Source organism: Pseudomonas sp. SLBN-26, assembly GCF_006715895.1.
GTDB lineage: Bacteria > Pseudomonadota > Gammaproteobacteria > Pseudomonadales > Pseudomonadaceae > Metapseudomonas > Metapseudomonas otitidis.
The window spans coordinates 4059763-4115034 of the sequence record NZ_VFOB01000001.1; the positions used below are offsets into that span (position 1 = coordinate 4059763).

At 67.8% G+C, this 55272-nt stretch carries 55 protein-coding genes (2 of these 55 cut by a window edge); 22 read left to right on the top strand and 33 right to left on the bottom strand.

Annotated elements, in window-relative coordinates; genetic code table 11:
* Nucleotides 1-1348, top strand: the 3' portion of a protein-coding gene (locus FBY21_RS18715) for a uracil-xanthine permease family protein (RefSeq protein ID WP_142012871.1). Its footprint begins 32 nt before the window's first position; the window shows 1348 of its 1380 coding nt (coding positions 33-1380); its start codon lies off the left edge, out of view; it ends in the stop codon at nt 1346-1348.
* Between the two features lie 37 nt (nt 1349-1385).
* On the top strand, nt 1386-1850 hold the full coding sequence (locus FBY21_RS18720; protein WP_142012874.1) for a metallophosphoesterase family protein: 465 nt from the start codon (nt 1386-1388) through the stop codon (nt 1848-1850).
* 86 nt (nt 1851-1936) lie between these two features.
* Here the strand turns inward: FBY21_RS18720 and FBY21_RS18725 are convergent, their stop codons facing one another.
* The gene (locus FBY21_RS18725; RefSeq protein ID WP_107330114.1) at nt 1937-2449 is read right to left on the bottom strand and encodes a dihydrofolate reductase; all 513 of its coding nucleotides are present in this window, start codon (nt 2447-2449) and stop codon (nt 1937-1939) included.
* A gap of 159 nt (nt 2450-2608) precedes the next feature.
* On the opposite strand from FBY21_RS18725, the gene FBY21_RS18730 reads away from it, so the two are divergent.
* From FBY21_RS18730 to FBY21_RS18740, 3 genes are all read left to right on the top strand, one after another.
* The gene (locus FBY21_RS18730; RefSeq protein WP_142012876.1) at nt 2609-3760 is read left to right on the top strand and encodes a glycerophosphodiester phosphodiesterase; all 1152 of its coding nucleotides are present in this window, start codon (nt 2609-2611) and stop codon (nt 3758-3760) included.
* A gap of 95 nt (nt 3761-3855) precedes the next feature.
* Nucleotides 3856-5244 (top strand): DUF2868 domain-containing protein, encoded by a 1389-nt coding sequence (locus FBY21_RS18735; RefSeq protein ID WP_142012878.1) that lies wholly within the window; start codon nt 3856-3858, stop codon nt 5242-5244.
* A complete protein-coding gene (locus FBY21_RS18740; protein ID WP_174244735.1) occupies nt 5237-6607 on the top strand; it encodes a GTPase/DUF3482 domain-containing protein in 1371 nt (456 codons plus the stop codon). Before FBY21_RS18735 ends, FBY21_RS18740 begins: the two co-directional genes overlap by 8 nt.
* 18 nt (nt 6608-6625) lie before the next feature.
* Here the strand turns inward: FBY21_RS18740 and FBY21_RS18745 are convergent, their stop codons facing one another.
* The 4 genes from FBY21_RS18745 to FBY21_RS18760 are packed head-to-tail and all read right to left on the bottom strand — an operon-like array spanning nt 6626 to nt 10062.
* Nucleotides 6626-7624, bottom strand: coding sequence for a ribonuclease T2 family protein (locus FBY21_RS18745; RefSeq protein WP_142012882.1), 999 nt, complete (start codon nt 7622-7624; stop codon nt 6626-6628).
* Between the two features lie 51 nt (nt 7625-7675).
* A complete protein-coding gene (locus FBY21_RS18750; RefSeq protein WP_142012884.1) occupies nt 7676-8470 on the bottom strand; it encodes a thymidylate synthase in 795 nt (264 codons plus the stop codon).
* Nucleotides 8467-9270, bottom strand: coding sequence for a prolipoprotein diacylglyceryl transferase (gene lgt / locus FBY21_RS18755; RefSeq protein WP_044402306.1), 804 nt, complete (start codon nt 9268-9270; stop codon nt 8467-8469). Before lgt ends, FBY21_RS18750 begins: the two co-directional genes overlap by 4 nt.
* Before the next feature lie 9 nt (nt 9271-9279).
* Nucleotides 9280-10062, bottom strand: a complete 783-nt coding sequence (locus FBY21_RS18760) for a sulfite exporter TauE/SafE family protein (RefSeq protein WP_074967135.1) — start codon at nt 10060-10062, stop codon at nt 9280-9282.
* A gap of 162 nt (nt 10063-10224) precedes the next feature.
* Between FBY21_RS18760 and FBY21_RS18765 the strand changes: the two genes are divergently transcribed.
* Nucleotides 10225-10980, top strand: coding sequence for an NRDE family protein (locus FBY21_RS18765; protein WP_107328462.1), 756 nt, complete (start codon nt 10225-10227; stop codon nt 10978-10980).
* Here the strand turns inward: FBY21_RS18765 and FBY21_RS18770 are convergent.
* From FBY21_RS18770 to FBY21_RS18780, 3 genes are all read right to left on the bottom strand, one after another.
* Entirely contained in the window at nt 10977-11999 is a 1023-nt protein-coding gene (locus tag FBY21_RS18770; protein WP_142012887.1) for a sensor domain-containing diguanylate cyclase, read from the bottom strand. The two genes, FBY21_RS18765 and FBY21_RS18770, sit on opposite strands and share 4 nt — an antisense overlap.
* A gap of 76 nt (nt 12000-12075) precedes the next feature.
* Nucleotides 12076-14355 (bottom strand): phosphoenolpyruvate--protein phosphotransferase, encoded by a 2280-nt coding sequence (gene ptsP, locus FBY21_RS18775; RefSeq protein ID WP_044402299.1) that lies wholly within the window; start codon nt 14353-14355, stop codon nt 12076-12078.
* A 22-nt stretch (nt 14356-14377) separates the two neighbouring features.
* Nucleotides 14378-14857: an RNA pyrophosphohydrolase gene (locus FBY21_RS18780; protein WP_044402295.1), complete on the bottom strand. Its 480-nt coding sequence runs from the start codon at nt 14855-14857 to the stop codon at nt 14378-14380.
* Nucleotides 14858-15001: 144 nt separating this feature from the next.
* On the opposite strand from FBY21_RS18780, the gene FBY21_RS18785 reads away from it, so the two are divergent.
* Complete coding sequence (locus FBY21_RS18785) at nt 15002-15655, top strand: HAD family hydrolase (RefSeq protein ID WP_142012889.1); 654 nt, start codon at nt 15002-15004, stop codon at nt 15653-15655.
* A 27-nt stretch (nt 15656-15682) separates the two neighbouring features.
* Here the strand turns inward: FBY21_RS18785 and FBY21_RS18790 are convergent, their stop codons facing one another.
* Genes FBY21_RS18790 through ilvA form a run of 4 tightly spaced genes read right to left on the bottom strand, consistent with a single transcriptional unit; the run spans nt 15683 to nt 19440 of the window.
* Entirely contained in the window at nt 15683-16150 is a 468-nt protein-coding gene (locus FBY21_RS18790; RefSeq protein WP_044402289.1) for a DUF2269 family protein, read from the bottom strand.
* The gene (locus FBY21_RS18795) at nt 16147-17430 is read right to left on the bottom strand and encodes an SDR family oxidoreductase (protein ID WP_142012892.1); all 1284 of its coding nucleotides are present in this window, start codon (nt 17428-17430) and stop codon (nt 16147-16149) included. Before FBY21_RS18795 ends, FBY21_RS18790 begins: the two co-directional genes overlap by 4 nt.
* A 1-nt stretch (nt 17431) precedes the next feature.
* Nucleotides 17432-17872: a DUF2269 family protein gene (locus FBY21_RS18800; RefSeq protein WP_044402283.1), complete on the bottom strand. Its 441-nt coding sequence runs from the start codon at nt 17870-17872 to the stop codon at nt 17432-17434.
* Nucleotides 17873-17925: 53 nt separating this feature from the next.
* The gene (ilvA, locus tag FBY21_RS18805) at nt 17926-19440 is read right to left on the bottom strand and encodes a threonine ammonia-lyase, biosynthetic (protein WP_253543752.1); all 1515 of its coding nucleotides are present in this window, start codon (nt 19438-19440) and stop codon (nt 17926-17928) included.
* A 141-nt stretch (nt 19441-19581) separates the two neighbouring features.
* On the opposite strand from ilvA, the gene rpiA reads away from it, so the two are divergent.
* Together rpiA and FBY21_RS18815 are read left to right on the top strand one after the other, a co-directional pair.
* Nucleotides 19582-20253 (top strand): ribose-5-phosphate isomerase RpiA, encoded by a 672-nt coding sequence (gene rpiA, locus FBY21_RS18810; RefSeq protein ID WP_044402277.1) that lies wholly within the window; start codon nt 19582-19584, stop codon nt 20251-20253.
* Nucleotides 20254-20400: 147 nt separating this feature from the next.
* Nucleotides 20401-21642 (top strand): tetratricopeptide repeat protein, encoded by a 1242-nt coding sequence (locus FBY21_RS18815; RefSeq protein ID WP_142012897.1) that lies wholly within the window; start codon nt 20401-20403, stop codon nt 21640-21642.
* 37 nt (nt 21643-21679) lie between these two features.
* Here the strand turns inward: FBY21_RS18815 and FBY21_RS18820 are convergent, their stop codons facing one another.
* Entirely contained in the window at nt 21680-22603 is a 924-nt protein-coding gene (locus FBY21_RS18820) for an SdiA-regulated domain-containing protein (RefSeq protein WP_142012899.1), read from the bottom strand.
* A gap of 132 nt (nt 22604-22735) precedes the next feature.
* On the opposite strand from FBY21_RS18820, the gene FBY21_RS18825 reads away from it, so the two are divergent.
* The 7 genes from FBY21_RS18825 to FBY21_RS18855 all read left to right on the top strand — a co-directional run bounded on the left by FBY21_RS18825 (nt 22736) and on the right by FBY21_RS18855 (nt 30493).
* Nucleotides 22736-23746: an AraC family transcriptional regulator gene (locus tag FBY21_RS18825; protein WP_044402271.1), complete on the top strand. Its 1011-nt coding sequence runs from the start codon at nt 22736-22738 to the stop codon at nt 23744-23746.
* 244 nt (nt 23747-23990) lie between these two features.
* Nucleotides 23991-25043: an ABC transporter ATP-binding protein gene (locus tag FBY21_RS18830; RefSeq protein ID WP_142012901.1), complete on the top strand. Its 1053-nt coding sequence runs from the start codon at nt 23991-23993 to the stop codon at nt 25041-25043.
* Nucleotides 25040-25951 carry an ABC transporter permease gene (locus FBY21_RS18835; protein ID WP_044402268.1) on the top strand — a complete coding sequence of 304 codons (912 nt, stop codon included), beginning with the start codon at nt 25040-25042 and terminating at the stop codon, nt 25949-25951. The genes FBY21_RS18830 and FBY21_RS18835 overlap by 4 nt, the downstream gene beginning before the upstream one ends.
* Nucleotides 25948-26736 (top strand): ABC transporter permease, encoded by a 789-nt coding sequence (locus FBY21_RS18840; protein WP_044402266.1) that lies wholly within the window; start codon nt 25948-25950, stop codon nt 26734-26736. Before FBY21_RS18835 ends, FBY21_RS18840 begins: the two co-directional genes overlap by 4 nt.
* Nucleotides 26737-26752: 16 nt before the next feature.
* Nucleotides 26753-27796, top strand: coding sequence for an extracellular solute-binding protein (locus FBY21_RS18845; RefSeq protein ID WP_142012903.1), 1044 nt, complete (start codon nt 26753-26755; stop codon nt 27794-27796).
* Nucleotides 27797-28060: 264 nt separating this feature from the next.
* Nucleotides 28061-29440, top strand: a complete 1380-nt coding sequence (locus tag FBY21_RS18850; RefSeq protein ID WP_142012905.1) for an APC family permease — start codon at nt 28061-28063, stop codon at nt 29438-29440.
* Between the two features lie 18 nt (nt 29441-29458).
* Nucleotides 29459-30493, top strand: coding sequence for a histone deacetylase family protein (locus FBY21_RS18855; RefSeq protein WP_142012907.1), 1035 nt, complete (start codon nt 29459-29461; stop codon nt 30491-30493).
* Nucleotides 30494-30584: 91 nt separating this feature from the next.
* Here FBY21_RS18855 and FBY21_RS18860 read toward each other — a convergent pair whose 3' ends face one another.
* From FBY21_RS18860 to FBY21_RS18895, 8 genes are all read right to left on the bottom strand, one after another.
* Nucleotides 30585-30944 carry a hypothetical protein gene (locus FBY21_RS18860; RefSeq protein ID WP_044402260.1) on the bottom strand — a complete coding sequence of 120 codons (360 nt, stop codon included), beginning with the start codon at nt 30942-30944 and terminating at the stop codon, nt 30585-30587.
* 22 nt (nt 30945-30966) lie between these two features.
* Complete coding sequence (locus FBY21_RS18865) at nt 30967-31359, bottom strand: roadblock/LC7 domain-containing protein (protein ID WP_044402258.1); 393 nt, start codon at nt 31357-31359, stop codon at nt 30967-30969.
* A gap of 14 nt (nt 31360-31373) precedes the next feature.
* Nucleotides 31374-31925: a GTP-binding protein gene (locus FBY21_RS18870; RefSeq protein WP_142012909.1), complete on the bottom strand. Its 552-nt coding sequence runs from the start codon at nt 31923-31925 to the stop codon at nt 31374-31376.
* A 2-nt stretch (nt 31926-31927) separates the two neighbouring features.
* On the bottom strand, nt 31928-32812 hold the full coding sequence (locus tag FBY21_RS18875) for a hypothetical protein (protein ID WP_074967113.1): 885 nt from the start codon (nt 32810-32812) through the stop codon (nt 31928-31930).
* A gap of 216 nt (nt 32813-33028) precedes the next feature.
* Entirely contained in the window at nt 33029-33376 is a 348-nt protein-coding gene (locus tag FBY21_RS18880) for a NirD/YgiW/YdeI family stress tolerance protein (protein ID WP_142012912.1), read from the bottom strand.
* 105 nt (nt 33377-33481) lie between these two features.
* Nucleotides 33482-34396 carry an SdiA-regulated domain-containing protein gene (locus tag FBY21_RS18885; protein WP_142012915.1) on the bottom strand — a complete coding sequence of 305 codons (915 nt, stop codon included), beginning with the start codon at nt 34394-34396 and terminating at the stop codon, nt 33482-33484.
* 70 nt (nt 34397-34466) lie between these two features.
* Nucleotides 34467-35132: a fumarylacetoacetate hydrolase family protein gene (locus tag FBY21_RS18890; protein WP_044402247.1), complete on the bottom strand. Its 666-nt coding sequence runs from the start codon at nt 35130-35132 to the stop codon at nt 34467-34469.
* A gap of 60 nt (nt 35133-35192) precedes the next feature.
* Nucleotides 35193-36584 carry an FAD-binding oxidoreductase gene (locus FBY21_RS18895; RefSeq protein WP_142012918.1) on the bottom strand — a complete coding sequence of 464 codons (1392 nt, stop codon included), beginning with the start codon at nt 36582-36584 and terminating at the stop codon, nt 35193-35195.
* Nucleotides 36585-36763: 179 nt separating this feature from the next.
* Between FBY21_RS18895 and serA the strand changes: the two genes are divergently transcribed.
* The gene (gene serA, locus FBY21_RS18900) at nt 36764-37993 is read left to right on the top strand and encodes a phosphoglycerate dehydrogenase (RefSeq protein ID WP_044402243.1); all 1230 of its coding nucleotides are present in this window, start codon (nt 36764-36766) and stop codon (nt 37991-37993) included.
* A 530-nt stretch (nt 37994-38523) separates the two neighbouring features.
* Here the strand turns inward: serA and FBY21_RS18905 are convergent.
* Nucleotides 38524-38958 carry a DUF4399 domain-containing protein gene (locus FBY21_RS18905; RefSeq protein ID WP_044402242.1) on the bottom strand — a complete coding sequence of 145 codons (435 nt, stop codon included), beginning with the start codon at nt 38956-38958 and terminating at the stop codon, nt 38524-38526.
* A 129-nt stretch (nt 38959-39087) separates the two neighbouring features.
* Here FBY21_RS18905 and FBY21_RS18910 point away from each other — a divergent pair, with 129 nt between their 5' ends.
* The gene (locus FBY21_RS18910) at nt 39088-39708 is read left to right on the top strand and encodes a transporter substrate-binding domain-containing protein (RefSeq protein WP_142012921.1); all 621 of its coding nucleotides are present in this window, start codon (nt 39088-39090) and stop codon (nt 39706-39708) included.
* On the opposite strand, the gene FBY21_RS18915 is transcribed toward FBY21_RS18910, so the two are convergent.
* Nucleotides 39700-40200 (bottom strand): DUF523 domain-containing protein, encoded by a 501-nt coding sequence (locus tag FBY21_RS18915; protein WP_142012924.1) that lies wholly within the window; start codon nt 40198-40200, stop codon nt 39700-39702. The genes FBY21_RS18910 and FBY21_RS18915 overlap by 9 nt on opposite strands.
* Before the next feature lie 179 nt (nt 40201-40379).
* Here FBY21_RS18915 and FBY21_RS18920 point away from each other — a divergent pair, with 179 nt between their 5' ends.
* Nucleotides 40380-40937, top strand: a complete 558-nt coding sequence (locus FBY21_RS18920; protein WP_074967103.1) for a DUF6160 family protein — start codon at nt 40380-40382, stop codon at nt 40935-40937.
* A gap of 12 nt (nt 40938-40949) precedes the next feature.
* On the opposite strand, the gene FBY21_RS18925 is transcribed toward FBY21_RS18920, so the two are convergent.
* Nucleotides 40950-41573 carry a 2OG-Fe(II) oxygenase gene (locus FBY21_RS18925; RefSeq protein WP_044402234.1) on the bottom strand — a complete coding sequence of 208 codons (624 nt, stop codon included), beginning with the start codon at nt 41571-41573 and terminating at the stop codon, nt 40950-40952.
* A gap of 306 nt (nt 41574-41879) precedes the next feature.
* Between FBY21_RS18925 and FBY21_RS18930 the strand changes: the two genes are divergently transcribed.
* A complete protein-coding gene (locus FBY21_RS18930; RefSeq protein WP_074967101.1) occupies nt 41880-42632 on the top strand; it encodes a DUF2059 domain-containing protein in 753 nt (250 codons plus the stop codon).
* 16 nt (nt 42633-42648) lie between these two features.
* Here FBY21_RS18930 and FBY21_RS18935 read toward each other — a convergent pair whose 3' ends face one another.
* Nucleotides 42649-43590 carry an alpha/beta hydrolase gene (locus FBY21_RS18935; protein WP_142012927.1) on the bottom strand — a complete coding sequence of 314 codons (942 nt, stop codon included), beginning with the start codon at nt 43588-43590 and terminating at the stop codon, nt 42649-42651.
* A gap of 82 nt (nt 43591-43672) precedes the next feature.
* Here FBY21_RS18935 and FBY21_RS18940 point away from each other — a divergent pair, with 82 nt between their 5' ends.
* On the top strand, nt 43673-44287 hold the full coding sequence (locus tag FBY21_RS18940) for a DUF6436 domain-containing protein (RefSeq protein ID WP_409563799.1): 615 nt from the start codon (nt 43673-43675) through the stop codon (nt 44285-44287).
* On the opposite strand, the gene FBY21_RS18945 is transcribed toward FBY21_RS18940, so the two are convergent.
* The gene (locus tag FBY21_RS18945; protein ID WP_222119527.1) at nt 44257-45051 is read right to left on the bottom strand and encodes a substrate-binding periplasmic protein; all 795 of its coding nucleotides are present in this window, start codon (nt 45049-45051) and stop codon (nt 44257-44259) included. The two genes, FBY21_RS18940 and FBY21_RS18945, sit on opposite strands and share 31 nt — an antisense overlap.
* A 107-nt stretch (nt 45052-45158) precedes the next feature.
* Nucleotides 45159-46202, bottom strand: a complete 1044-nt coding sequence (locus FBY21_RS18950; RefSeq protein WP_044402223.1) for an AraC family transcriptional regulator — start codon at nt 46200-46202, stop codon at nt 45159-45161.
* Nucleotides 46203-46309: 107 nt separating this feature from the next.
* On the opposite strand from FBY21_RS18950, the gene FBY21_RS18955 reads away from it, so the two are divergent.
* Nucleotides 46310-48694 carry a penicillin acylase family protein gene (locus tag FBY21_RS18955; protein WP_142012934.1) on the top strand — a complete coding sequence of 795 codons (2385 nt, stop codon included), beginning with the start codon at nt 46310-46312 and terminating at the stop codon, nt 48692-48694.
* 181 nt (nt 48695-48875) lie between these two features.
* On the opposite strand, the gene FBY21_RS18965 is transcribed toward FBY21_RS18955, so the two are convergent.
* The 6 genes from FBY21_RS18965 to FBY21_RS18990 form a co-directional block, all read right to left on the bottom strand.
* Nucleotides 48876-49760 carry an ABC transporter permease subunit gene (locus tag FBY21_RS18965; protein ID WP_044402221.1) on the bottom strand — a complete coding sequence of 295 codons (885 nt, stop codon included), beginning with the start codon at nt 49758-49760 and terminating at the stop codon, nt 48876-48878.
* A complete protein-coding gene (locus FBY21_RS18970; protein WP_174244762.1) occupies nt 49757-50638 on the bottom strand; it encodes an ABC transporter permease subunit in 882 nt (293 codons plus the stop codon). Before FBY21_RS18970 ends, FBY21_RS18965 begins: the two co-directional genes overlap by 4 nt.
* 23 nt (nt 50639-50661) lie before the next feature.
* A complete protein-coding gene (locus tag FBY21_RS18975; protein WP_074967092.1) occupies nt 50662-51804 on the bottom strand; it encodes an ABC transporter ATP-binding protein in 1143 nt (380 codons plus the stop codon).
* 148 nt (nt 51805-51952) lie between these two features.
* Entirely contained in the window at nt 51953-53044 is a 1092-nt protein-coding gene (locus tag FBY21_RS18980) for a polyamine ABC transporter substrate-binding protein (protein WP_107328484.1), read from the bottom strand.
* A gap of 68 nt (nt 53045-53112) precedes the next feature.
* Nucleotides 53113-54207, bottom strand: a complete 1095-nt coding sequence (locus FBY21_RS18985; RefSeq protein ID WP_142012941.1) for a polyamine ABC transporter substrate-binding protein — start codon at nt 54205-54207, stop codon at nt 53113-53115.
* A gap of 59 nt (nt 54208-54266) precedes the next feature.
* Nucleotides 54267-55272, bottom strand: partial view of a polyamine ABC transporter substrate-binding protein gene (locus tag FBY21_RS18990; protein ID WP_142012944.1) — the 3' portion only. The gene runs 95 nt beyond the window's last position; 1006 of the gene's 1101 nt are visible here — the last part of the coding sequence; the start codon falls outside the window, past its right edge; its stop codon occupies nt 54267-54269.

The following is a 55272-nucleotide window of genomic DNA, read 5'->3' on the forward strand; positions in this document are numbered from 1 at the left end:
GTCCCGCAACGAACTGGTCTACGGCCTGGAGGACAAGCCACGCCCGCTGGCGGCGATCCTGGCTGCCCTGCAGCACCTGCTGGCGATCATCGTCCCCATCGTCACCCCCGGCCTGCTGATCTGCCAGGCGCTGGGCGTGTCGGCCCGCGACACCAACCTCATCGTCTCCATGTCCCTGGTGGTCTCCGGCATCGCCACCTACGTGCAGTGCCGCCGCTTCGGCCCCTTCGGTGCCGGGCTGCTGATCGTCCAGGGCACCAGCTTCAACTTCGTCGGCCCGCTGATCGCCGGCGGCGCGCTGATGGTCAAGCAGGGCACCCCGGTGGAAGCGGTGATGGCGGCGATCTTCGGCGTGGTCATGGCCGGCGCCTTCATCGAGATGGGCGTGTCGCGCATCCTGCCGTTCATCAAGCGCCTGATCAGCCCACTGGTGACCGGCATCGTGGTGCTGATGATCGGCCTCACCCTGATCAAGGTCGGCCTCATCAGCATGGGCGGCGGCTTCGGCGCCATGGCCAACGGCACCTTCGCCAACGGCGAGAACCTGCTGCTCTCCGGCACCGTGCTGGCGGTGATCCTGGTGCTCAACCGCATCCCGGTGGTGTGGATGCGCAGCTGCGCCATCGTCATCGCCCTGCTGGTGGGCTACGCCCTGGCCGGCGCCCTGGGCCGCCTGGACTTCAGCGGCATGCACGAGGCACCGCTGATCCAGGTGCCGACCCCGCTGCATTTCGGCCTGGGCTTCTCCTGGTCGCTGTTCGTGCCGATGCTGGTCATCTACCTGGTGACCTCCCTGGAAGCCATCGGCGACGTCACCGCCACCAGCAAGGTCTCCCGCCAACCGGTGGAAGGCCCGCTGTGGATGCAACGGATCAAGGGCGGCGTGCTGGTCAACGGCGCCAACTCCCTGCTGGCCGGCGTGCTCAATACCTTCCCCAGCTCGGTGTTCGCCCAGAACAACGGGGTGATCCAGCTCACCGGCATCGCCAGCCGTCACATCGGCGGCTGGATCGCCCTGATGCTGATCCTGCTGGGCCTGTTCCCGGCCGTGGCCGGCGTGCTCCAGGCCATGCCCGAACCGGTGCTCGGCGGCGCCGTGATGGTGATGTTCGGCGCCGTGGCCGCCTCGGGCATCAACATCCTCGCCGGCATCGAGCTGGACCGCCGCGCACTGCTGATCATCGCCGTGTCCCTGGCCCTGGGCCTGGGGGTGTCCCAGGTGCCGGAGTTCCTCGCCCACATGCCGGCAGCGGTGCGCAACGTGCTGGAGTCCGGCGTGGCCACCGGCGGCCTGTGCGCCCTGGTGCTGAACTGGTTCCTGCCGGAAACCCCGCGCTCCGCCGCGTGAGGCAGAATGGGCCTCGTTCCCCCACGAGGCCCCTTCCATGACCCTGCGCATCGGCCTGATCGCCGACACCCACGGCCTGCTGAGGCCCCAGGCCCTGGCGGCCCTGGAAGGCTGCGACCACATCCTCCACGCCGGTGACATCGGCAAGCCCGAGGTCCTCGACGCCCTGCGCCAGCTCGCGCCCCTCAGCGTGGTGCGCGGCAACAACGACACCCAGGACTGGGCCCAGGCCATTCCCCACGACCTCAGCCTGCAGTTGGGTGGGGTCCACCTCTACCTGGTCCACGACCAAGCCGACATCCCCGCCGACCTCGCCACGCGCGGCGTCGACGCCATCGTCACCGGCCACTCCCACAAGCCGCTGATCACCCAGCGCGACGGCATCCTCCACATCAACCCGGGCAGCGCCGGGCCCCGGCGCTTCAAGCTGCCGATAGCGGTGGGGTCGCTGCTGATCGAGGACGGGCGAGTCCGCGCGGAACTGCGCGAGCTGGACATCTGAACGGGGGCGCCCGGCCCGCCTAAAGGGTTGATCCGGGCATGGGGTGGACGTCGTTTCTTACGTCCACCCGCGCTGTGCCAACCGGCTCAGCGCCGCTCCCACACCTGGAAGGCGTAGGCGGGGGTGGTGTCGCTGACGGGGTACTCGATGCTGGAAGCCAGGTGCCAGTCGGCAGCGGGCACCTCGGGGAAGAAGGCATCGCCTTCCGGTTCCAGCTCCACCTGGGTCAGGTACAGGCGGTCGCCATGGGCCAGGCCCTGGGCGTAGAGCTGGGCGCCGCCGATCAGCATCACTTCCTCGGCGTCCTCCTCGCGGGCCCACACCTCGGCGCGGGCCACGGCCTCTTCCAGGCTGGCGAACACCTCGGCGCCCTCCAGCTGCAGGCCGGCCTGGCGGCTGACCACCAGGTTCAGGCGCCCCGGCAGCGGGCGGCCCAGGGAGTCCCAGGTCTTGCGGCCCATGATGATGGGCTTGCCCAGGGTCAGGGCCTTGAAGTGCTTGAGGTCCGCCGGCAGGTGCCAGGGCAGTTGGTTGTCGCGGCCGATGACCCGGTTGCGGGCCTGGGCGGCGATGAGGGCGAGGGGGAGGGTCTTTTTCATGGCGGCGAGAATACCAGAGGCCATGGCCACCGCCAGCCGGCCTTTCCTTCTGTCGCCGCCAACGGTGTCACGCCCGGCAACACATGCCCGGGCGGCGCACGACAAACCGTCATCTATCCTGCCGCAGGCTTGCGCTTCCCTACCGCAAGGAGACGCCCCATGGCATCCACCCCGACCCTGCGGCATTGGCTGGCGGCCTGCAGCCTGACGTTGCCCCTCTGCACCTTCGCCGCACCGGACCCGGTGCAATCCGCCCTCGACTGGGCCACCCAGCAGCCCCAGGCCAGTCGCGCCCCGGCGCGCGCCGAGGGCCAGCCCCTGGTGATCGGCCATCGCGGCGCCAGCGGCTACGTGCCGGAGCACACCCTGGCGTCCTACGCCCTGGCCGCCCTGCAAGGCGCCGACTACGTGGAGCCGGACCTGGTGATGACCCGCGACGGCCACCTGGTGGCCCGCCATGACAACGAGCTGGGGCTGACCACCGACGTCAACCGCCACCCCGAGTTCGCCGACCGCAAGCGCACCCAGAGCGTCGACGGCGTGCCGCTCACCGGCTGGTTCAGCGAGGATTTCACCCTGGCCGAGCTGAAGACCCTGCGCGCCATCGAGCGCATCCCCCAGGTGCGCCCCGGCAATGCGCGCCTGGACGGTGCCTTCGAGATCCCCACCCTGCAGGAGATCATCGACCTGGTGAAAAGCCTCCAGCTCAGCCAGCAGCGCCGCATCGGCCTGTACATCGAGACCAAGCACCCCACCCACTTCCAGCAGCTCGGCCTGGCCATGGAGAAGCCGCTGCTGCGCACCCTGCAACGCAACGGCTACATCGACCGCCGCGCGCCGGTGTACATCCAGTCCTTCGAGGTGGACAACCTGCAGCGCATCGCCCGGCAGAGCAGCCTGCGCCTGGTGCAGCTGTACGGCAGCGGCCAGCCCTATGACCAGCAGGTGCTGGGTACCGGCCTGACCTATGCACGGATGGCCAGCCCCGAAGGGCTGCGCGCCGTCGCCCGCTACGCCGCCGGGGTCGGGCCGGAGAAGGGCTATATCATCCCCCGCGACAGCGCCGGCAACCTCGGCCAGCCCACCCGCTTCGTCGCCGACGCCCATGCGGCGGGCCTCAAGGTGCACCCCTACACCTTCCGCGCGGAGAACGCCTTCCTGCCCACCAACCTGCGCCAGGGCAGCGACCCGCAGGCACGGGGCGACATCCAGGCAGAGATCCGCGCCTTCCTCGACGCCGGCATCGACGGGCTGTTCATCGACCAGCCGGACCTGGCCGTGCAGGTCCGCGACGGGCGCGCGGCACCGTAGCGCGCCCCCAGGCGGGCGGTCCACCGGCCGCCCGCTGCACCACCCCTGGCATCAGCGGTTATGCTTCTGCCTCGTCCCATGGGAAGAGAAGCCGCGTGACCGACTCCGCGAACCCCACCCTCACCGATCTGCAACGCCTCTGGCTCACCGAAGCGATCCGCCTGCGCGAAGAGCACGCCGGCCCGCTGGAGGACAGCGAAGCCAACCGCCGCGCCAACGCCGGCGAGGGCGACCTCGCCCAGCGCATCCAGGCCCGTGCGCTGTTCCTCGCCCAGCGCGACGGCCAGCTCGGCGCCCTCGTCCACTGGCTGCAAGGCGCCCGCCTGGCGGCCTGGGCCCTGGTGCTGCTGGCCCTGGCCAGCGGCGCCACCCTGGCGGCAGCGGCCCTGGGCGACGGGCAGCGCCCGGTCAACGTGTTCTGGGCCCTGGGCGGGCTGCTCGGCCTGCACCTGCTGACCCTGCTGGGCTGGAGCCTGGGCATCCTGGCCGGCGGCCACGCCAGCGCCCTCGGCCGCCTGTGGTGGTGGCTGTGCGCACGCCTCTCGCGGGATGCCGCGGCCGCCCAGCTGGGCCCGGCGCTGCTGGTGATGCTGCAGCGCCGCCGCCTGACGCGCTGGGGCCTGGGCGTGCTGGTCCATGGTTTCTGGACGCTGGTGCTGGGCACCGCGCTGCTGACCCTGCTGGCCCTGCTTTCCACCCGCCGCTATGGCTTCGTCTGGGAAACCACGCTGCTCGGCAGCGACACCTTCGTCGCCCTCACCCAGGGCCTCGGCGCCCTGCCGGCGCTGCTCGGCTTCAGCCTGCCGGACAGCGACACCATCCGCGCCAGCAGCGACATGCTCGCCGACGCCGCGCCCCGCCAGGCCTGGTCCGGCTGGCTGCTGGGGGTCACCCTGGTCTACGGCCTGCTGCCGCGCCTGGGCCTGATGCTGCTGTGCCTATGGCGCTGGAGCCGTGGCCGCGCCTGGCTGGCGGTTGAGCCCGGCCTGCCCGGCTATGCCCTGCTGCGCGAACGCCTCAACCCGGCCAGCCAACGCCTGGGCGTGGTGGACGCCGACCCCGGTCCCCAAGGGCCGATGACCGAGGCCACACTGCCCTTCGAAGGGGCGGGTGCCCTGCTGGTGGGGATCGAACTGGACGACAGCCGCCCCTGGCCGCCCGCGCTGCCCAAGGGCGTGGACGACGCCGGGGTGCTGGACAGCCGCGAGCAGCGCCAGCGCCTGCTGGACCAGCTCAGCCGCTTCCCGCCCCAGCGCCTGGCGATCGCCTGCGACCCGCGCCGCTCGCCGGACCGGGGCACCCTGGCGCTGATCGGCGAACTGGCGCGCAGCACCGTCGAGGCCCGGGTCTGGCTGCTGCCGGCCCCGGCCGGCGAGGCGCTGGACAGCCGGCGCCTGGAGGAATGGCACCAGGCCCTCGACCGCCAGGGCCTGCGCCACGCCGACAGCGCTCCCTTCCACTGGCTGGAGCATGGCCATGACTGAGCCCCTGCGCCTGGCCGTGGTCGGCCACACCAACGTCGGCAAGACCTCGCTGCTGCGCACCCTGCTGCGGGACCGCAGCTTTGGCGAGGTCTCCCACCGCCCCAGCACCACCCGCCATGTCGAGGGCGCGCGGCTATCCGTCGACGGTCAGCCACTGCTGGAGCTGTACGACACCCCCGGCCTGGAGGACGCCATCGCCCTGCTGGACTACCTGGAGCGCCTGGACCGCCCCGGCGAGCGGCTGGACGGCCCGGCCCGCCTGGCGCGCTTCCTCGACAGCGCCGAGGCGCGCCAGCGCTTCGAGCAGGAAGCCAAGGTGCTGCGCCAGCTGATGGCCTCCGACGCCGGCCTGTACGTCATCGACGCCCGCGAGCCGGTGCTGGCCAAGTACCGCGACGAGCTGGCGGTGCTGGCCATGTGCGGCCGGCCGCTGCTGCCGGTGCTGAACTTCGTGGCCGGCCACGACCAGCGCGGCGAGCCCTGGCGCGAGGCCCTGGCCCGGCTGGGCCTGCACGCCCTGGTGCGCTTCGACAGCGTGGCGCCGCCGCTGGACGGCGAGCCGCGCCTCTACGACAGCCTGGCCCTGCTGCTGGAGCGGGGCCGCCCGCAACTGCAGCGGCTGGTGGACGACCAGCAGGCCCAGCGCCACCTGCGCCGCCAGGCCGGTGAGCGCCTGGTGGCCGAGCTGCTGCTGGACGTGGCGGCCTGCCGCCGCAGCGTGGCCACCGAGGCCGAGGCCCTGCAGGCTGCCACCGAAGCCTTGCGCCAGCAGGTGCGCCAGCGCGAGCAGCGTTGCGTGGAAGCCCTGCTGCGGCTGTACGCCTTCAGCCGGGAGGATGCCGCCGCCAGCGACCTGCCGCTGCTGGACGGGCGCTGGGGTGATGACCTGTTCAACCCGGAAACCCTGCGCCAGCTCGGCGTGCGCCTGGGCAGCGGCGTGGCCGCAGGCGCGGCGGCCGGTGCCGGGGTGGACCTGCTGGTGGGCGGGCTGACCCTGGGGGCTGCGGCCGCCATCGGCGCACTGGCCGGCGGCGCCTGGCAGACGGTCGGGCATTACGGCCAGCGCCTGCTGGGCAAGCTGCGCGGGCATCGCGAACTGACGGTGGACGACGGCATACTGCGGCTCCTGGCGCTGCGCCAGATGGAACTGCTGCGGGCACTGGAGCTGCGCGGCCATGCGGCGCTCGAAGCGATTCGCGTGGACGCGCCGGCGGACGAGCAATGGCGCCAGGGCAAGCTGCCTGCCGCCCTGGGCAAGGCGCGGGCCCACCCGGAATGGTCCTCGCTGAACCCCGGCGCGGAGCTGGAGCAGGCCGAGCGCCAGGCCGAGCTGGAGCGCCTGGCAGCCGAACTGGCCGCTTAAGAACGTTGGCGTGGGCGGCTAGAGGCCCGGGGCCTCGATGAGAACGCGATCGTCCCGGCAGGCATTGCGGTCACCGGGACGGCGCTCGGCGAACTGGCCATCCATCACCCCCACCAGGCTGTCGGCGGGTTTGAGCGCGCGGGGCAGGCTCACCCGCACCTCTTGCAGATAGCCGCCCCGGGTGCACACCAGCAGGAAGTTGTTGCCGGCCCGGGGGTTGCCGAACTCCTCACTGACCTTCTGGTAGAACGCGGCCTGGGAGATGGCGCCGCCGACGTTGCTGGCGATGTACTGCCCGGCGCGGGTGGCATCCAGCTGACGCACCAGCTCGGCGGCGCGGCGGAAGTAGGCGTTGGCGTCCATGTCGGTCTGGCAGGTGCCGTGCTTCTCCCACTGGTAGCGGCTGAAGTCGTCGCCGTAGCCGACGTTGGGCATCCACGGCCGCAGGGTCGCGCGGGTGCTTTCGTCCAGCACCAGCGCCGGCCCTGCGCAGTGCCCGTAGCGGGTGCCGCAGGCCTGGCGGTTGGGCCAGAGGCCGTGGAGGGTGAGGTGGTTCAGTTGCAGGTCACCGCTGGCCAGGGCGTCGCACTCCGGCTTGCGCCCCTTGTAGGCGACGTGCTCGCAGAAGCCGGGCTGCCAGGTGGCGGCAAGGACGTAGCCGTCATGCTGGCCCGGCACGTTGCAGACCCCGCCCTGGGCGGCATTCCCGGTGCCCTGGCGGGCGCCAAGGCTGAGGTCTTCCACCTGGCCGCAGCCGACCGGCACCCAGCGCAGCGGCGTGGCGTTGTCCGGCAAGCGCACCCGCAGCCAGTCGTAGTCCCGCTTGTTGACCTCCACCACCCGGTAGCGCTGCCCCGGTTGCAGGGTGGCGCCATCGGGGTTGCTGCGCTTGCGGATCGACTGGTAGGCCTCGCAACGCTGCGAGGCGACGAAGCCGCCCTGGGCGGGCTCGGCATGGGCGGCGAGGGTCCAGAGGCCGACGAGGCCGGTGAGCAGGGCGGCGAGCGGGGCGTTCATGGCGGGCTGTCCTGGAGCAGGCGGGCCGGGGCGGGCGCCCCGGCCGGGGGGTCAGACGGCGACCGGGGCCTTGATGTGCGGGTGGGCCTGGTAGCCGACCAGTTCGAAGTCCTCGAACTTGAAGGCCAGCAGGTCCTTCACCTCGGGGTTGAGCTTCATGGTGGGCAGCGGCAGCGGCTCGCGGGTGAGCTGCAGGTCGGTCTGCTCGATGTGGTTGGCGTACAGGTGGCAGTCACCGCCGGTCCAGATGAACTCGCCGGGGGCCAGGTCGCAGACTTGGGCCACCATCAGGGTCAACAGGGCGTAGCTGGCGATGTTGAAGGGCACGCCGAGGAAGATGTCCGCCGAGCGCTGGTACAGCTGGCAGCTGAGCTTGCCGTCGGCCACGTAGAACTGGAACAGCGCGTGGCAGGGCGGCAGGGCCATCTGGTCCACCAGGGCCGGGTTCCAGGCGGAGACGATCAGGCGGCGCGAGTCGGGGTTCTTGCGGATCATCTCGATCAGCTTGGCGATCTGGTCGATGGATTCACCGTTGGGCGCCGGCCAGCTGCGCCACTGGTAGCCGTAGACCGGGCCCAGGTCGCCGTTCTCGTCAGCCCATTCGTCCCAGATGGAGACACCGTTTTCCTTGAGGTAGCGGATGTTGGTGTCGCCCTGCAGGAACCACAGCAGCTCGTGGATGATGGACTTCAGGTGGCACTTCTTGGTGGTCACCAGGGGGAAGCCCTCGGCCAGGTCGAAGCGCATCTGGTGGCCGAACACGCTGTAGGTGCCGGTGCCGGTGCGGTCGCTCTTGAAGGTGCCGGTTTCGCGCACCAGGCGCATCAGGTCGAGGTACTGCTTCACGGGGTGACTCCTTGGGCGGCTTCACGACGGTGCGCCCAGACGATCAGTGCGAGGCCGCCGATGATCATCGGCAGGCAGAGGATCTGGCCCATGGTGACCCAGCCGAAGGCCAGGTAGCCGAGCTGGGCGTCCGGTACGCGGACGAACTCCACGGCGAAGCGGAAGATGCCGTAGAACAGCGCGAACATCCCGGAAACCGCCATGGTCGGGCGCGGCTTGCGCGAGTAGAACCAGAGGATGACGAACAGCGCGACGCCTTCCAGGGCGAACTGGTAGAGCTGCGACGGGTGGCGCGGCAGGTGCGCCGGGTCGGTGGGGAAGATCATCGCCCAGGGCACGTCGCTGGCCTTGCCCCACAGCTCGGCGTTGATGAAGTTGCCGATGCGCCCGGCGCCGAGGCCGATGGGCACCAGCGGGGCGATGAAGTCCATGAGCTGGAAGAAGCTCTTGTTGTTGCGCTTGCCGAACCAGAGGGTGGCGAGCATCACGCCGATCAGGCCGCCATGGAAGGACATGCCGCCTTTCCAGACTTCGAGGATCAGCAGCGGGTTGGCCAGGTAGGCGGGCAGGTCGTAGAACAGCACGTAGCCCAGGCGCCCGCCGGCGATCACCCCGAGGGCGACCCAGAACACCAGGTCGGAGAGCTTCTCCTTGGTCCAGGTCGGGTCGAAGCGCTCCAGCCGGCGCGAGGCCAGCAACCAGGCACCGCCGATGCCGATCAGGTACATGAGCCCGTACCAGTGGATTTTCAGGGGTCCGAGGCTGAACGCCACCGGATCGATCTGGGGATAAGCCAGCATCACGACTCCTTAGATCAGAAAACTCAGCCCGACCGCGAACAGCAGCAGGGCAAACAGGCGCTTGAGCAGGCGCGGGGGCAGCCGGTGGGCCAGGCGCGCGCCCAGGCGGGCGAAGAACATGCTGGTGAGGGCGATCCCCACCAGCGCCGGGAGGTAGACGTATCCGACACTGTGCGGCGGCAGGTGTTCGTGGTTCCAGCCCAGCACCATGAACGACAGGGCGCTGGCGATGGCGATCGGCAGGCCGCAGGCGGAGGAGGTGGCCACGGCCTGCTGCATCGGCACGCTGCGCCAGCTGAGGAAGGGCACGGTGAGGGAGCCGCCGCCAATCCCGAAGATCGCCGAGGCCCAGCCGATGAACACGCCGGCGGCGGTGAGGCCGGGCTTGCCGGGCACGTCACGGCTGGCCTTGGGCTTGAAGTCGAGGGCCATCTGCAGGGACACCAGGATGGCGAAGCAGCCGATGATCTTCTGCAGCATCGGGCCCTGGATCAGCTTGGCGGTGTAGGCGCCGATGGCGGCGCCGAGCAGGATGCCCAGGGTCATCCAGGCGAAGATCGCCCAGCGCACCGCGCCCTTGCGGTGGTGTTCGCGCACGGCGTTGATCGAGGTGAAGATGATGGTCGCCAGGGAGGTGCCCACCGCCAGGTGGGTGAGGACGCTCGGATCGAACCCCTGGGCGGTGAAGCTGAACACCAGCACCGGCACGATGATCATGCCGCCGCCGACGCCGAACAGGCCGGCCAGCACCCCGGCGAAGGCGCCGAGCACCAGGTAGAGCAGGAATTCCAAGCGACACCCCCGGAAGCAAAGCGGCATGGTAACGGAAGGCCGCTTGCCGCTCCAATCAGGGCGACGGCCGTTCCCGCCCCGCTGCGCGAATCGTCGGTATTCTCGACGCCTTTTCCTACAGCCCCTAGACTCGGCCGAGGATCACGGAGAAGGAGCCTCACCATGTGCCTGATCACCTTCGCCTGGCGCCCAGGACATGCCACCCCCTTGGTACTGGCCGCCAATCGCGACGAGTTCTACGAGCGACCGACCCGCGCCCTCGGCGCCTGGCACGACGTGCCGGGCCTGCATGCCGGGCGTGACCTGGAAGCCGGCGGCACCTGGCTCGGCCTGGGGCAGGGCGGGCGCTTCGCGGCGCTGACCAACATCCGCGACCCACGCCATCCGGCCACCGGTCGCTCACGGGGCGAGCTGTGCGTGGGCTTCCTCGGCGGCACCCAGACTCCGGAGGCCTTCATGGCCGAGGCGCACCGGCGCGCGGCGGACTACGCGGGCTTCAACCTGCTGGTGGGCGACGGCCACGAGCTGTGGTTCCTGCACTCCCGAGGCCCCGGCCCGCGCCGCCTGGAGGCGGGGCTCTACGGGCTGTCCAACGCCGACCTCGACACCCCCTGGCCGAAGGTGCGCAAGACCAAGGCTGCCCTGGCCGAGTGCCTGGACGTGGTGCGCCCGGCGGACCTGCTCAACCTCATGCACGACCCGCAGCCGGCCTCGGACGCGACCCTGCCGGACACCGGCGTCGGGCTGGAGACCGAGCGCATGCTGTCGCCGGTGTTCATCGCCAGCCGCACCTATGGCACCCGCGCCACGACGGCCCTGATCGTGCGCGGGGACGGCAGCCGCGAGGTGGTGGAGCGCGGCTTCGGCCCGTTCGGCAAGCCGCTGGACGATGTGCACCTGAACCTGCGCACCCGCTAGGGCGACGGGCAGACGATGACGCAGTCGCGCTGCTGCTTGGCGCGATAGAGGCCGTCGTCCAGCCGCTTGAGCAGGGCGGTGATGTCCTCGCCCGCCACCAGGCTGGCCACGGCGAAGCTGGCACTGAGACGCCGGGGCAGGTCCGTCCCGGCCTCGGGAATCCGCCGGTGCAGACGCCAGGCCAGCTGCAGCAGGGCCTCGGGGCCGGTGTCCGGCAGCAGCAGGATGAATTCCTCGCCGCCCCAACGGGCGAAGCAGTCCTCCTCTCGCAACACAGCCCGAATCTGCTCGGCCACGGCCTGGAGGATGCGGTCGCCTTCGGCATGGCCGTGCTCGTCGTTGATGCGTTTGAAGTGATCGAGGTCCAGCATCACCAGGCCGGTGGGGCAGTGGTGCCGCTGGAAGCGCTGCCATTCCCGCTGCAGCCGGGTCTCGAAGCAGCGGCGGTTGGCGATGCCGGTGAGCGGGTCGGTCTCGCTGAGGCGGATGGCGGCCTCCACCTGCTCGGCCAGGGCCCGGTTGGCCTGGGCCAGGGCCTCGGTGCGGCAGGCCACCAGGGCCTCCAGGTCGCCATTGATGCGCAGCAGTTCCTGGTTGCGCTGCTGCAGTTCCAGCTCGGCGAGCTTGCGCTGGTGGACGTCCCGGTGGGCGCCGATCATGCGGGTGGGCTGGCCGTCCTCGTCGAACTCGACGAAGCGCCCGTGATCGCTGATCCACAGGTAGCGGCCGTCCTGGCAGCGGCAGCGGTATTCCTCTTCATAGACCTCGGAGCGGCCTTCCAGGTAGGCGTTGAAGCTCTGCATGACGCGAGGCAGGTCGTCGGGGTGGATGATGTTCTCCCAGGTGTCGACGTCCTCGGGCAGGCTGTTGCGGGGGAAGCCGAGCATGGCGTACCAGCCGGGGCTGCGGGTGACGTGGCCGCTGCGCATGTCCCAGTCCCATATGCCGTCGCTGACGATCTCCAGGGCGTGGCGCAGGGTGCGTTCCACATCGCGGTCGGTGGCGGAGGGCTCGTCCATAAGCGGCAGCTCCTGGATGCCCGCAAGCGCGGTGCATCGGGTCGGGCGGCACGCGGAGCCGCCCGCTGGAGGCGGCTCAGGCCTGGATGGTCGCGGCCGGGTTGATCACGCGGCCCAGGCCCAGGTTGCGCAGGGCGAGGTGCAGCGCGCTGTGGATGACTTGAGGGTTGTCGATGCCCATCAACTGGTCAAGGAGCTCGCGGGCCTTGCTCAGGCTGAGCTGACGAAGCAGCCATTTCACCTTGGGCAGGTTGGTGGCGTTCATCGACAGGCTGTCGAAGCCCATGGCCAACAGCAGCACGGCGGCCGCCGGGTCACCGGCCATCTCGCCGCAGATGCTGACGGGCTTGCCTTCGGCATGGGCGTCGTTGACCACCTTGAGCAGCGCCTGGAGCACGGCGGGGTGCAGGTAGTCGTAGAGGTCGGCCACGCGCGGGTTGTTGCGGTCCACCGCCAGCAGGTACTGGGTGAGGTCGTTGGAGCCGACCGAGAGGAAGTCCACCTGGCGCGCCAGCTCGCGGGTCTGGTACACGGCGGCGGGGATCTCGATCATCACGCCGACCGGCGGCATGGGGATGTCCACGCCCTCGTCGCGCACCTCGCCCCAGGCGCGGTGGATCAGGTGCAGGGACTCTTCCAGCTCCTGCACGCCGGAAATCATCGGCAGCAGGATGCGCAGGTTGTTCAGGCCTTCGCTGGCCTTGAGCATGGCGCGCACCTGCACCAGGAAGATCTCCGGGTGGTCGAGGGTGACGCGGATGCCGCGCCAGCCAAGGAAGGGGTTGCTTTCCTTGATGGGGAAATAGGACAGCGCCTTGTCGCCACCGATGTCCAGGGTGCGCATGGTCACCGGCAGCGGGTGGAAGGCGGCGAGCTGCTCGCGGTAGATGGCGAGCTGCTCCTTCTCGCTGGGGAAGCGCTCGTTGATCATGAACGGCACTTCGGTGCGGTACAGGCCGACGCCTTCGGCGCCACGCTCCTGGGCGCGGGTCACGTCGGCCAGCAGGCCGGTGTTGACCCACAGCGGCATGCGGTGGCCGTCGAGGGTCTCGCACGGCAGGCTGCGCAGGGCGTCGAGGCCCTTGACCAGCTGGCGCTCCTCCTCGACCACTTCGCCGTACTGCTTGCGCAGTTCCTCGGAGGGGTTGGTGAAGACTTCGCCGTGGTAGCCGTCGACGATCAGCTCGATGCCGTCGACCTTGGAATAGGGCAGGTCGACCACGCCCATGACCGTGGGAATCCCCATGGCCCGGGCCAGGATGGCAACGTGGGAGTTGCCGGAACCGAGCACGGAGATCAGGCCCACCAGCTTGCCTTCCGGCACTTCGCCGAGCATGGCCGGGGACAGCTCCTCGCTGACCAGGATGGTGTTGTCCTGGTAGACCAGGTTCTGCTTGCGCTCTTCCTGCAGGTAGGCGAGCAGGCGGCGGCCGAGGTCCTTGACGTCGGAGGCGCGCTCGCGCAGGTAGGCGTCGTCCATCAGCTCGAAGCGCTTGACGTGCTCCATCACCACCTGGCGCAGGGCACCCTGGGCCCACTGGCCGGAGCGGATGACCTTCTTCACTTCCAGGCCGATGGAGTCGTCGTCGAGCATCATCAGGTAGACGTCGAACAGGGCACGCTCTTCCGGGCGCAACTGGCTGGCCAGCTTGCTGGAGAGGCGGCGCATGTCCTCGCGCACGGACTCCAGGGCCTGCTTGAAGCGGGCGACCTCGGCCTCGATGTCATCCACCGGGCGGTCGGGCACCACCTCCAGGTCGGCCGGCGGCAGCACCACCACGGCGGTGCCCACGGCAGCGCCCGGCGCACCGGGCACGCCGACGAACTTGGCCTCCTGGATACCCTTGCCCTGGCGGCCCAGGCCACGGATGGAGCCGGTGGCCTCGGCATGGGCGATGACGCCCGCGAGCTGGGCGCTCATGGTGACGAGGAAGGCTTCCTCGCCCTCGTCGAACTGGCGACGCTCCTTCTGCTGCACCACCAGCACGCCCATCACCCGACGGTGGTGGATGATCGGCGCGCCGAGGAAGGAGGCGTAGCGCTCCTCGCCGGTCTCGGCGAAGTAGCGGTAGCGGGGGTGATCGGCGGCGTTCTCGAGGTTCAGCGGCTCTTCGCGGGTGCCCACCAGGCCCACCAGGCCTTCGTTGGGGGCCATGCTGACCTTGCCGATGGAGCGCTTGTTGAGACCCTCGGTGGCCATCAGCACGAAGCGGTTGGCCTCGGGGTCGAGCAGGTACACCGAGCAGACCTGGCTGCCCATGGCCTCCTTCACCCGCTGCACGATGATCGCCAGCGCCGCCTTGAGATCCTTGGCGGCGTTCACTTCCTGGACGATCTTGCGCAGGGTATTGAGCATGGCCGTGTAGCCTTTCTCCGGGTCAGTCTTGCGCCAGCAGGCGCGGGGCGAGTTCCTTGAGGGCGCGACGATAGACTTCTCGCTTGAAGGTCACGACCTGTCCAAGCGGGTACCAGTAGCTGACCCAGCGCCACCCATCGAACTCGGGCTTGCCGGTCAGGTCCATGCGCACCCGGGTCTCATCGGACTTCAGGCGCAACAGGAACCACTTCTGCTTCTGGCCGATGCACAGCGGTTGGCTGTGCGTGCGCACCAGGCGCTGCGGCAGACGATAGCGCAGCCAGCCACGGGTGCATGCCAGGATCTTCACATCCTGCTCTTCGAGGCCGACTTCTTCGTTCAATTCGCGGAACAGCGCTTCTTCGGGCGTTTCGCGCGGGTTGATGCCCCCCTGGGGGAACTGCCAGGCGTCCTGATTGATGCGTCGCGCCCACAGCACCTGCCCGACATCATTGGCGAGAATGATGCCGACATTAGGGCGGAAACCATCGGGATCGATCACAGCGGACAACCTCGCTTGCGCATGTCGCGGCATTGTTCCACAAAGCCTGTAAACGCGGCAATGCGGGCTTTTCACGCAATGGGCAGCCCCCGGAAAAGGGGGTATCCTGCGCGGCCTTCGGCAGCTTCCAGCAAGGTGATAGACGTGCGCCTGGCCCTTTTCGACCTCGACAACACCCTCCTCGGCGGCGACAGCGACCACGCCTGGGGCGAGTACCTCTGCGAACGCGGCCTGGTGGACGCCTCCACCTACCGGGCGCGCAACGACGCCTTCTACCAGGACTACCTGGCCGGCACCCTCGACGTACAGGCCTACCAGGACTTCTGCCAGGAGATCCTCGGCCGCCACGACCTGGAGCAGTTGGCCACCTGGCACCGCGAGTTCATGCGCGACCGCATCGAGCCGATGCTGCTGGCCAAGGGCGAGGCACTGCTGGCCGAGCACCGCGCCGCCGGCGACCGCCTGGTGATCATCACCGCCACCAACCGCTTCATCACCGGCCCGATCGCCGAGCGCCTGGGCGTGGACGACCTGCTGGCCACCGAGTGCGAGGTGCTGGACGGCCGCTACACCGGCCGCAGCACCGACGTGCCGTGCTTCCGCGAAGGCAAGGTGGTGCGCCTGGAGCGCTGGCTGGCGGAGAACGGCCTGAGCCTGGACGACGCCAGCTTTTACAGCGACTCGGTGAACGACATGCCCCTGCTGGAGCGGGTCAGCCGCCCGGTGGCCGTCGACCCGGACGACCGCCTGCGTGCCGAGGCCCAGGCCCGTGGCTGGGCAGTGATCTCGCTGCGCTGACCCACGCGGGCCGCGCCCGGCGGCCCGTCAGAGCGGCTTGGCCACCATCAGGAAGAAGATCGCCACGAAGGCGATGAACGCCGGCCAGCCCAGCACGAACCAGATGCGCATATAGAGGAAGGCCCGCTCCGGCAGGGCCTGGCCGCCGGCCAGCGCCTGGGCGGCCATGTCGCGCACGCGGATCTGCAGCCACACCACCGGCAGCCAGCACAGCCCGGCGAATACGTAGAGCCCCACGCTCCACAGAATCCAGAACTGGTTCAGCGGCCAGCCCGCCACCTTCGCCAGCGCCAGCCCGCTGAGGGGCTGGAACACCGCCGTGGTGGCGATGAACAGCCAATCGGCGGTGACCAGGTGGCGGAAGGTCACCGCGATCACCTCCAGCCGTTGGCTGCGCCAGGCCCGCAGGGCGTAGTAGGCCGACCCCAGCCCGGTGCCGAACAGCAGGGTGGAGGAGAGGATGTGCAGGGTCTTCAGCAGCAGGTACAGGCTCATCGGGCAGGCGTCCGTGGTGGGGGCTCCAGCCACAGCACCCAGAGGGTGGCGACCATGAGCACCAGGTTCTTGCCGACCGCCGCGTAGGGGTCGGCCCAGTAGTGGGGCAGCAGCAGGGTGATCAGCAGGGTGTAGACCAGCATCAGGCCCAGTTGGGCCTGCAAGGCGCGCACGCGCCAGCGACGGACCAGCAGCCCGAGCCCCAGCGCGGCATCCAGCAGCGAACCGCTGACCACCGCCAGGCTCGCCGGCCAGCCGTTCACACCCATGTCGGCCATGATGCGCAGCCCCCAGTCGTACCCCGGCCCCAGGCAGACGAAGGCCGTCCCGAGCCAGATCAGTGCCAGCACGGCCAGCATCGCGGGGCGCATCAGGCGGATGATCACCCGCTCCGGCTGCGGCCAGCCACCCGTCAGGCGCAGGGCCAGGGGTACCGCGCGATAGCCGCAGAGCGCCGCCAGGGCATCCGGCTCGGCGAGGTTGTCGCGCCGTGCCAGGGTCATCAGTTGAGGGTCGAGAGCCCGCCAGCCGAACCCACGGGCCGCCCGCGCGCCCAGCGCCGCGAGCGCACCGGGCAGACGCAGCCAGCGACCGGGGCCACGCCCGCGCACACGGCGGAGCAGGTCCAGCAGGCCACCCTGGGTAAGGATGTCGGGGCCCACCAGCGGCACCGCGCAGGGCTGTGCCGGCCAGTGGAGGACCAGCGCCAGCACTGCGCCGGCCAGGTCGTCCACATGCACCGGGCGGCTGCGCGCGCCGACATCCGGCAGGGGCGCGACGGGCAGGCAGGCCAGGGCTTCCAGCCAGCCGCTGCTGGCGCCGCCTTCACCCAGCACCAGGGACGGGCGCAGCACCACGGCGGGTATGCCGAGGCCGAGCAGGTGCGCATCCGCCCGCGCCTTGCTGGCCAGGAAGGGCACATCCGGGTGATCACCCGTCCCCAGCGCGGAAAGCTGCAGCACCGCCGCGCCATGGCGGGCCGCGAGGTCGAAGAGAGCCTTGGGCCCATCCGCCTGCAGCCTTTCCAGTCGTGCGGAATCGGGCAACAGCGCGCCGGCGGCGTTGATCACCAGGTCCACGCCCGCCGGCCAGGGGAAGCCGTCGGGGTCGTCCGCCAAGCGCTCGAGGTCGAGGGCGCGCCACTCCACGCCCGGGCAGGGAGTCCCGCTGCCGGTGCGCGACGTGGCCACCAGGCTGTGGCCCGCACCAAGGAGAGCGGCCAGCAGACGCTGGCCGATGAAACCGCTGGCACCCACCAGCAGGATGCGGTTGAACGCCAAGTCAGACCGGCCGCACGAGGATGAGGCCGAGGATCACCAGCAGCAGGATCAGGCCCAGGGCGGCATAGCCAAGGCTGAAGCCGAGGAAGCGCCCGCGCGGGGCGGCCAGTTCGGCCGGGCCGGCATGCAGCACCAGCAGGCGGCGACTGGCCAGCAGCCAGGCGATGCCAGCCAGCAGGTAGAGCAGGCTGCTGCCCAGTACCCAAGTCAGGCCCAGGGGAATGCCGCGCTGGTCCAGCACCAGCCAGCCGGACACGGGCGCAGCGAGGCCCAGCAACAGCAAGGCCGGCACGCCGAACAGCGCGGCCTGGCGCGGGCTCGGTGCCCAGCCTGGCAGGGCGCCGTGCCAGGCTCGCAGGACGAACCAGAAAAGCAGGAGGGCCACCGCCATCAGCAGGGCGATCGCCAGGCCGTTGAGGCCCAGCAGCAGGTCAGCGTCCATCATCCTTCCTCCAATCGGGCGACGGGCTCAGTGTAGTCGCCCGGTCTGCGGCTTCAGCTGAGGAACAGCCGGTAGGCCGGGTTTTCCGTTTCGTCCCAGTAGGGGTAGCCGATGGCGGCGAGGGCCTCGGGCACCAGGTGGCGCTCCTCCGCCGGTACCTGCAGCCCCGCCACCACGCGGCCGTCGGCGGCGCCGTGGTTGCGGTAGTGGAACAGGGTGATGTTCCAGCGCCCGCCCAGCTTGTCGAGGAAGTTGAACAGCGCACCGGGGCGCTCGGGGAATTCGAAGCGGAAGATCGACTCGTCCTCCACCCGGGGTGCACGACCGCCCACCATGTGGCGGATGTGCAGCTTGGCCAGCTCGTTGTCGGTCAGGTCCAGCACCGGGAAGCCCTGCTCGCGCAGGCCGTTGACCAGCGCCTCGCGGGGGTCGTTGAGCGGGTGGGTCTGCACGCCGACGAAGATGTGCGCCTCGTTGTCGGTGTTGTAGCGGTAGTTGAACTCGGTGATCTGGCGCTTGCCGATGGCCTCGCAGAACGCCTTGAAGCTGCCCGGGCGCTCGGGAATGGTCACCGCGATGATCGCCTCGCGCTTCTCGCCCAGCTCCGCGCGCTCGGCCACATGGCGCAGGCGGTCGAAGTTGATGTTGGCGCCGGAGTCGATGGCCACCAGGGTCTGGCCCTCGATGCCCTCGCGCTCGACGTAGCGCTTGATGCCCGCCACGGCCAGGGCACCAGCGGGCTCGGTGATGGAGCGGGTGTCGTCGTAGATGTCCTTGATCGCCGCGCAGATCTCGTCGGTGCTGACGGTCACCACTTCATCGACGTGATGGCGGCAGATGTCGAAGGTGTGCTGGCCGATCTGCGCCACCGCCACGCCATCGGCAAACAGCCCGACCTGGCCCAGCACCACGCGCTCGCCGGCGGCCATGGCGGCCTGCAGGCAGTTGGAGTCATCCGGCTCGACGCCGATCACCTTCACCTCGGGGCGCAGGTACTTCACGTAGGCGGCAATGCCGGCGATCAGGCCGCCGCCGCCCACCGGCACGAAGATGGCGTCCAGGCGCCCCGGGTGCTGGCGGAGGATCTCCATCGCCACGGTGCCCTGCCCGGCGATCACATGGGGGTCGTCGTAGGGGTGGATGTAGACGAAGCCCTTCTCCTCCACCAACTTCAGCGAGTAGGCCAGCGCCTCGGGGAAGGCGTCGCCGTGCAGCACCACCTTGCCGCCCCGGGCGCGCACGCCCTGGATCTTCAGCTCGGGGGTGGTGCGCGGCATGACGATGGTGGCTTCGATGCCCAGCTCGCGGGCCGCCAGGGCCAGGCCCTGGGCGTGATTGCCGGCCGAGGCGGTGACCACGCCACGGGCCAGTTCCTCGGCGGACAGCTGGGCCAGCTTGTTGTAGGCCCCGCGGATCTTGAAGGAGAAGACCGGCTGCAGGTCCTCGCGCTTGAGCAGCACCTGGTTGCCGAGGCGCTCGGTCAGGCGTGGCGCGCGTTGCAGCGGGGTTTCCACCGCGACGTCATAAACGCGCGAGGTGAGGGTCTTCTTGACGTAGTCTTCGAGCATCACGGCTTCACTGGCGGGCGGGGCGGGAGCTGCGAGTCTACCGCAGGCGTCCGTCGACCGACCACACGGGATGCGGGGTTTTGCCGTGGCGAGCGGCTATACTGCGCGCCCCCGGATACCCCTCACAACGTGGACCCCCGCATGAACCAGGACCAGCTCAAGCAGGCCGTCGCCCAGGCCGCCGTCGACCACATTCTTCCGCTGATCGACAGCAAAAGCGTCATCGGCGTCGGCACCGGCTCCACCGCCAACTTCTTCATCGACGCCCTGGCCCGCCACAAGATGGCCTTCGACGGCGCCGTCGCCAGTTCCGAGGCCACTGCGCAGCGCCTGAAGGGCCATGGCATCCCGGTCTACGACCTGAACACCGTGGACGCCCTGGAGTTCTACGTGGACGGCGCCGACGAGAGCGACGAGCACCTGAACCTGATCAAGGGCGGCGGTGCCGCACTGACCCGCGAGAAGATCGTCGCCGCCGTGGCACGCACCTTCATCTGCATCGCCGACGCCAGCAAGCTGGTGCCGGTGCTCGGCGCCTTCCCGCTGCCGGTGGAAGTCATCCCCATGGCCCGCAGCCACGTGGCCCGCCAACTGGTGAAACTGGGCGGCGACCCGGTCTACCGCGAAGGTGTCGTCACCGACAACGGCAACATCATCCTCGACGTGCACAACCTCTCCATCGTCGACCCGAAGGGCCTGGAAGCGCAGATCAACGCCATCGTCGGCGTGGTCACCAACGGCCTCTTCGCCGCCCGCCCGGCCGACCTGCTGCTGCTCGGCACCGCCGAAGGCGTGAAGACGCTCAAGGCCTGACCAACAGCGCCCGGCGCGCAACGCGCCGGGCCCGCCCTGCAACACCGGCCTCTTCAGACGCTCGCCATCGACCATCAAAGTGCCATCAGTCTTGAGGCTCTGTTAGGCTCTGCGCCGCGATACATCCCCCACCCCTCAAGGAATGCCATGAAGAAGGAAACCTTCATCCCCCTGGCGCTGTGCGCCCTGCTGACTGGCTGCTTCGAAACCCCCATCGAGAAGACCGACAAGGCCATCAGCCTCTACCGCCCCGATACGACCGCTGCGCAGCAGTTGCAGGAAGCCCATGAGCTGCTGGAGAGCGCTGCCGAAGACAAGGAGCCCCGTGCGCAGTACATGCTGGCCAAGATGTACGAGCGTGGCGACGGCGTCGCCCAGGACTACAACAAGGCCTTCGCGCTCTACACCCAGTCGTCCCTCAACGGCAACGGCGACGCCTCCTACATGCTGAGCCGCTACGTCGAAGACGCGCAGTTCGGCCAGAAGGTGGACGTGCAGCAGGCGAAGAACTTCCTGGAAAAGGGCGCCAGCCAGGGCTCCTACACCGCCAAGCTGCTGCTGGGCCTGGCCCTGCTGAACGGCAACCCGCCGTTCCGCCAGGACGTCGACCAGGGCGAACGCCTCCTGCTCGAAGTCGCCGAGAAGGACCCAGTGGAAGGCCACCGCCTGCACGCCAACCTGGGGCTGGCCAACCTCTATGCAAACCCCACCCTTGGCAAGCTCGCCCCGGAGAAGGTCGTTACGGCCTATGAATACCTGGCGCAACACGGGCCCTACGGCTACCCGCCGATCCTCATGGGTCTGTTCGACGGCCACATCCCCGCGCTGGCGGATGAAGCCCGCCGCCGCGCCGTATTCGAGCAGTACGCCGAGAGCAACGCCCGGGTGAAGCTGCTCTACCTGGCCGGCGCCATCGGCGATGGCGAGGGCGCCCTGATCAGCGAGGCCGACTATCGCGCGCTGCTGGCCGAGACATCCGCCAAAGGCGATCGACTCGCTTCCGAACTGGGTTGCCGCCTGTTTGCCCCGCCCCTGAAACGCAAGATGGGTCGTGGCGACCCCGCCCAGGCGGAACAGGTGCTGGCCTGGTGCGATGCCGACGCCCGCACGGGCTCAGCCTTTGGCCAGAGCAACGCCACCGCCCTCAACCTGCTAAAGCGCGACTTCAAGCAGACGTTCATCTGGGCCAGCGTGGCCCTGGCCGATGGCAACCAGGACGGCAAAACGGCCCTGGTGCTGCTGGCGGGTGCCGGCTACAGCCCGTCGGAGGCAGAAATGAACGACCTCGTCCAACAGGCCAAGACCCTGCGCAGCGACATCAAGACCGCCCAGGCGAACTACCGCGACAAATCCCTCGACCTTCCCCTGGTCGAACGCCCCTGGTACTGACGGGGCTGTCCGGGCGCCTCTCCCGAGGCGCCCGGATTCAATCCCTGGCCGGCCGGCTGAACACGTAGAACAGGTTCGGCTCGCTCACCAGGTACAGGTTCCCCTCGTTATCCATCGCCACGCCCTCCGCCTGGGGGACGCTGGCCTTCAGCCCGTGCATGCCGCGCAGCAGGGACAGGGTGCTGATGGGGCGGCCGTCGGCGTTGATTTCCAGCACCAGCCGCGACTCGTCGGACAGCGCCAGCAGATGGCCGCTGCGGTCGTCGTATTGCAGGCTCGACAGGTCGCGAACGAACAGCCCGGCGTCGCGCTCGGGGTCATCCACCACGTGCACGGCGAAGGGCTTATCCGGGTTGGTGTGGGGGAAGCCGTGGATCTCGTAGATGCGCACCGGGTCGCGCTCCTTGGCCACGAACAGGCGCTGGCCCGCCGTGTCGTAGGCCAGGCCCTCGAAGCCCTTGTTGCCGTTCAGACCGATGCCCAGGGAGAGCTGCTGGGACTCGGCGGCATCGACGCGGGTGGTGTGCTCGTCCAGCTTCACCTTGATCAGCCGCTGCTGGCGCTCGTCGGTGATGACGTAGGTGCCGGGCGCGACGTATTCGATGGCCTCCGGGTCGCCGAAACCGTCCAGGTCGATGCGCCGGACGATGCGGCCGTCCAGCGAGAGCTCGATGATCTGCGGACGCTTGTTGGTCACCGTGAGCAGGCTGTGGCGCTCCGGGTCGTAGGTCAGCGCCGACACATCGGCATCCAGCCCCTCGATGGGGCGCGCCTCCACCGTCACCTGATAGTCAGGCAACCAGATGGAGCGCTCCCGCCATTCCGAGGCGTGGCGCCATTCTTGCAAGCTGAACCAGCCTCGCTCGAACAGGCGAAACTCTTGGGCGGCGATGCCCAGCACCACGAACACACAGAACAACAGGCCGGAAACCAGCCAACGGGGACGCAGGAAGGAGCGCATCGGGACGGACTCAGGGGATTCAGGAGGCGCTGCGAGGATAACGCAGTGCGCCAGGGTGAAGCCTGAAACCAACCTTAATGCCCGACCACAGCGCACGAACCGTGCCCCCACCGTTACCAAAGGGGACGAACCATGGCGGCGTCATTGCTACCCGAACGGGTCCTGACCACCCTCCACACCGTCGCACTCGCGGTCCAGGCATTGGCCGACGAGGTGCCGCGCACGCGCCTGCTGGAAGGCAGCGGCGTCGCCTGCCGCGATCTCGACACCCCCGACAAGCTGATCAACCACGCCCAGGAACTGCGCGTCTTCGCCAATGCCCTGGCCTGCACCCGCGACCCGGCACTGGGCCTGTCACTGGGCCTGCGGATGCACGTCTCCGCCTACGGCATCCTCGGCTACACCATGCTCGCCAGCCGCACCCTGCGTGACGCGCTGAACCTGGCCCTGACCCACTCGGCGCTGCTCGGCAGCTATTTCAAGCTGACCTTGGAAGAGGACGGCGCCGAGGCACGCCTGGTGGCCACACGCTACCGCTATGCGCCGGAGCTGATGGTGTTCAACAGCGAGCTGTGCCTGACCTCTCTGCTCACGGTGATCCGCGACCTGCTCGGCGAGGCCATCCGCCCGCGCCGGGTGGCGCTGCCCTATCGCCCGCCGCTGCACGCGGCGGCCTACACCGAGCGGCTCGGCTGCCCGGTGGACTTCGGCGCCGCCCACACCGCCCTGTGCTTCAACGCCTCCCTGCTGGACCGCCCGCTGCCCCTGGCCGACCCGGTCAGCTGCCACCACGGGCTGCAGCAGTGCCAGCGGCTCTCGGCCCAGCTCACCCAGCGCCACGACGTGCTGGAGCAGATCCGCGAGCAGTTGGAGGACAACCTCGCCGAGGACATCAACCTCGACGGCATCGCCCGCCGCCTGCACCGCTCCGAACGCACCCTGCGCCGCCACCTGCAGCGCATGAACACCAGCTACCAGCGCCTGCTCGACCAGGTGCGCTACGAGAAGGCCCGCCACCTGCTGCTGCAGACGGACCTGCCGATCTACCTGATCGCCGAGCAGCTCGGCTACGCCGAAACCGCCAGCTTCCGCCACGCCTTCCAGCGCTGGAGCGGCCAGCCGCCGAGCCAATATCGCCGCTGACCGACGCCCTCGGAAAAAGCCCGCCCACCCATTTCGTCACCGCCTGCCTACGCAGCGGCGGGCGCTCGCCTGCGCGCCGCGTAGGACGTGCAGAAGGCCTCGACAGGTTGTCCGGAATTATCCCCTTTTGACCGTTTCTATCGTTCTGGCCCTCCCTCGCCGCTGACAGAATCGAAGCCATCAGGGGTGGCCAGCAGCGCCCGCAAACCCCAATAAGAACAATCCCTTAGAGCGTGTGATCAGCATGTCCAGCGCGATCAGCATCGACCGAGTGTGCATGGAGTTCGGCGACCCGGGGCACGGCGTGCGCGCCCTGGACGAGGTCTCCCTGGAAATCCGCCCCAACGAGTTCTTCACCCTCCTGGGACCCTCCGGCTGCGGCAAGACCACCCTGTTGCGCCTGATCGCCGGCTTCGAGCAACCCACCTCCGGTGCCATCCGCCTCTATGGCGAGGAAATGCAGGACCTGCCGCCCTTCCGCCGGTCGGTCAACACCGTGTTCCAGAGCTACGCGCTGTTCCCGCACATGACGGTGGCGCAGAACATCGCCTTCGGCCTGGAGATGCAGGGCCGCCCCCGCGCGGAGATCGACGCCACCGTGCAACGCATGCTGCAGCTGGTGAAGCTGCCGGACGTGGGCAAGCGCCGCGCCGACCAGCTCTCCGGCGGCCAGCAACAGCGCATCGCCCTGGCACGTGCCCTGGCCAGCCAGCCCAAGGTGCTGCTGCTGGATGAGTCCCTCTCTGCACTGGACATGAAGCTGCGCAAGGAGATGCAGATCGAGCTCAAGCGCCTGCAGCACGAGACCGGCATCACCTTCATCTTCGTCACCCACGACCAGGAAGAAGCCCTGACCATGTCCGACCGCATCGCGGTGATGAACAAGGGGCAGGTGCTGCAAGTGGGCTCGCCCACCGAAATCTACGAGGCCCCGGTGAACCGCACCGTGGCCGACTTCATCGGTGAGACCAACTTCCTCGACGCCGAAGCCAGCGAGAGCGGCCTGCTGCTCGGCGACGGCCAGCGCCTGGGTCTTGCGCAAGGCGAACGCCGTGGCCCGGTGACCCTGGCCATCCGCCCGGAGCGGGTGGAGCTGGATGCGGCGGGGAACCTCGAAGGCGAGGTGGAAACCGTGGTCTACGTCGGCACCGACACCCTCTACCTGCTGCGGGTCGCCGGCCAGAGCGGCTTCCGCGTCCGCCGGCAGAACCGCGACGGCGCGGGCGATGCCCTGGCCTCCGGCACCCGCGTGCGCGTGCAGGTCCCGCCCACCGCCATCCGGGTGCTGCCGCGATGAGCAGCCCGCGCGTGCTGGCCGAGGCGCGGCACCTGAGGCGCCGCCTGGCGCTGGTGTCGCCGGCCATGCTCTGCCTGGTGCTGTTCCTGCTGTTGCCGCTGGGCATCATGCTGCTGGTGTCCTTCCTGCAGCCGGGCGACTACGGCGGCGTGAAGTGGGGCGAGTACTCGCTGGAGGCGTACATCAACTTCCTCTACGAGCGCGACCTGGACGACAGCCTCGCCTTCAACACCGACTACCTGCAGATCTTCCAGCGCTCCTTCTGGCTCTCGGTGATGACCACCGCCGGCTGCCTGCTGATCGGCTTCCCCACGGCGCTCTACCTGGCCCTGCAGGACGAACGCCGGCGCAACCTGCTGCTGTTCCTCGTCACCGTGCCGTTCTGGACCAACCTGCTGGTGCGGGTCTATGCCTGGATCCTGCTGCTGCGCAACGGCGGCCTGGTGGACAGCGGCCTGCATGGCCTGGGCCTGACCGACGGAGTGCTGGGCGTCCTCTACACGGACACGGCGGTGATCATCGGCCTGCTCTACACCTTCCTGCCGTTCATGGTGCTGCCCATCTACACCAGCCTGGAGAAGCTCGACTGGCGCCTGGTGGAGGCGGCCTTCGACCTGGGTGCCAACCGCTTCCACGCCCTGCGCCGGGTCATCGTGCCGCTGGCCATGCCGGGCATCATGGCCGGGGTGATCCTGGTGTTCATCCCCTCGCTCGGCAACTACATCATTCCCGAGCTGCTGGGGGGTGGTAAGTCGCTGATGATCGGCAACCTCATCCAGCTGCAGTTCGGCGCCTCGCACAACTGGCCCCTGGGTGCCGCCCTGTCGTTCGCCCTGCTCGGCTTCGTGCTGGCGGCCATGCTGCTCTACAGCCTGCGCTTCAAGGGCGCCGCCGGAGGCCACCCATGAACATGCGCAACCCGCTGTGGCGCTTCACCGGCGTGCGCCCCGTCGCCTGGCTGTTCTTCGCCTTCCTCTACGTGCCGATCCTGGTACTGGTGGTGCTGAGCTTCAACGGTGGCCAGTCGGCGACCATCTGGGAGAGCTTCAGCCTGAAGTGGTACGCGGTGGTGGCCAATGACCCGGAGATCGTCCGCGCCGCGAAGAATTCGCTGATCGTCGCCAGCCTGGCCACCCTGATCGCCACCACCCTGGCGACCCTGGCAGCCCTGGGCATGCGCGGCCGCACCTTCCGCGGCCAGGGGCTGATGAGCGGGGTACTGGGCCTGCCGCTGCTGGTGCCGGAGATCGTCACTGCGGTGGCCACGCTGATGTTCTTCGCCTTCATCGGCCTGAAGCTGTCGCTGTTCACCATCCTCATCGCCCACGTGGTGTTCTGCATCCCCTTCGCCTACCTGCCGATCCGCGCCCGCCTGGAGGGCCTGGACCCGCGCCTCGGGGAGGCGGCCGCCGACCTCTACGCCTCGCCGTGGAAGGCCTTCTGGAAGGTGACCTTCCCCCTGCTGATGCCCGGCATCCTCTCCGGGGCGATGCTGGCCTTCATCATCTCGATGGACGATTTCGTCATCACCTACTTCGTCGCCGGGGCCGGCTCGACGACCCTGCCGGTGTACATCTTCAGCTCTATCCGGATGGGCATTTCCCCGAAGATCAATGCCATTTCCTCACTGATCCTGGTGATCTCCATTGCGTTCGTTGCGTTGTCCTACTACATCGGCCAGCGCAAGCGCTGAGCCCAAGGAGCCCGACATGAGCCGTACCCCACCGTTCGCCCTGTCTCTGCTGCTGACCCTAGGCCTGGCCGGTACCGCCCAGGCGGCCGGCACCCTGCACTTCGCCAACTGGTCCGACTACTACCCGCCGGAGCTGTTGAAGAAGTTCGAGCAGGACACCGGCATCAAGGCCACCCTGGACGCCTACGACAGCAACGAGACCCTGCTGGCCAAGCTGAAGGCCGGCGGTGGCGCCTACGACGTGGTGGTGCCCTCCGACAGCTTCATCCAGATCATGGTGCAGGACGGTCTGCTGCAGAAATTCGACAAGAGCAAGCTGCCGAACCTGAAGAACCTCAAGCCCAACTTCCAGACCCTGGATTTCGACCCCGCCCACGACTACAGCGTGCCCTACCTCTGGGGCACCACCGGCTACAGCTACGACAGCAAGCAGGTGCCCGGCGGGGCGCTGGAGGAAAGCTGGAAACCCTTCTTCGAACCGCCGGCCGAACTCAAGGGCAAGGTGGTGGCGCTGAACTCCATCGAGGACCTGTACATCGCCGCGTCCCACTACCTGTCCATCGACCAGTGCACCGAGGACCCGAAGGACGCGAAGAAGATCCAGGACCTGCTGCTGGGCCAGAAGCCGCTGCTGGCCATGTACAACAGCGACGGCACCATCGAGCGCATGGCCGCCGGCGAAGTCGCCATGCACATGCAGTGGAACGGTGCCTACCACCGCGCCCATGCCCAGCGCGACAGCCTGGTCTACGTCTATCCGAAGGAAGGCATCCACGTCTTCATCGACAACCTGGTGATCCCCAAGGACGCGGTCAACGTCGAGGAGGCCCACGCCTTCATCAACTGGATGATGCAGCCGGAGAACATCGCCGCCGCCTCCAACTTCGCCAAGTACAACAACGCCGTCGCCGGCTCCGAGCAGTTCATGGAGAAGGAGCTGTTCGATGACCCGGCCATCAACACCCCGCAGGACAAGCTGGACCGCCTGAAGACCTTCAAGCTCTGCTCGCCCAAGGCGCTGTCCCTGCGCAGCAAGGTTTGGACCAAGCTGAAGAAGTGATCCCGCAGCGGCCCGCCTCGGCGGGTCGCCGCACGGCATGCACAGGCCGGTGCATGCCGCACCCGAGGGTGTTGCCCGATGCGGCGCACCCGCTGGCCATCGAAGAAAGAGAGAAACCGCCATGCCTTGCCTGACCCGCACCACCCTCCTGCTGACCGGCGGACTGCCCGCCGACTGACGCGCCGGATCGTCCCGGACCCGACCCGAACCGCCGATTCCCCAGACTGGCGGCCTGCCCTGCAGGCTGCCCAGCGAGGTACTGCCATGAACACGTCCACCCTCGACACCGCCTCCGCCAGCGGAGCCTTCGTCCACAGCGCCCAGGGCACCCGCCTGCGGCGCATCCTCGGGCTGCCGGCCCTGGTCTTCTTCGGCCTGGTCTACATGGTGCCGCTGACGGTCTTCACCACCTACGGCGTGGTCACCGAGACCACTGGCGGGCGCACCGCCCTGGCCTACGTGGTGACCCTGGCGGCGATGCTGTTCACCGCGCTGTCCTACGGCTTCATGGTGCGCCGCTACCCGGTGGCCGGCTCGGCCTACTCCTATGCCAGCCTCAGCTTCGGCCCCGGTATCGGCTTTCTCGCCGGCTGGTCGCTGCTGCTCGACTACCTGTTCCTGCCGATGATCAATTACCTGGTGATCGGCCTGTTCCTCAACATCGCTTTCCCCGAAGTACCGGCCTGGGTCTTCGTGGTCGGTGCCATCGGCCTGGTCACCGTGCTCAACCTGCTGGGCATCGGCTCGGTATCGGGCATGAGCAACCTGATCGTGATCGCCCAGCTGGTGTTCGTGGTGGTGTTCCTGGCCATGGCCTGGCGCCTGCTGGGGGGCGCGCCGATCGACTGGATGGCGCCCTGGCAGGGTGACGGCTCCCAGGCGGGCTTCGCCCCGGTGATGGCGGGCGCGGCGATCCTCTGCCTGTCGTTCCTCGGTTTCGATGCGGTGTCCACGCTCGCCGAGGAGGCCCGCGAGCCGCGCAGGGACATCCCCCGGGCGATCCTGATCACCACCCTGGGCGCGGGGGTGCTGTTCATCCTGCTGGCCATGGTCAGCCAGCTGGTGTTCCCCGGCAGCCACTTCCAGGACGCCGACGCCGCGGCCGCCGAGGTGATGCTCAAGGCCGGGGGCGGCTTCCTCCAGGCCTTCTTCACCGCAGCCTACGTGGCGGGCGCGGCCGGCTCGGCCCTGGCCTCCCAGGCCTCGGTGTCGCGCATCCTCTACAGCATGGGCCGCGACGGCATCCTGCCGCGCCGGGTGTTCGCGCACCTGTCCCAGCGCTTCCACACACCGACCCTGGCGATCCTGCTGGTGTCGCTGATTTCCCTGCTGGCGGTGGTGATCGACCTCGGCACCCTGGCCTCGATGATCAGCTTCGGCGCCCTGGTGGCCTTCTCGGTGGTGAACCTGGCGGTGATCCGCACCCACCTGCTGGACGGCCAGCGCCACGGCCCGGCCGACCTGCTCCGCTACGGGCTGGTGCCACTGATCGGCTTCGGCCTGATCGCCTGGCTGTGGACCAGCCTCAGCCACCAGACCCTGGTCTTCGGCCTGGCCTGGTTCGCCATCGGCTTCATCTACCTCATCGTCTTCACCCGCGGGTTCCGCCGTCCGGCGCCGCAGGTGCAGTTTTCCGAGCACTGACCCCAAGGAGGACACGACATGCTCGTCATCTACAGCGACGACCACCACCTGCACCACGGCAAGCACGAACTCATCGGCGGCCAGTTCACCCCCTGCTTCGAGAAGCCCAGCCGCGCCGACATGGTGCTGGACCGCGCCCGTGCGGTGAACCTGGGCCCGGTGCAGGCGCCCATCGATTTCGGCCTGGAGCCGATCCTGCGGGTGCACAGCGAGGGCTTCGTGAACTTCCTGCGCACGGCCTGGAGCGACTGGCAGGCCAAGGGCCGCAACCACGACATGCTGCCCATCGCCTGGCCGACTCGCCGCCTGCGCCAGGCCGAACCCACCGACATCGACGGCCGCCTGGGCTACTACTCCTTCGACGCCGGCGCGCCGATCACCGCCGGCACCTGGCAGGCCATCACCAGCTCGGCCAACGTCGCCCTCACCGGGCAGGCGGAACTGCGCAAGGGCGCGCGGGGCGTGTTCTCCCTGTGCCGTCCGCCGGGCCACCACGCCGCCGCCGACTACATGGGCGGCTACTGCTACCTGAACAACGCTGCCATCGCCGCCCAGGCCCTGCTGGACGCCGGCGCCAAGCGGGTGGCCATCCTCGACGTGGACTACCACCACGGCAACGGCACCCAGGACATCTTCTACGACCGTGCCGACGTGCTCTTCACCTCGATCCACGGCGACCCGCGCTTCGAGTACCCGTACTTCCTCGGCTTTGCCGATGAGCGCGGGGCCGGTGTGGGCGAGGGGTTCAACGTCAACTACCCACTGGCCTCGGGCAGCGACTGGTCGGTGTGGGGCCAGGCGCTGAACGATGCCTGCAGGCGCATCGCCGCCTATGGCGCGGACGCGCTGGTGGTGTCGCTGGGGGTGGATACCTTCAAGGAAGACCCGATCTCGCAGTTCAAGCTCGACAGCCCGGACTACCTGCGCATGGGCGAGGCCATCGGCCAGCTCGGCCTGCAGACCCTGTTCGTGATGGAGGGGGGGTATGCGGTGGAGGAGATCGGCATCAACGCCGTCAACGTGCTGCAGGGTTTCGAAAGCGCCAGGCCCTGAACCAGCAGCCCCCTGCCGGCACATGCTGGCAGGGGGCTGTGTGAATGCATCTCCAGCTGATCGGCCCGCTCAAGAGCGGGCCGATCGCATGTCAGTCAAGACGCTCGCCGGTTTCGTGGACCATTCGGCGCGCCAGCGCGAGGTTGGCCTGGGACCGGTCCAGCACGAAGTAGACGAACACGCCCTCGAAGCGGGAGATCGGGCAGAGGATGTGATACTGCTTGCCCAGCGTGATGAGGATGTCGTCGATCTGGTCCTTCACGCCCAGCAGCTTCATGGTCTTGAGCTTGGCGCGCACCACCTCCGTGTTGCCCGCTGCGGCGATCTCCAGGTCCAGCCCGCTCCCCGCCGACGCCAGGATCATGCCGCTGTTGCTGTCGACCAGTGCCGCACAAAGGGAGCCAGTGGTTTCACTGATCAGACTTTCCAGTAGTTGCTGATGATTGCTCATGGGTCTTCCTTACTCCTTGGGTTCACGATTCAAAGGCATCTGCAGTCAGTTGAGCCAGGCTCGTCACCAACCGCTCCAGCTTCCAGAGCTGCTGGCCCAGCGCGGTGTCTTTCGTGGACACCGACATCAGCACCAGCATGGAGGTGGGCAAAGGCACGGACAGCAGGACCACGACCCGGTCACTGCTCTCCAGAACGGTGCGCTTGTAATCCCTCGCACCGAGCTCACGCAGCATGGCCTGGCCGATGGCCTGGGCTGAGCTGCTCATGGCCGCCAGGCGGCGGGAATACTCATCGCCCTCGTGATGGCTGGCCGTCACCACGAAGCCGTCCTCGGTGGTCAGGAGCAGGCTTCGTATCTCGCTGTTTTCTTCGCGGAACCGGTTGATCAGGCGCTCCAGCAGGCGCCTGGTCATGTCCGTCATCTCTTTCAATGGGCACCTTCCAACAGGGCACGGGCCTCAACCTGGCAGACCACTGCTTCGAGCAGGAGCAGCACCTCGTCGCGCTGACGGACATCCACTCCCATCACGGGGAACGCGAGCCCCTGAGCCTCCAGGACCTCCGCATAGCGCTCCAGCTCTGGGGTCGGGGAGAGGTCCATCTTGACCACCCCGATCACAACGGCCACGTCGCCCTCCAGGTAGCGCTGCAGCACATCCAGGTAGTGCCGCAGCTCATCCAGGGGGTTCGCGGACTGGTTGTCGCAGAGAATCACCACACCCAGGGAGCCACGGGCGAGGATCTCCCACATGAATTCGTAGCGCTGCTGACCCGGGCAGCCATAGAGCATCAGCTGATCGCCCTGGCCCGGGGCGGTGACTTCCCCATAATCCAGGCCCACGGTGGTCAACGCCTTGGACAAGGACGGATCGTTGTTCGCCACCTCGGTGCGTACCGGTGGTGTGTTGCTGATGCTGCCGATGGCCGTCGTCTTGCCGGCACCGCTCGCGCCGAGGAAGAGGATCTTGTAAGTCGCCACGGTCACAGGCTCAGCCCCAAGGTGCTGCGCAGGCGCTGGAAGAACCCCCTGCCGATACCCGAGATCTGGCTGGCGGCATCCGCGCTCCTCTGCTGCAACTTGCCACTCAGTGCGCAGGCATTCAGCAAACCATGGATATCCGCACGGGCAAGACTCACGTGCCGGGCCATCTGGTCCACGCTCAGGTAACCGCGCCTCAGCAGGGACGCGAGTTGCAAGGCGCCAGATCGCAACGGCTGAAGGGGCCAGCTGGTCAGGGAGAATGCCCCATCGCCATCCAACCCCTTGAGCAAGCGGGGGTGCGCAAGGCCGGCCTGCCAGAGCAGTCCGCCCAGCGAGCGCCAGTTGATCTGCTCTGCCTGGGGCTTGTGCCGGGCAACCAGCAGCGTTCCGCCTTCCAGGAGCAGGGCACGGAGTTCCGAGGCACTGGGCGCGGTGTCCGATTCCACGCAGAAACGCCCGGCATCGAAGTCCAGATAGAGCGAGTGGCGCGCGCCGCTGAGCACGTAGCTGCCGCCCAGTTGCAGGCGGACGATGTCCCAGAGCTGCTCGACCAGCGTTCCGTCGAAAGACCTGTCTGCACGGCGGACCAAACGCAGAAGGTCATCGACCGTACTGGCGAAGCTGAGGTGCGGGTCCTGCGGGCCGCCATCGGCAATGAAAGGAACGACCTTCAACGACAGGCCCTTGCGGCGGCCCAGTTCGGTCGCATAGCGGGAGAAGGGGGAATCAGGGGAGAGCACCACCAGGTCGCAGCGCTCAAGCGAAGGCAGGGAGAGGTCCTCGACAATGTGGATGGCCAATCCGGAGCGTGTGCCCGCCTCATGAATCAGCTCACGGACGAAACGATCCTCGTGCAACCCCAGGCCGAGCATCAGGACATTCATCTGACTCACCTCGTCGGTCTATGACTAAGTCTTCGAGCGAGAGGCGATGGTAGTGACTCGGATCAAGGGGCCGCTGTAGGCGGACCCCACTTCGGCTTGAGGAATGTTCCCGGCGGAACACGCCATTCCCCAGATCAATGACAGCGCTGCCGCCGGATGGAACGCAGGGCGCACGCTGGTGCGCCCTGGGGAGGGGAGACAGCTCCGCGTGAGCGATCAGTTCACCCGTTCGACGAACTCCACGTCGATCTCGCGGCCCATCAGGTCGCGATCCACTTCACCGGTGAGCTTCACAGTGGCCTTGTCGTCGATGGACTGGGTCGGCCAATCCTCGTCGTCGATCTCCACCTTGATGGTGCCGGTGGCGTCCTTGAACTCGTAGATATCGCCCTTGATGCGCTTGACGATCTGCCCCTGGAGGACAACGGTCGCATCGTCGCTGGCCTGCATGGCGGCGGCGACGGTGGTGATCGCCTGGTTGGCGCCGGGGCCGGTGTAGGTGGACGCCAGAGCGGCGGTGGAGAACAGCGGGGCGATCAGCAGGGCAAGGTATTTGGCGTTCATGGTTGTGATCCCGTATCGGTGTGTGGTTGACGGGATCAGGCTAGGGCCGGGCGCTGAAACGAGGCTTAAAAGCCCCTTAAGCGAACCTTAAGCGGGCAGGGCGACTCAACCACGCTCCGTCACCTGGGGTGCGCTGCGGCGGAAGACATAGAACAGGTTGGGCTCGCTGACCATATAGATGTCACCGGCTTCATCCATGGCCACGCCTTCGGCACGGGGGATGCGGCTTTCCAGGCCATTGAAGCCGCCCAGCAGGCTGATGAAGCTCACCGGCTCACCGGCCTCGTCCAGTTCCAGCAGCAGGTTGGATTGCGCGGACAGCGCCAGGACATGACCGGTACGCGGATCGACACTGAGGGCCGACAGGTTGCGCATACCCAGGCCATAGCTGGGCAGTGGCTGGAGTTCACCCGCCAGGCTGCGGCTGCCATCGGAAGCAAGGCTGAACATCGCGGTGGGCTCGCGCTCCTTGCCCAGCAGCAGACGCCCTTGGGCAGCGTCCCAGGCGATGCCTTCGAAACCCTTGTTGCCGGAGTCGGCAAAGCCCAGGTCGAACTCGTCGGCGTCGTGGACGTCCAGCTCACGGGTCAGCGGATCGAGGGTGAAGATCGACAGGGTGCGACGGCGTTCGTCCGTCACGGCGACATTGCCGTTCTCCAGCACCGCCACGCCTTCGAGGTTGGCGAACCCATTGAGCGGGATGCGCCGCAGCACCTCGCCCTCGCGGGAGATTTCAACCAGCATCGGCGTCTTGCCGGTCACGGTGAACAGGGTGCGCGTCACCGGGTTGTAGGCGAGGTCCGAGGCTTCATCATTCTCCAGGCCCGCCAGCGGCTTGCCCTGGAGGACAGCCCGGTAGCCCGGTAGCCAGATGCTGTCGGCCTGCTCGCCCTTGCTCAGGTTGCGCTCGCTCAGCCAGAGCTGGGCACGGTCATCGAGGTGCAGGTAGCGCAGGGCGCCGCCACCGAGGATCAGCGCGGCGCCCAGGAGAGAATAGCGGAGGGTGCGGGGGAACTTCATGGCCGACGACTGCTTCGGGCGAATGGCCGTCTGATGCTATGCCAGCCGAAAAGTTCCCCGCCAGTGAATTTCAGATGACGCCGCTTTCGAAGGTGCTGTGGCCGACCAGCTCCAGCACCAGCGCATCGCCCTTGCTGAGCGGGCCGACGCCGACCGGCGTGCCGGTCAATACCACGTCGCCCGGTTGCAGGCTGAAGTGCTGGCTGATGGCCTGGAGCAACGGAAGGATGGGGTTGAGCATGTCGCGGCTGTTGCCGTCCTGGCGCACCTCGCCGTTGATGGTCAGGCGGATGCCGATGTCATCCAGGGCCTCGACGGCATCTCCCGGAACGAAGGGCGCCAGCACGCAGGCACCGTCGAAGGCCTTGGCGACCTCCCAGGGCCAGCCCTTTTCCTTCAGCTTGGCCTGGACGTCACGCAGGGTCAGGTCCAGCGCCGGGGCGAAGCCGGAAATGGCATCCCGGGCCTCTTCGGCGCTGGGGTGGCGCGACAGCGGCTTGCCGATCAGCACGGCGATCTCCGCCTCGTAGTGCACGGCACCCCGGTCCTCGGGAATGGAGAACCCGCCCTCGATAGCCACCACGCTGGACGCCGGCTTGATGAACAGCAGCGGCTCGGTGGGCACCGGGTTGTTCAGCTCCTTGGCGTGCTCGGCGTAGTTGCGGCCGATGCATACGACCTTGCCGAGGGGGAAGTGGATACGGGTGCCGTCGACGTACTGGTGCTGGTAGCTCATTAACCGACTCCTGAACGGTGAATACGAAACAGGCGGTGGATCGCTCCACCGCCTGCCTGGTCAGTTGAAGATCTTGCCGGGGTTCATGATCCCGTTGGGATCGAACACCGCCTTGATCGCCTTCATGATCGCGATCTCCGGCTCGGAACGGCTGTAGCCCAGGTAGTCGCGCTTGGTCATGCCCACGCCGTGCTCGGCGGAGATCGAGCCGTTGTACTTCTGCACGGTCTCGAACACCCACTTGTTCACGGTGGCGCACTTGGCGAAGAACTCGTCCTTGGACAGGGCGTCCGGCTTGAGGATGTTCAGGTGCAGGTTGCCGTCGCCGATATGGCCGAACCAGACCACTTCGAAGTCGGGGTAGTTGGCCTCGACGATGCGGTCGATGTCGTGGAGGAAGGCCGGGACCTGGCCGACGGTGACCGAGATGTCGTTCTTGTACGGTGTCCAGTGGGAGATGGTCTCGGAGATGTACTCGCGCAGCTTCCACAGGTTCTGCAGCTGTTGCTCGCTCTGGCTCATCACGCCGTCCAGCACCCAACCCTGCTCGACGCAGTGCTCGAAGGTGGCCAGTGCGTCGTTGGCGACTTCCTCGGTGGTGGCCTCGAACTCCAGCAGCGCATAGAAGGGGCAGGGCGTCTCGAAGGCCGCCGGCACATCACCACGGGCCAGCACCTTGGCCAGGGCCTTGTCGGAGAAGAATTCGAAGGCGGTGAGGTCCAGCTTGCTCTGGAAGGCGTGCAGCACCGGCATGATCGAATCGAAGTCCGGGGTGCCGAGGACCATGGCGGTGAGGTTCTTCGGCGCGCGGTCCAGGCGCATGGTGGCCTCGACCACGAAGCCCAGGGTGCCCTCGGCGCCGATGAACAACTGGCGCAGGTCATAGCCGGTGGCGTTCTTGATCAGGTCGCGGTTCAGCTCCAGCAGCTCGCCGGTGCCGGTGACCACCTTCAGGCCGGCGACCCAGTTGCGGGTCATGCCGTAGCGAATGACCTTGATCCCGCCGGCATTGGTGCCGATGTTGCCGCCAATCTGGCTGGAGCCTGCCGAGGCGAAGTCAACCGGATAATACAGGCCCTTCTCTTCCGCGAAGTTCTGCAGCTGCTCGGTCACCACGCCCGGCTGGCACACCGCCGTGCGGTCGTATTCGTTGAAGGCGAGGATCTGGTTCATGTAGTCGAACGCCACCACCACCTCACCGTTGGCCGCCACCGCAGCGGCCGAAAGCCCGGTACGCCCGCCGGACGGCACCAGCGCCACCTTGTGCTGGTTGGCCCAGCGCACGATGGCCTGCACCTGCTCGATGGTCTTGGGGAAGACGATGGCGGTCGGGGCCGGGGCGAAATGCTTGGTCCAATCCTTGCCGTAGGCCTCCAGGGAGGCGGCGTCGGTCAGCACCTTGCCGGGTTCGACCAGGGTCTTCAGTTCTTCGATCAGGGCGGCGTTGGTCATCAGAGGAACTCTCGAATCATTCATGGTCGCCCTGAGAACGTTTCAGGTCGCAACCGAGCAAGGAAAAAGGAAGGCATGCTAGCATACGCACCCCGTGAATCATGCCTTACAGGCGTTTTACGGGGTAGCTGCCGCACAGCCTGCTTCTGACTTCACTACCGGGACAAATAGGTACGCAGATGAGCAAGACCTCTCTCGAAAAGAGCAAGATCAAGTTCCTTCTCCTCGAAGGCGTCCACCAGAACGCCGTCGACACCCTGAAGGCCGCCGGCTACAGCAACATCGAGTACCTCAAGGGCGCGCTCTCGGGTGACGAGCTGAAGGAAAAGATCGCCGATGCCCACTTCATCGGCATCCGCTCCCGTACCCAACTGACCGAAGAAGTGTTCGACTGCGCGAAGAAACTGATCGCCGTGGGCTGCTTCTGCATCGGCACCAACCAGGTCGACCTCGACGCCGCCCGTGCCCGTGGCATCGCGGTGTTCAACGCCCCCTATTCCAACACCCGCTCGGTCGCCGAGCTGGTCCTGGCCGAGGCCATCCTGCTGCTGCGCGGCATTCCGGAGAAGAACGCCTCCTGCCACCGCGGCGGCTGGATCAAGTCCGCAGCCAACTCCTTCGAGATCCGTGGCAAGAAGCTCGGCATCGTCGGCTACGGCTCCATCGGCACCCAGCTGTCCGTCCTCGCCGAGGCCCTGGGCATGCAGGTCTACTTCTACGACGTGGTCACCAAGCTGCCCCTGGGCAACGCCCAGCAGGTGGGCAACCTGCACGAGCTGCTGGGCATGAGCGACATCGTCTCCCTGCACGTGCCGGAACTGCCGTCCACCCAGTGGATGATCGGCGAGAAGGAAATCCGCGCCATCAAGAAGGGCGGCATCCTGATCAACGCCGCACGCGGCACCGTGGTCGAGCTGGACCACCTGGCCGAAGCCATCAAGGACGAGCACCTGATCGGCGCCGCCATCGACGTGTTCCCGGTGGAGCCCAAGTCCAACGACGAGGAATTCGCCAGCCCGCTGCGTGGCCTGGACCGCGTGATCCTGACCCCGCACATCGGCGGCTCCACCGCCGAGGCCCAGGCCAACATCGGCCTGGAAGTGGCCGAGAAGCTGGTGAAGTACAGCGACAACGGCACCTCCGTGTCTTCCGTGAACTTCCCCGAAGTGGCCCTGCCGTCGCACCCGGGCAAGCACCGTCTGCTGCACATCCACCAGAACATCCCGGGCGTGATGAGCGAGATCAACAAGGTGTTCGCCGACAACGGCATCAACATCTCCGGCCAGTACCTGCAGACCAACGACAAAGTCGGCTACGTGGTGATCGACGTCGACGCCGAGTACTCGGACCTGGCGCTGGAGAAGCTGCAGCACGTGAATGGCACCATTCGCAGCCGCGTCCTGTTCTAACCTCAGGGCTGCTGCGCGTCGGCGATACGGCGTTGGGAACGGTCTCGAAGTGCTCATTTACAGTCGTAAACTCCGCGCTTCTCGACCATTCCCGCCTTGTATCGCTTCAGCTCGCGAGCCCTGACGACGGAGCTGGACAGTAAAAGGGAGGCCTCGGCCTCCCTTTTTCGTGCCTGCGATTTCACGTGCATCAACGATGCGCCGTGAGAATGGCCTCGACGTGCTCATTTACAGCCGGGAACGCCGTGCCTCTCGCACCATTCCCGCCTTGTCTCGCTCTAGCTCGCGAGCTCTGACAACGGAGCTGGACAGTAAAAGGGAGGCCTCGGCCTCCTTTTTCGTGCCTGCGATTTCACGTACATCAACGATGCGGCGTGAGAATGGCCCCGAAGTGCTCATTCACAGTCGGGAACACCGCGCCTATCGACCATTCCCGCCTTGTCTTGCCCTGGCTCGCGAGCGCTGACGACGAAGCTGGACAGTAAAAAGGGAGGCCTCGGCCTCCCTTTCTCATGCGTGCGTTTTCACGCTCATTTCACGGTGACCGTGATTTTCTCGGAGATCACCGGCGGGTCCAGCGGGACGTGGTTCTTGTCGCCCACCAGCAGTTGCAGGGTGTGCTTGCCCGGCGGCAAAGTCACTTCGGTTTCGGTCTGGCCCTTGCCGAAGTGCTTGAGGTTGTCGGTCATCGGCAGCGGCATGTTCATCGCCGGCTCCTGATCCAGGTCGATCAGCAGGTGGTGGTGGCCGGTCGCCGGTGCATCCACGCCTGCCGGCGCGACGCCCATGCCCTTGAGACCGAACTTGACGGTAAACGTCTTGTCCACAGTGGCGCCGTTGGCGGGCTCGATGAAGTAGACCTTGGCACCCTCGGGTGCTGGCGTGCGGGGCATGTCAGCAAGAGCGGCCGCGGAAAAGGCCGAGAGCAGGGCCGCCAGGCCAAGGGGGGCGTACGCAAGCTTCATGACGAATCTCCTTGTTTCGTGAGCTACACAGACCTCCCGCCGCTGCGTAGGTTCACCGCCGGACCGTTCCGCCGGGTCTACGCTGGAGAAGCGGGAAGGCACCCATCAGACCATAACCGAGGTTTTCCCATGCGCCTGTTGTACTGCCTGTTGTTTCTACTGCCCCTGGCTTCGCCGTCGGTCCGGGCGGACCTCATCGACGATGTGTGGGAGCGGGGCAGCCTGCGGATCGCCCTGGTGGAAAACGATGCAGCCTTCGCCCTGCGCGACGGCGAACAGCTGCAGGGCTACGGGGTGGACCTGGGCAACGCCCTGGCCGACGAGCTGAACGTGAAGGCGGACTTCATCCCGGTCAGCCCCGACGAGCTGATGGAGAGTCTGCGCAGCGGCAAGGTGGACATCGCCCTCGGCAGCAGCCTGAAGACCGCCGGCGAGGACCCGCAACTGGAGCTCAGCGAGCCCTACACCCACACACCCGCGCCCCCGACTATCGCCACGAACCCGGCCGCCCAGGGCCTGGCGCCCAGCCCGTCGAAGCCAGCCGCCCCGGCGGAAGGCATTCCCTTCCGCCGCGACAACCCGGCCTTCCGCAGCGCCCTGAACAATGCACTGGGCAAGCTGCGCAGCACGGGCCACCTGGAGCAGTTGGAGCAGAAATGGCACGGCGGCCACGAGGCACCCGCCGCGGCAGCACCGCAGGCGCCCGCCTCGGCGCCGGAACCCACCCCCGAACCGGCGGCCTCAGAGTAGGTCGCCCGTCTCCAGGGCTGCGAGGCAGGCCTGCGCGGCCTCCAGCTGCGTCTCGTTGAACACCCGTACCCCGGCCTGCCGTAACAAGGCGGCCGTCACCCCCTCCCCGGGGATACGGGTGCCGGTGAAGGTGCCGTCGTAGGCCTCCTCGTTTCCGCAGGACGGGCTCCGCGCCTTGAGTACGGCCACCGCGATGCCGTGGTGCCGCACCAGCTCCAGGGCCAGGCGCGCGCCGGCGACGAAAGCCGTGGTGACGTCCTCACCGCCATCGGTCATCACCCGCGCCTGCCCCTCCAGCACCTGGAGGCCCTGCCCACCGGGAATCTCGGCCGGCGGGCGCGGCGTCGGCAGCCCGCCTTCCACCTCGGGACACACCGGCACCACCCGCCCCTCGTCCTGCCAGCGTTGCAGCAGGTCATAGGGGCCGTGGGCGCCGCCGTCGTAACGCACCCGCTGCCCGAGCAGGCAGCGGCTGATCAGAATCTTCTGCATGGTGATCTCCTCGGCGCGCAGGGTACTCCCGGGCCACACCCGGTAACAGCCCGAGGCCCCACACCCCGTCGCACCCACCTTTGGCTGGCCCATCCTTCGGCGGGAAACGCCGTCCGGCCCTGGCATCCGCCACAGGCCCCGCCCACACTGCGGCCGCCCCTTCGCGAAGGACAGTCGCCATGCCCATAACAAGAAAAGCCCTGCCCCCGCTCCTCGCCTGCCTCACTCTGCTGGCCGCCAACACCAGCCACGCGGACCTCCAGGTCCTGGACAACGGCCAGCTCGGCCAGGTGACCGGCCAATCCGGCCTGAGCATCCGCCTGGACGTGATGTCCCGCATCGACCGGCTGACCTGGACCGATGACGGCGGCAACGCCTCCCTGCGCAACATCCGCATCGACAACGGCTGCCTCAGCGCCGCCGATTGCCCCAACGGCGCCGGTGGCAGCTTCGCCCTCGGCCCGGCGCAGCTGGGCCTGACCCTGCCGGTGTTCAACGTCGACCAGCCGACCCTGATGGTGGATGTGATCAAGAACGCCAGCGGCGTCGAGCAGATGGTGCTGACCCTGCCGGACCTGACCACCATCAACGACCAGCTGATCCAGTCCGGGCTGCCGGCCCAGCGCATCCGCATGCGGGTGGCCGCCGACATGTACGTCGGCGAGAGCAGCCTGGGCAGCATCGAGGTGCGCGACATCGTCGACCTGCGCGGCACCCTCAAGGTCTGGGGGCACTGAGCCCCCTGGCGATCAGAGCGGCGTATCGCCCCGGCGGCGGAACCAGCCGGTGAGGGACAGCCGCTCGCGGTTGGCCGGCAGCACCTCGTGGGGCAGGTCGCCGGAAAGGAACACCACCAGGGTCCCGGCCTCCGGCTCCACGTCACGGATCGAGCCGTCGGCGAAGTAGAGCCGCAACTGGCCACCCTGCTCGGGCTGCCAATCGGGATTGAGGTAGAGCACGGCGGAGACCGTGCGGCGGTCGTCATCGCGGAAGCGGTCCACGTGCTTCCGGTAGAAGGCGCCGGGCGGGTAGAGCGCAAAGTGCGCCTCGAAATCCTCCAGCCCCAGGAACAGCTCGCGGTTGAGCACCAGCCGCAGCTCGTCCATCAACGCCAGGTAGCGATCGGAAACCTCGGCCTGCCCCGGTTCCAGCCAATCGATGCTGTCGCCGCGGATGCCCTCGCGGACCTGCAGCGCATCGCCACGGCCGATGCCGGCCTGGCTCAGCACCCCAGCCGCAGCACGCGCCCTGCATTCGCCGGCCAGCGCCGCCACGAAGTCGTTGTCCAATGCGCTGGCGAGCAGGCACCAGCCTTGGCGGGCAAGGCCATCGGCAAGCGTGTCCGGGGAAAATTCGAAAGGGGGGGTCGGCATGGTCGGGGCATTCTAAATGGGCGCTATAACGCCGCCTACAGGGCGAAAGGAAAAATCTTTCACGCCCGACGAAAGCCTCCTGCAAGCACGCTTCACCGCCCCTGCAACCGCCCGCCAGGCCTGGCGTCCATAGCCTAGAACGAATTTCGTGCGCAGGGCCCCGGCATGCCTCGACAAGCACCCCAAGCCCCCGGAAAATAGCCCGCGCCGCACCACCCCCGTGAATCGTCGGCACCCCGGCCGAACCGAGCCCGCCCCTCCGGGTCCTAGAACAACACCGGCTCTCGTTTCCCCCCAGGAGATCCCATGCGCCTGCTTCTCGCTGTCACCTTCCTGCTACTCGGTCTGCCGGCGTTGGCCGACGACCACGCCAGCCTTTACCAGGCGGCGGGCTGGCCGGAACAGCGGACGCATTTCACCGACGCGCTGAGCGCCGCGCAGCAGCGTTACCAGAAGAGCCTGCCGCCGGCCGTCTACCAGGCACTGGTGGACAACAGCAACCGCCGCTTCCAGGGCCAGGCCATGGACCAGCGCGCCCTCGCCGCACTGCGAGCCAACCTGAACGATCCACGCCCGGCCCTGGCCTTCTTCCAGTCGCCGCTGGGGCGCAAGGTCACCGCCGCCGAGGTTCTGGCCACCCGCCGTGACCAGCTCGCCAAGAACGCCAACGGCCTGCCGCGCATGGAAGCCAGCGCCACCCGCCAGTTGCAGGTGCGCCACCTGGCCCAGGCCCTGCCGGCGCGGGAGGCGGGTGCCGAGGTCAGCCTCGCCCTGGCCGGCGTCGCTGCCGACAGCCTGAGCCAGATGCTCCCCGGCCTGCTGGGCGGCGGCCAGGCCCAGGGCATGCTCGACGGCCAGCGCCAGCGCCTGATGGAGCAGATCGGCAACGACCTGGACAACACCCTGCTGTACGTCTATCGCGGGCTGTCGGACCCGGAAATGGAAGAATTCGTCACCTTCGCCGAATCCCGCGAAGGCCGCGCCTATTACCAGGCCGCCCTGGCCGCCGTACGCGCCAGCCTGGCGGTGGGGCAGGACGCCTCCAGCCTCGCCCCCTGAGGCGAGGCCCGCCCACTCACGCCAGGCGCTGCCTGAGGAATTCGAAGTAGCGCTCGCGGTAGGCCGCCGACTCGTTCACCAGGTGATGCCCGGCACCGGGCAGCATCAGCACCTCGGGCGCATCGAACTTGGCCTGCAGCACCTGCAGGTTGTGCCGCCAGTCCACCGTCATGTCGCCATCGCCCTGGATCACCAGCGGCCGATGTGGGCTGCGCTGGGCGGCCTCGATGCGCGGCACCCAGCGCGACAGGGCACCAACCCAGGCGGTGGGCAGGCTGCGCGGCTGCAGCGGGTCGCGGTTGTGGACGAAGTCGATGAACTCGGCATCGCTGGAGTTGACGCTGAAGCGCCGGGGGATGGACTCCACGAACGGGCGCAGCATCAGGTAGCTGAAACGCGACCAGCCCCAGGCACGCGGGCGCACCAGCGGGGCGAACAGCAGGGTGCGGCCCAGCCCGGGCGGCGGCGAGCCGGTGAGCAGGAAATCCAGCAGGATGGCCCCGCCCGTGCTCTGCCCGGCCAGGTGCCAGGGCTGCGGCAAACCCAGCCGCCCGGCCTCGCCAAGCAGCGCCACCAGCACCGCCTGGTACTCGGCGAAATCGCCGATGCTGGCCCGCTCGCCACTGGACAGACCGTGCCCGGGCAGGTCGCAGGCGATCACCGCAAAGCCCATCTCCAGCGCCCAATCCACCAGGTGGCGGTACAGCCCCATGTGGTCGTAATAGCCGTGCAGCATCACCAGGGTGGCGCGGGGCTGTGCCGGCCACCAGGCCTGGGTGGCGATGCGGTAGCCGCCCACGTCCAGGCTGCCGAGGCGCACATGGGGCGCCGGCTTGCGCATCGCCAGGTCCAGCCCGTAGTAGCGACGGTAGGTCGCCGCCAGCTCCAGGTCTGGGGCGTCGGCGGCCAGCGGGCGCAGCAGCGGGCGCAGTTGTTCGGGTTGCGGAGCGTCGGACATCGGGGCTTCCAGGCGGCAGGGCAGTCGGCTCGCCGCTTCTCGGGGCGGCAGTGGCTGCCGATATTCAGCTGCACGGCCGGCCATGGCAAGCTATGCGCCCCGCACAAGGTCGGCTCCCATGCGTTCATTTCCCCTCAAGTCCCTGCTCCTCGGCCTGCTGGCCCTGGCCGTCATCATTGCCCTGGGCCTGGCCTACCGCTGGTACGAGGGGCGCTACATCCGCCCCTTCGACGAGCGCACGGCGCTGTTCTCCGGCGATGCACTGCACCTGCCGGCCTCCCTCGCCGGACCGGGGCCGATCCGCCTGGTGCATTTCTTCGACCCCGCCTGCCCATGCAACGTCGGCAACCAGCAGCACCTGGGGGAGCTGATCGAACGCTTCGCCGACCAAGGCGTGACCTTCTATGCGGTGCAGAAACCCGGCAGCCAGGGGCACCTGCCGCAGAACCTGCAGCGCATGCAGCTGCTGGCCGGGCTGCCGGGGGCCGAGGCCATTCCCGCCACGCCTGCCGTGGGCATCTGGGACCGCGGCGGCAAGCTGGCCTACTTCGGCCCCTACAGCGAGGGGGCGGTGTGCAACTCGGCCAACAGCTTCATCGAACCCATCATCGAGGCGCTGCTCGCCGGCCGTGCCGTGGAAGCGACCCACACCCTGGCGGTGGGCTGCTACTGCGAATGGGCGCCGGCCGGCGGCTGATCCAGCCCGGCCGGGCGGAAGCGCTGGAAGATGGCCTCCGTTTCACCGCTGGCGTTCATTGCCCGCAGCTCCCCATTCAGCGCCTTCACCAGCGCCTCGCCCCGGGGCGAACTGCGCGCCACCAGCAGGTAGAAGGCCTTGCGCGACGGCAGCACGAGGTAGCGCAGGGTTCCGTCGGCCCGGTAGGCGCCCAGTTCGATGCCGCCGTAGAGCGGTTCGATCTCGCTGGGGAACAGGTCGCAGCGCTGGCGCGTCACCAGGTCCAAAGCCTGCTGCACACTGGCCACCCGCTGGGGCTCATCGGTGATGCCGTAGGGGTCGTAGTTGTAGCCGATCACGCCGCACAGCCGCTGGCTGGCCAGGGCACCCGGCGCCTTGATGTCCGGCGGTGAGGGAAAGCGGGTAGCGGAATAGAACAGCCCGAGGCGGGTGTGGTAGAGCGGCTCGCTGTAATGGGCGAAGGCCGCCCGCTCGGGGGTGTAGCTGGCGTCCCAGGTCACCTCGCAGTTCTGGCGGGAGGCGTAGTCCGCCAGCTCCTGCTGCACCCGCGCCCAGGGCAGGTAGCTCACGTCGTAGTCGTATCCGAGGTGCTTCAGCGCGGTGAGCACCAGGGTCGCGGCCGAACCGGTGAGCCGCGATTGATCGGGCTTGCCGTCATGGCGCTCCCAATAGGTGAAGGGTGGCCACTCGTTGCCGCCACCGAGGCAGATCTTCACCGGCTCCGCCGCCCAGGCGCCTGCGCCCCCGGCCAGCAGCCCCAGCATTGCCACACATCTGAGCATTGCACCGCCCTCATCCAGGTCTGGCCGACGCCCCTGTCACTACGGTCGCCTTCCCTGCCGCCACCGCGATGGCCCTTGAGGACGCGGTGTCATTCCGAGCATAGACCAGCCGAGGCGACCGACAGGTGCCGGGCGCCCGGCGTATGCCCCTCCCAGCGCTGGAAGGCCCGGTAGAACGGCGACAGCTCGGCGAAGCCGCAGGCACGGGCCACCTCGCGCACGCCGTGGCCGGCGTCGAGCAGCTCCCGGGCACGCATGCGCCGCACCTCGTCATGCAGGGCGCGAAAGCCCGTGCCCTGTTCGGCCAGGCTGCGCTGCAGGGCACTGCGGGTCATGCCCAAGGCCTGGGCGCAGGCAGCCAGGGTGCAGTCACCACGCTCCAGGCGCAGAGCCAGCCAATAGCGCACCCGCTCCTGCAGCTGGTTCTCCACCAGCTCCGCCAGTTGCCGCTCGGCCTCCCGCTCCAGCACCTCGAACACCCTCGGGCTGGCGCTGCCCAGGGGGCGGGCCAGCAGCGACCGGGGCAACAGCAACGCATCGTGGGGCTGGGCGAACAGCGGCTCCACCCCGAACAGCCGACGGTGCTCAGCCAGGCGCCGGGGCGCGGGGTGGCGGAAGCACACACCCAACAGCGGCAGCGGCTCCCCCAGCACCGCGCCGAGCATGCGGCTCAGCAGCAGGGCGACGCACTCCACCTGCTGGCGCAGGTGCCCCACCCCGACGTAGTGCAGGTCGATGACCAGCCGGGCCACTTCGCCGTGCTCCTCCAGGCGCGCGGCGAAGCCGCCGGAGGCGACGTGCTGGTAGCGCACGAAAGCCTCCAGGCCCTGGCGCAGGTCACGGGCGGCCTGCAGCAGGTAGCCCATCACGTCCATCGGCCGGGGGCGCATGACCTCGCCCAGGTGCAGGCCGATGTCGTCGTCACCGGTCATGCCGGCCATGGCCAGCCAGAAGCGCGGGGCGCTGTCGTGGTCCTCGCGGCCGTCCAGCCAGGGCACGGACGGTGCCAGGCCGAACACCCGGCGGTAGGTGTCGGTAGGGTCCAGGCCAAGCTCGGCCAATGCTTCGTAGAGCAGGCGGCGCAGGGTCGAGGAATGGGTCAGGGCAGGGCGGGGGAACGGCGAGAAATCCATGGCACCTCCGGAGCGACCAAATGCTCTGCGCTTCGCAGCATTTGGTCAATGCCAGCGCAGCGGCCGCTGCGCAGAATGGCGCCCACTACAACAAGGAGAATCCGCCCATGAAACGTACCCTGACCGTCCTTGCCGTGGTGGTGGCCGCCGCCGCTGCCGGCGCCACCTGGTACACCCAGAGCAAGAAGCCGGTGCGCGATGGCGAACTGGCCCTGAGCAACCTCCAGGCCCCGGTGAGCGTCCGCTACGACGAACGCGGCGTGCCGCACATCCGCGCCGAGAACGAAGCCGACATGTACCGCGCGCTGGGCTTCGTCCACGCCCAGGACCGCCTGTTCCAGATGGAGATGCTGCGCCGCCTGGCCAAGGGCGAGCTGGCCGAAGTGCTGGGCCCGCGCCTGGTGGAGACCGACCGCCTGTTCCGCACCCTCGAACTGCGCCACCACGCCCAGGAATACGTGCGCCGGATGGACCGCAACAGCCCGTCGGCCAAGGCGCTGGAGGCCTACCTGGACGGCATCAACCAGTACCAGGCCAGCCGTCCGGCCCCGGTCGAGTTCGACCTGCTGGGCATCCAGAAGCAGCCGTTCACCGTCGAGGACACCTTCGCCGTGGCCGGCTACATGGCCTACAGCTTTGCCGCAGCCTTCCGCACCGAACCGGTGCTGACCTACATCCGCGACGAGCTGGGCGCGGACTACCTGCGCGCCTTCGACCTGGACTGGCACCCCGAAGGAGTGGTGGGCCAGAAGCTGGCCGCTGCCGACTGGAAGGCCCTCAACAGCCTCGCCCGGGTCAGCCACCAGGCGCTGGTGGAAGCCGGCCTGCCGCAGTTCGAGGGCAGCAACGCCTGGGCGGTTTCCGGCAGCCGCACCGCCAGTGGCAAGCCGCTGCTGGCCGGCGACCCGCACATCCGCTTCGCCGTGCCGGCAGTGTGGTACGAGGCGCAGATGAGCTACCCGGGCTTCGACCTCTACGGCCACCTGCAGGCGCTCAATCCCACCGCGTCGCTGGGGCACACCGCCCGCTTCGCCTGGAGCCTGACCATGTTCCAGAACGATGACCTGGACCTGGTGGCGGAGAAGGTCAACCCGGACAACCTCAACCAGGTCTGGTACCAGGGCCAGTGGGTGGACATGACCCAGCGCGAGGAAGTGCTGAAGGTGAAGGGCGCTGACCCCATCACCCTCACCCTGCGCCGCTCGCCCCACGGCCCCATCGTCAACGACGCCCTGGGTGCTACCGCCGGCAAGACCCCGATCGCCATGTGGTGGGCCTTCCTGGAGACCGAGAACCCGGTGCTGGACGCCTTCTACCAGCTCAACCGCGCCGACACCCTGGACAAGGCCCGAGCGGCGGCGGAGAAGATCCACGCCCCCGGCCTCAACGTGGTCTGGGCCAATGCCGACGGTGACATCGGCTGGTGGGCCGCCGCACGCCTGCCGAACCGCCCGGCCGGGGTGAACCCGTACTTCATCCTCGACGGCAGCCAGGGCGAGGCGGACAAGCCGGGCTTCCTGCCCTTCAGCGCCAACCCCCATGAGGAGAACCCGGCGCGCGGCTACATCGTCTCGGCCAACTACCAGCCACAATCGCCCACCGGCGTGGCCATCCCCGGCTACTACAACCTGCCGGACCGCGGCCAGCGCCTGGACAGCCGCCTGGCCGACGCCAGCGTGAAGTGGGACCTGAACAACAGCCAGGCCCTGCAACTGGACACCGCCACCGGCTACGGCCCGCGCCTGCTGGCACCGCTGCTGGACGACCTGCGGGCCGCCGCCGGCAACGACGACGAGCGCGCCCTGGTGGAGCAACTGGCCGCCTGGAAGGGCGATCACCCGCTGGATTCCACCGCCGCCACGCTGTTCGAGCAGTTGATCTACGAACTGGCCAAGGGCGCCTTCCACGACGAACTGGGCGATGCCTTCTTCGACAACCTGCTGTCGACCCGCGTGCTGGACGTGGCCCTGCCACGCCTGGCCGCCGACGCCCAGTCGCCCTGGTGGGACGTGCGCGGCACCGAGGCCCGGGAGAGCCGGGCCGATGTGGTCAAGGCCGCCTGGCAGGCCAGCCTGGCGCACCTGGAGAAGACCTTCGGCACCGACCACGCGAACTGGACCTGGGGCCGGGCCCACACCCTCACCCACGGCCACCCGCTGGGTCAGCAGAAGCCGCTGGACCGCCTGTTCAACGTCGGTCCCTTCGCGGCACCGGGCGCCCACGAGATGCCCAACAACCTGGCCAACCGGGTCGGCCCGGCGCCGTGGGAGGTGGTCTACGGGCCGTCCACCCGCCGCCTGATCGACCTCGCCGACCCGGCCCACGGGCTCGGCATCAACCCGGTGGGACAGAGTGGCGTACCGTTCGACCGTCACTATGCGGACCAGGCCGGGCGCTACATCGAGGGCCAGTACGTGCCGATGCACATGAGCGACGAGGACGTGCAGGCCAACACCCGCGACACGCTGAAGCTGGTGCCACGCGCCCAGTGACCCGAACACGCCCCCGGCCCCAGCGGGCCGGGGGCGTTGTCGTTTCTACGGCGTGCTCGTGGTACTCCAGGCCCGCTTGCTTCCCCCACCCGCTGGGTACGGCCGGCCTGTACAGCTCCACGCCAGGACACGCCCAAGAAAAAGGCCACCCGAAGGTGGCCTTTTTCGTTTCACGCGGCGATCAGGCCGAAGCCGGCTGGGCGCTGCGCTTGTTGCTGGAAGCGGCTTCCAGGGCCATGGCTTCCATGGCCTCCTGGATGGCGCGCTTGCGGCGCTCTTCGGCCTTGCGGCTGAAGTACCAGGCCAGGAAGGTGAACAACGACACGCTCAGCAGGATCAGGCTGGCGACGGCGTTGATCTCCGGCTTCACGCCCAGGCGCACGGCGGAGAAAACCTCCATCGGCAGGGTGGTGGAGCCGGGGCCGGAGACGAAGCTCGCCAGTACCAGGTCGTCCAGGGACAGGGCGAAGGACATCATCCCGCCCGCCGCCAGGGACGGCGCGATCATGGGGATGGTGATCAGCAGGAACACCTTCCACGGGCGCGCGCCCAGGTCCATGGCCGCTTCCTCGATGGACAGGTCCAGCTCCCGCAGGCGCGCCGACACCACGATGGCCACGTAGGCCGAGCAGAAGGTGGTGTGGGCGATCCAGATGGTCACCAGCCCGCGCTCCTGGGGCCAGCCGATGAGCTGGGCCATGGCCACGAACAGCAGCAGCAGGGACAGACCGGTGATCACCTCGGGCATGACCAGCGGCGCGGTGACCATGCCGCCGAACAGCGTGCGGCCACGGAAACGCGGGATGCGGGTCAGCACGAAGGCCGCCAGGGTGCCCAGGGCCACGGCGGAGATGGCGGTGTAGAACGCGATCTCCAGGGAGCGCATCACCGAGGTCATCAACTGGGTGTTGTCCAGCAGGCCGACGTACCACTTGATCGACCAGCCGCCCCACACCGTCACCAGCTTGGAGGCGTTGAAGGAGTAGATGACCAGGATGACCATCGGCAGGTAGATGAACAGCAGACCCACCCACAGCATCAGGTTGGAGAAACTGAAGCGCTTCATACCTTGCCCTCCAGTTCCTTGGCCTGGTTACGGTTGAACAGGATGATCGGGACGATCAGGATCGCCAGCATCACCACCGCCAGGGCGGATGCCACCGGCCAGTCGCGGTTGTTGAAGAACTCCTGCCACAACACCTTGCCGATCATCAGCGTCTCCGGTCCGCCGAGCAGCTCGGGGATCACGAACTCGCCCACCACCGGGATGAACACCAGCATGGAGCCGGCGATGATGCCGTTCTTGGACAGCGGCACGGTGATCTTCCAGAAGCTGTTGAAGTTGCTCGAACCGAGGTCGGAAGCGGCTTCCAGCAGGCTGAGGTCGTGCTTGACCAGGTTGGCGTACAGCGGCAGCACCATGAACGGCAGGTACGAATAGACCACGCCGATGTACACCGCGAGGTTGGTGTTGAGGATCTGCAGCGGTTCGCTGATGACTCCGATGGTCATGAGGAAGCCGTTGAGCAGGCCGTTGTTGCTGAGGATGCCCATCCACGCGTAGACGCGGATCAGGATCGCGGTCCAGGTCGGCATCATGATCAGCAGCAGCAGCACGGTCTGCGACTCCTTGCTGGCGCGGGCGATGGCATAAGCCATCGGGTAGCCGATCAGCAGGCAGAGCAGGGTGCTGAAGAAGGCGACCTTCAGCGAGCCCAGGTAGGCCGCCAGGTAGAGTTCGTCCTCGTTCAGCATCAGGTAGTTGCCGAGGTTGAGGGCGATCTGCAGCTGGTTATCGGCCCAGGTGTAGATCTCGGTGTACGGGGGGATGGCCACGTCCGCTTCCGCGAAGCTGATCTTCAGCACGATGGCGAAGGGCAGCAGGAAGAACAGGAACAGCCAGAGGAACGGGACCCCGATCACCGCATGCCGGCCCGTGGGCAGGCGCTTCTTTATGCTGGATATTTTCATGACCGCAGCACCACCCCGCTGTCGTCCTCCCACCATACGAAGACTTCATCTTCCCAGGTCGGCCGGGCACCGCGACGTTCGGCGTTGGCAACGAACGACTGGACGATGGAGCCGCCGGGCAGCTGCACGTAGAACACCGAGTGGCCGCCGAGGTAGGCGATGTCGTGGATCTTGCCGCGGGACCAGTTGTACTCGCAGGTGGGCTGCTCGGTAGTGACCAGCAGCTTCTCGGGGCGCAGGGCGTAGGTGATGCGCTTGTCCTGCACGGAGGTGGTCACACCGTGGCCGACATAGATCGGGCGCTCCAGTTCGGCGCAGGCGATCAGGGCATGGTCTTCGGCGTCATCCACCACTTCGCCGTCGAACAGGTTGACGTTGCCGATGAACTCGCACACCAGGCGGCTGATGGGGGTCTCGTAGATGTCCACCGGGCTGCCGATCTGCTCGATGCAGCCCAGGTGCATGATGGCGATGCGCTGGGCCATGGTCATGGCCTCTTCCTGGTCGTGGGTCACCATCACGCAGGTCACGCCCACGCGCTCGATGATCTCCACCAGTTCCAGCTGCATCTGCGAACGCAGCTTCTTGTCCAGGGCGCCCATGGGCTCGTCGAGCAGCAGCAGCTTGGGTCGCTTGGCCAGGGAGCGGGCCAGGGCCACGCGCTGGCGCTGGCCGCCGGACAGCTGGTGCGGCTTGCGCTTGGCGTACTGGGTCATCTGCACGAGCTTGAGCATCTCGTTGACCCGCTCTTCGATCTCGGCTGCGGGCAGGCGATCTTGTTTGAGTCCGAAGGCGATGTTCTGCGCGACAGTCATATGCGGGAAGAGCGCATAGGACTGGAACATCATGTTGATGGGGCGCTCGTAGGGCGGCATGTCGGTGATGTCGACACCGTCCAGGTAGATGCGCCCTTCGGTCGGGCGTTCGAAACCGGCGAGCATCCGCAGCAGGGTCGACTTGCCCGAGCCCGAGCCTCCCAGGAGGGCGAAGATCTCGCCCTTGTTGATGGTCAGCGAGACGTCGTCGACCGCGAGGGTCTCGTCGAACTGCTTGGTTACCCGGTCGATCTTGACCAGCACCTCTTTGGGTTGCTGGCCGCCCTCGAGGGCTTTCTTGTAGGCGCCGGAGGCTATAGCCATTACCACACACTCCCAGATTCTTGCTTAGCCGGCCATTATGGCCGGTCGCGTTCAGTACTGCCTGAAAGGCGCGAGCCGTTCATCCTGGTTCGCCCTGCGCCCGCTTGTGTAGGCACCGCACGCTCCCTGCCGCGCGGCGCCCCTGTTATCACTTGCCCGATTTCACCTTGGTCCAGGTGCGGGTCATCAGCCGCTGGACCTTGGGCGGCAGCTCTGCCGATACGTAGAGCTTGTCCAGGACCGCTTGTGGCGGATAGACGGACTCATCGGTCCGTACTTCCTGCTTCATGAACTCGCCGGCCTTGGTGTTGGGGTTTGCATAGCCGACGCTGTCACTGACCTGGGCGATCACCTCGGGACGCAGCAGGTAGTCGATGAAGGCGTGGGCCTCCTTGACGTTGGTGGCGTCGGCCGGGATGGCGATCATGTCGAACCAGAGGTTGGCACCTTCCTTCGGGATGGCGTAGGCGATCTTGACGCCCTTGCCGGCTTCCTCGGCGCGCGCAGCGGCCTGGAAGATATCACCGGAGAAGCCGGCGGCCACGCAGATGTCGCCGTTGGCCAGGTCGCCGATGTACTTGGAGGAATGGAAGTAGGTGACGTAGGGGCGCACCGCCATCAGCTTGGCCTCGGCCTTCTTGTAGTCGGCGGGGTTCTTGCTGTTGGGGTCCAGGCCCAGGTAGTTGAGCACGGCCGGCAGCATCTCGTCGGCCGAGTCGAGGAAGGCGACGCCGCAGCTGCTGAGCTTCTTGATGTTCTCGGGCTCGAAGAGCACGGACCAGGAGTCGATCTTGTCGACGCCCAGCGCCGCCTTGACCTTCTCTTCGTTGTAGCCGATGCCGTTGGTGCCCCACAGGTAGGGAACGGCGTACTGGTTGCCGGCGTCGTTGGCCTCCAGGCGCTTGAGCAGCGCGGGGTCGAGGTTGTCCCAGTTCTTCAGCTGGGCGCGGTCGAGCTTCTGGAAGGCGCCGGCCTTGATCTGCTTGCCGAGGAAGTGGTTCGAGGGGACGACCACGTCATAGCCGGTTCGCCCAGCCAGCAGCTTGCCCTCGAGGGTCTCGTTGGAGTCGAAGACGTCGTAGACCGGGCGGATACCGGTTTCCTTCTGGAAATCGGCCAGGGTGGTCTCGCCGATGTAGTCGGACCAGTTGTAGATGTGCACCGTCTGCTCTGCCTGGGCCTGGCTGGCCAGGGTCAGGACGGCAGCGGTGATCAGGGTTTTGCCGAAGGAAACTCGCACACTTCAGTCCTCTTGTTTGCGCCGGGCCGCCCGCACGCAGGCAGGGCGGCAGTCATTGGGTTCGGGGTTCAGCGCCCGCTCTTTATCCGGGTCCAGTCACGGGTCAGCCAGCGCTGCACTTCGCGGGGGCGTTCCCGGGCCACGTAAAGCTTGGCCATCACGTCCGGTGCAGGGTACACGCCGGGGTTGTCGCGCACGCTGGCATCCACCAGCGGCGTCGCGTCCTTGTTGGCATTGGCATAGGACACGTAGTTGCTGATGCTGGCGATCACATCGGGCCGCATCAGGTAGTTGATGAAGGCATGGGCCTCCTCGACATGCTGGGCGTCGCGGGGGATGGCCAGCATGTCCGCCCACATGGCGGTGCCTTCCTTGGGGATCACGTAGCGGATCTCGTCCTGGCGTCCGGCTTCCCGGGCGCGAGTGGCGGCCTGGAGCATGTCGCCGGAATAGCCGAAGGCGATGCAGATGTCGCCGTTGGCCAGGTCGGCGATGGACTTGGAGGAGTGGAAGTAGGTGACCGAGGGGCGGACCTGGAGCAGCGCGGCGGTGGCCTTGTCGAAGTCGGCCCGCTCGTGGCTGTGGGGCGACATGCCCAGGTAGTTGATCATCTGCGGGATGACTTCGTCGCCGGTGTCCAGCAGGGCGACGCCGCAGGCGTGCAGCTTCTTCACCACGGCAGGATCGAAGAGCAGCGACCAGGAATCCAGGGCCGCGTCGTTGCCGAGGATGGCGCGGACCTTGTCGACGTTGAGGCCGATGCCGTTGGTCCCCCACAGGTAGGGGACGGAGTATTCGTTGCCCGGATCACCACTGGCCAGGCGTTCCAGCACGGCGGGATCGAGATGGGCGAGGTTGGGCAGCTTGGACTTGTCCAGCTTCTGGTAGGTACCGGCCCGCACCTGCTTGGCCAGGAAGTGGTTGGTGGGCACCACCACGTCGTAGCCGGAATGGCCGGTGGCGAGCTTGCCGTCGAGGGTTTCGTTGGAGTCGAAGACGTCGTAGACCACCCGGATGCCGGTCTCCTTCTGGAAGTTCTCCAGGGTGCCGGGGGCGATGTAGTCCGACCAGTTGTAGACGCGCACCACCCGCTCTTCCGCGCTGACGGCGGACATGAGGAGGGCGCTGGCCAGCAACCCGTACAGCCAGGGACGTTTTCGCATGAGCGATCCTCTCGGGGATGACCGTCCCCCGGTTCAACCAGGGGACGGGGTACGACGGCTTACTTGCCCGACTTGATGGTGGTCCAGGTACGGGTCATCACGCGCTGCACCTTGGCCGGCAGGTCCGGGAAGGCGTAGAGCTTGGCCATGGTTTCCTGGCTCGGGTAGATGCCCGGGTCGGTACGGATCGCCTCATCCACCAGCGGGGTCGCGGCGGCGTTGCCGTTCGGGAACTGAACGACGTTGGTGATCTCGGCCATGATCTCCGGCTTCATGATGAAGTTCATGAAGGCGTAGGCGGCGTCGGGGTTGGCGGCATCGGCAGGGATGGCGACCATGTCGAAGAAGGTGCCGGCACCTTCCTTCGGAATGTTGTAGGCGACCTTCACGCCACCCTTGGCCTCTTCGGCGCGGGACTTGGCCTGGTACACGTCACCCGAGTAGCCGACTGCCACGCACAGGTTGCCGTTGGCCAGGTCGGAGATGTACTTGGAGGAGTGGAAGTAGGTGACGTAGGGACGGATCTTGAGGAACAGGGCCTCGGCTTCCTTCAGCTCCTTCGGGTCCTGGCTGGTGGGCTTGTAGCCCAGGTAGTGCAGAGCGATGGGGAGGATCTCGGTGGGCGAGTCGAGGAAGGAGACGCCGCAGGACTTCAGCTTCTCGATGTTCTCGGGCTTGAACAGCAGGTCCCAGGAGTTCACCGGGGCATTGTCACCCAGGACGGCCTTGACCTTCTCCGGGTTGTAGCCGATGCCGATGGAGCCCCACATGTAGGGGAAGGCGTACTGGTTGCCCGGGTCGGACACTTCGACGGTCTTCAGCAGGTTCGGGTCCAGGTTCTTCCAGTTCGGCAGCTTGGACTTGTCCAGCGGCTGGTAGACCTTGGCCTTGATCTGCTTGGCCAGGAAGTTGTTGGAGGGCACCACGATGTCATAACCGGACTTGCCGGCCAGGAGCTTGGCTTCGAGGGTCTCGTTGGAGTCGAAGACGTCGTAGACCACCTTGATCCCGGTTTCCTTGGTGAACTTCTCCACGGTGTCCGGGGCGATGTAGTCAGACCAGTTG

Coding starts and splice junctions, on each gene's coding strand:
- FBY21_RS18845 (WP_142012903.1), top strand. CDS start 26,753: ATGAGCCGTACCCCACCGTTCGCCCTGTCTCTGCTGCTGACCCTAGGC.
- FBY21_RS18935 (WP_142012927.1), bottom strand. CDS start 43,590: ATGTCCGACGCTCCGCAACCCGAACAACTGCGCCCGCTGCTGCGCCCG.
- FBY21_RS18725 (WP_107330114.1), bottom strand. CDS start 2,449: ATGAAAAAGACCCTCCCCCTCGCCCTCATCGCCGCCCAGGCCCGCAAC.
- FBY21_RS18945 (WP_222119527.1), bottom strand. CDS start 45,051: ATGCTGGGGCTGCTGGCCGGGGGCGCAGGCGCCTGGGCGGCGGAGCCG.
- ptsP (WP_044402299.1), bottom strand. CDS start 14,355: ATGCTCAATACCCTGCGCAAGATCGTCCAGGAAGTGAACGCCGCCAAG.
- lgt (WP_044402306.1), bottom strand. CDS start 9,270: ATGCTGGCTTATCCCCAGATCGATCCGGTGGCGTTCAGCCTCGGACCC.
- FBY21_RS18790 (WP_044402289.1), bottom strand. CDS start 16,150: ATGAGCCTGTACCTGCTGCTGAAGACCCTGCACATCCTCTCCTCCACC.
- FBY21_RS18890 (WP_044402247.1), bottom strand. CDS start 35,132: ATGAGCTACCAGCACCAGTACGTCGACGGCACCCGTATCCACTTCCCC.
- FBY21_RS18770 (WP_142012887.1), bottom strand. CDS start 11,999: ATGGACGAGCCCTCCGCCACCGACCGCGATGTGGAACGCACCCTGCGC.
- FBY21_RS18925 (WP_044402234.1), bottom strand. CDS start 41,573: ATGCCGACCCCCCCTTTCGAATTTTCCCCGGACACGCTTGCCGATGGC.
- FBY21_RS18965 (WP_044402221.1), bottom strand. CDS start 49,760: ATGAAGCGCTTCAGTTTCTCCAACCTGATGCTGTGGGTGGGTCTGCTG.
- FBY21_RS18815 (WP_142012897.1), top strand. CDS start 20,401: ATGAAGAAGGAAACCTTCATCCCCCTGGCGCTGTGCGCCCTGCTGACT.
- FBY21_RS18800 (WP_044402283.1), bottom strand. CDS start 17,872: ATGGACGCTGACCTGCTGCTGGGCCTCAACGGCCTGGCGATCGCCCTG.
- FBY21_RS18895 (WP_142012918.1), bottom strand. CDS start 36,584: ATGACCAACGCCGCCCTGATCGAAGAACTGAAGACCCTGGTCGAACCC.
- FBY21_RS18825 (WP_044402271.1), top strand. CDS start 22,736: ATGGCGGCGTCATTGCTACCCGAACGGGTCCTGACCACCCTCCACACC.
- FBY21_RS18730 (WP_142012876.1), top strand. CDS start 2,609: ATGGCATCCACCCCGACCCTGCGGCATTGGCTGGCGGCCTGCAGCCTG.
- FBY21_RS18860 (WP_044402260.1), bottom strand. CDS start 30,944: ATGAGCAATCATCAGCAACTACTGGAAAGTCTGATCAGTGAAACCACT.
- FBY21_RS18950 (WP_044402223.1), bottom strand. CDS start 46,202: ATGGATTTCTCGCCGTTCCCCCGCCCTGCCCTGACCCATTCCTCGACC.
- ilvA (WP_253543752.1), bottom strand. CDS start 19,440: ATGCTCGAAGACTACGTCAAGAAGACCCTCACCTCGCGCGTTTATGAC.
- FBY21_RS18835 (WP_044402268.1), top strand. CDS start 25,040: ATGAGCAGCCCGCGCGTGCTGGCCGAGGCGCGGCACCTGAGGCGCCGC.
- FBY21_RS18930 (WP_074967101.1), top strand. CDS start 41,880: ATGCGCCTGCTTCTCGCTGTCACCTTCCTGCTACTCGGTCTGCCGGCG.
- FBY21_RS18985 (WP_142012941.1), bottom strand. CDS start 54,207: ATGCGAAAACGTCCCTGGCTGTACGGGTTGCTGGCCAGCGCCCTCCTC.
- FBY21_RS18840 (WP_044402266.1), top strand. CDS start 25,948: ATGAACATGCGCAACCCGCTGTGGCGCTTCACCGGCGTGCGCCCCGTC.
- FBY21_RS18740 (WP_174244735.1), top strand. CDS start 5,237: ATGACTGAGCCCCTGCGCCTGGCCGTGGTCGGCCACACCAACGTCGGC.
- FBY21_RS18875 (WP_074967113.1), bottom strand. CDS start 32,812: ATGAATGTCCTGATGCTCGGCCTGGGGTTGCACGAGGATCGTTTCGTC.
- FBY21_RS18745 (WP_142012882.1), bottom strand. CDS start 7,624: ATGAACGCCCCGCTCGCCGCCCTGCTCACCGGCCTCGTCGGCCTCTGG.
- FBY21_RS18905 (WP_044402242.1), bottom strand. CDS start 38,958: ATGAAGCTTGCGTACGCCCCCCTTGGCCTGGCGGCCCTGCTCTCGGCC.
- FBY21_RS18910 (WP_142012921.1), top strand. CDS start 39,088: ATGCGCCTGTTGTACTGCCTGTTGTTTCTACTGCCCCTGGCTTCGCCG.
- FBY21_RS18850 (WP_142012905.1), top strand. CDS start 28,061: ATGAACACGTCCACCCTCGACACCGCCTCCGCCAGCGGAGCCTTCGTC.
- FBY21_RS18855 (WP_142012907.1), top strand. CDS start 29,459: ATGCTCGTCATCTACAGCGACGACCACCACCTGCACCACGGCAAGCAC.
- FBY21_RS18940 (WP_409563799.1), top strand. CDS start 43,673: ATGGCAAGCTATGCGCCCCGCACAAGGTCGGCTCCCATGCGTTCATTT.
- FBY21_RS18880 (WP_142012912.1), bottom strand. CDS start 33,376: ATGAACGCCAAATACCTTGCCCTGCTGATCGCCCCGCTGTTCTCCACC.
- FBY21_RS18765 (WP_107328462.1), top strand. CDS start 10,225: ATGTGCCTGATCACCTTCGCCTGGCGCCCAGGACATGCCACCCCCTTG.
- FBY21_RS18975 (WP_074967092.1), bottom strand. CDS start 51,804: ATGGCTATAGCCTCCGGCGCCTACAAGAAAGCCCTCGAGGGCGGCCAG.
- serA (WP_044402243.1), top strand. CDS start 36,764: ATGAGCAAGACCTCTCTCGAAAAGAGCAAGATCAAGTTCCTTCTCCTC.
- FBY21_RS18830 (WP_142012901.1), top strand. CDS start 23,991: ATGTCCAGCGCGATCAGCATCGACCGAGTGTGCATGGAGTTCGGCGAC.
- rpiA (WP_044402277.1), top strand. CDS start 19,582: ATGAACCAGGACCAGCTCAAGCAGGCCGTCGCCCAGGCCGCCGTCGAC.
- FBY21_RS18720 (WP_142012874.1), top strand. CDS start 1,386: ATGACCCTGCGCATCGGCCTGATCGCCGACACCCACGGCCTGCTGAGG.
- FBY21_RS18920 (WP_074967103.1), top strand. CDS start 40,380: ATGCCCATAACAAGAAAAGCCCTGCCCCCGCTCCTCGCCTGCCTCACT.
- FBY21_RS18885 (WP_142012915.1), bottom strand. CDS start 34,396: ATGAAGTTCCCCCGCACCCTCCGCTATTCTCTCCTGGGCGCCGCGCTG.
- FBY21_RS18865 (WP_044402258.1), bottom strand. CDS start 31,359: ATGACCAGGCGCCTGCTGGAGCGCCTGATCAACCGGTTCCGCGAAGAA.
- FBY21_RS18820 (WP_142012899.1), bottom strand. CDS start 22,603: ATGCGCTCCTTCCTGCGTCCCCGTTGGCTGGTTTCCGGCCTGTTGTTC.
- FBY21_RS18915 (WP_142012924.1), bottom strand. CDS start 40,200: ATGCAGAAGATTCTGATCAGCCGCTGCCTGCTCGGGCAGCGGGTGCGT.
- FBY21_RS18955 (WP_142012934.1), top strand. CDS start 46,310: ATGAAACGTACCCTGACCGTCCTTGCCGTGGTGGTGGCCGCCGCCGCT.